At 44.9% G+C, this 57,671-nt stretch carries 54 protein-coding genes (2 of these 54 running past the window's edge); 39 read left to right on the forward strand and 15 right to left on the reverse strand.

Annotated elements, in window-relative coordinates; genetic code table 11:
- The 10 genes from G590_RS0105060 to G590_RS0105105 all read right to left on the reverse strand — a co-directional run.
- On the reverse strand, positions 1 to 260 hold the beginning of the coding sequence (locus tag G590_RS0105060; RefSeq protein ID WP_022764588.1) for an Mbeg1-like protein. 1,339 nt of this gene lie to the left of the window's left edge; the window shows 260 of its 1,599 coding nt (coding positions 1-260); the start codon lies at positions 258 to 260; the stop codon falls past the left edge of the window.
- Positions 261 to 362: 102 nt separating this feature from the next.
- The gene (locus tag G590_RS0105065; protein WP_022764589.1) at positions 363 to 725 is read right to left on the reverse strand and encodes a response regulator; all 363 of its coding nucleotides are present in this window, start codon (positions 723 to 725) and stop codon (positions 363 to 365) included.
- Positions 726 to 905: 180 nt separating this feature from the next.
- On the reverse strand, positions 906 to 1,307 hold the full coding sequence (locus tag G590_RS0105070) for a hypothetical protein (RefSeq protein WP_022764590.1): 402 nt from the start codon (positions 1,305 to 1,307) through the stop codon (positions 906 to 908).
- A gap of 1 nt (position 1,308) precedes the next feature.
- On the reverse strand, positions 1,309 to 1,863 hold the full coding sequence (locus G590_RS0105075) for a hypothetical protein (RefSeq protein ID WP_022764591.1): 555 nt from the start codon (positions 1,861 to 1,863) through the stop codon (positions 1,309 to 1,311).
- Complete coding sequence (locus tag G590_RS0105080) at positions 1,863 to 2,372, reverse strand: DUF4860 domain-containing protein (protein WP_022764592.1); 510 nt, start codon at positions 2,370 to 2,372, stop codon at positions 1,863 to 1,865. The genes G590_RS0105075 and G590_RS0105080 overlap by 1 nt, the downstream gene beginning before the upstream one ends.
- Positions 2,373 to 2,377: 5 nt before the next feature.
- The gene (locus tag G590_RS0105085) at positions 2,378 to 2,713 is read right to left on the reverse strand and encodes a hypothetical protein (protein WP_022764593.1); all 336 of its coding nucleotides are present in this window, start codon (positions 2,711 to 2,713) and stop codon (positions 2,378 to 2,380) included.
- Positions 2,714 to 2,725: 12 nt separating this feature from the next.
- Positions 2,726 to 3,778 carry a type II secretion system F family protein gene (locus tag G590_RS0105090; RefSeq protein WP_022764594.1) on the reverse strand — a complete coding sequence of 351 codons (1,053 nt, stop codon included), beginning with the start codon at positions 3,776 to 3,778 and terminating at the stop codon, positions 2,726 to 2,728.
- Between the two features lie 24 nt (positions 3,779 to 3,802).
- Entirely contained in the window at positions 3,803 to 4,765 is a 963-nt protein-coding gene (locus G590_RS0105095; protein WP_022764595.1) for a transglutaminase domain-containing protein, read from the reverse strand.
- A 45-nt stretch (positions 4,766 to 4,810) separates the two neighbouring features.
- Positions 4,811 to 5,551: a GGDEF domain-containing protein gene (locus G590_RS0105100; RefSeq protein ID WP_022764596.1), complete on the reverse strand. Its 741-nt coding sequence runs from the start codon at positions 5,549 to 5,551 to the stop codon at positions 4,811 to 4,813.
- 52 nt (positions 5,552 to 5,603) lie between these two features.
- The gene (locus tag G590_RS0105105; RefSeq protein WP_022764597.1) at positions 5,604 to 6,425 is read right to left on the reverse strand and encodes a histidinol-phosphatase HisJ family protein; all 822 of its coding nucleotides are present in this window, start codon (positions 6,423 to 6,425) and stop codon (positions 5,604 to 5,606) included.
- 214 nt (positions 6,426 to 6,639) lie between these two features.
- Here G590_RS0105105 and gap point away from each other — a divergent pair, with 214 nt between their 5' ends.
- The 3 genes from gap (at position 6,640) to tpiA (ending at position 9,804) form a co-directional block, all read left to right on the forward strand.
- Positions 6,640 to 7,671, forward strand: coding sequence for a type I glyceraldehyde-3-phosphate dehydrogenase (gap, locus tag G590_RS0105110; protein ID WP_022764598.1), 1,032 nt, complete (start codon positions 6,640 to 6,642; stop codon positions 7,669 to 7,671).
- A gap of 126 nt (positions 7,672 to 7,797) precedes the next feature.
- Positions 7,798 to 9,036: a phosphoglycerate kinase gene (locus tag G590_RS0105115; protein ID WP_022764599.1), complete on the forward strand. Its 1,239-nt coding sequence runs from the start codon at positions 7,798 to 7,800 to the stop codon at positions 9,034 to 9,036.
- A 21-nt stretch (positions 9,037 to 9,057) separates the two neighbouring features.
- Complete coding sequence (gene tpiA, locus G590_RS0105120; RefSeq protein ID WP_022764600.1) at positions 9,058 to 9,804, forward strand: triose-phosphate isomerase; 747 nt, start codon at positions 9,058 to 9,060, stop codon at positions 9,802 to 9,804.
- Between the two features lie 125 nt (positions 9,805 to 9,929).
- On the opposite strand, the gene G590_RS0105125 is transcribed toward tpiA, so the two are convergent.
- On the reverse strand, positions 9,930 to 11,240 hold the full coding sequence (locus G590_RS0105125; RefSeq protein ID WP_022764601.1) for a hypothetical protein: 1,311 nt from the start codon (positions 11,238 to 11,240) through the stop codon (positions 9,930 to 9,932).
- 352 nt (positions 11,241 to 11,592) lie between these two features.
- Here G590_RS0105125 and kduI point away from each other — a divergent pair, with 352 nt between their 5' ends.
- From kduI to G590_RS20455, 5 genes are all read left to right on the forward strand, one after another.
- Positions 11,593 to 12,456 carry a 5-dehydro-4-deoxy-D-glucuronate isomerase gene (gene kduI, locus G590_RS0105130; protein WP_022764602.1) on the forward strand — a complete coding sequence of 288 codons (864 nt, stop codon included), beginning with the start codon at positions 11,593 to 11,595 and terminating at the stop codon, positions 12,454 to 12,456.
- A gap of 26 nt (positions 12,457 to 12,482) precedes the next feature.
- On the forward strand, positions 12,483 to 13,337 hold the full coding sequence (locus G590_RS0105135; RefSeq protein WP_022764603.1) for a gluconate 5-dehydrogenase: 855 nt from the start codon (positions 12,483 to 12,485) through the stop codon (positions 13,335 to 13,337).
- 31 nt (positions 13,338 to 13,368) lie between these two features.
- The gene (locus tag G590_RS0105140) at positions 13,369 to 14,331 is read left to right on the forward strand and encodes a bifunctional 4-hydroxy-2-oxoglutarate aldolase/2-dehydro-3-deoxy-phosphogluconate aldolase (RefSeq protein WP_022764604.1); all 963 of its coding nucleotides are present in this window, start codon (positions 13,369 to 13,371) and stop codon (positions 14,329 to 14,331) included.
- A gap of 23 nt (positions 14,332 to 14,354) precedes the next feature.
- Positions 14,355 to 15,380 (forward strand): sugar kinase, encoded by a 1,026-nt coding sequence (locus tag G590_RS0105145; protein WP_022764605.1) that lies wholly within the window; start codon positions 14,355 to 14,357, stop codon positions 15,378 to 15,380.
- A gap of 100 nt (positions 15,381 to 15,480) precedes the next feature.
- Complete coding sequence (locus tag G590_RS20455; protein ID WP_022764606.1) at positions 15,481 to 16,737, forward strand: HD domain-containing phosphohydrolase; 1,257 nt, start codon at positions 15,481 to 15,483, stop codon at positions 16,735 to 16,737.
- Between the two features lie 6 nt (positions 16,738 to 16,743).
- On the opposite strand, the gene G590_RS0105155 is transcribed toward G590_RS20455, so the two are convergent.
- Positions 16,744 to 18,237 carry a serine hydrolase domain-containing protein gene (locus G590_RS0105155; protein WP_022764607.1) on the reverse strand — a complete coding sequence of 498 codons (1,494 nt, stop codon included), beginning with the start codon at positions 18,235 to 18,237 and terminating at the stop codon, positions 16,744 to 16,746.
- Positions 18,238 to 18,356: 119 nt separating this feature from the next.
- Here G590_RS0105155 and G590_RS0105160 point away from each other — a divergent pair, with 119 nt between their 5' ends.
- From G590_RS0105160 to G590_RS0105300, 29 genes are all read left to right on the forward strand, one after another.
- On the forward strand, positions 18,357 to 18,758 hold the full coding sequence (locus G590_RS0105160; RefSeq protein WP_022764608.1) for a hypothetical protein: 402 nt from the start codon (positions 18,357 to 18,359) through the stop codon (positions 18,756 to 18,758).
- 53 nt (positions 18,759 to 18,811) lie between these two features.
- Positions 18,812 to 20,041: a 23S rRNA (uracil(1939)-C(5))-methyltransferase RlmD gene (gene rlmD / locus G590_RS18505; protein WP_022764609.1), complete on the forward strand. Its 1,230-nt coding sequence runs from the start codon at positions 18,812 to 18,814 to the stop codon at positions 20,039 to 20,041.
- A 159-nt stretch (positions 20,042 to 20,200) separates the two neighbouring features.
- Entirely contained in the window at positions 20,201 to 21,514 is a 1,314-nt protein-coding gene (locus G590_RS0105170; protein WP_022764610.1) for an aminotransferase class I/II-fold pyridoxal phosphate-dependent enzyme, read from the forward strand.
- Between the two features lie 2 nt (positions 21,515 to 21,516).
- Positions 21,517 to 23,859 (forward strand): ferrous iron transport protein B, encoded by a 2,343-nt coding sequence (gene feoB / locus G590_RS0105175; protein ID WP_022764611.1) that lies wholly within the window; start codon positions 21,517 to 21,519, stop codon positions 23,857 to 23,859.
- 1 nt (position 23,860) lies between these two features.
- A complete protein-coding gene (locus tag G590_RS0105180; RefSeq protein WP_026493942.1) occupies positions 23,861 to 24,355 on the forward strand; it encodes a CinA family protein in 495 nt (164 codons plus the stop codon).
- Between the two features lie 78 nt (positions 24,356 to 24,433).
- The gene (locus tag G590_RS0105185; protein ID WP_022764613.1) at positions 24,434 to 25,375 is read left to right on the forward strand and encodes a polysaccharide deacetylase family protein; all 942 of its coding nucleotides are present in this window, start codon (positions 24,434 to 24,436) and stop codon (positions 25,373 to 25,375) included.
- A 29-nt stretch (positions 25,376 to 25,404) separates the two neighbouring features.
- Positions 25,405 to 26,391, forward strand: a complete 987-nt coding sequence (locus G590_RS21620) for a polymer-forming cytoskeletal protein (protein WP_022764614.1) — start codon at positions 25,405 to 25,407, stop codon at positions 26,389 to 26,391.
- A gap of 18 nt (positions 26,392 to 26,409) precedes the next feature.
- Complete coding sequence (gene pyrH / locus G590_RS0105195; protein ID WP_022764615.1) at positions 26,410 to 27,105, forward strand: UMP kinase; 696 nt, start codon at positions 26,410 to 26,412, stop codon at positions 27,103 to 27,105.
- 18 nt (positions 27,106 to 27,123) lie between these two features.
- On the forward strand, positions 27,124 to 27,675 hold the full coding sequence (gene frr / locus G590_RS0105200; protein ID WP_022764616.1) for a ribosome recycling factor: 552 nt from the start codon (positions 27,124 to 27,126) through the stop codon (positions 27,673 to 27,675).
- A 175-nt stretch (positions 27,676 to 27,850) separates the two neighbouring features.
- Positions 27,851 to 28,570 (forward strand): isoprenyl transferase, encoded by a 720-nt coding sequence (locus G590_RS0105205; protein WP_022764617.1) that lies wholly within the window; start codon positions 27,851 to 27,853, stop codon positions 28,568 to 28,570.
- A complete protein-coding gene (locus tag G590_RS0105210) occupies positions 28,567 to 29,391 on the forward strand; it encodes a phosphatidate cytidylyltransferase (RefSeq protein WP_022764618.1) in 825 nt (274 codons plus the stop codon). The genes G590_RS0105205 and G590_RS0105210 overlap by 4 nt, the downstream gene beginning before the upstream one ends.
- An 18-nt stretch (positions 29,392 to 29,409) precedes the next feature.
- A complete protein-coding gene (locus G590_RS0105215; RefSeq protein WP_022764619.1) occupies positions 29,410 to 30,561 on the forward strand; it encodes a 1-deoxy-D-xylulose-5-phosphate reductoisomerase in 1,152 nt (383 codons plus the stop codon).
- Complete coding sequence (rseP, locus tag G590_RS0105220; protein ID WP_022764620.1) at positions 30,561 to 31,613, forward strand: RIP metalloprotease RseP; 1,053 nt, start codon at positions 30,561 to 30,563, stop codon at positions 31,611 to 31,613. The genes G590_RS0105215 and rseP overlap by 1 nt, the downstream gene beginning before the upstream one ends.
- A gap of 5 nt (positions 31,614 to 31,618) precedes the next feature.
- On the forward strand, positions 31,619 to 32,677 hold the full coding sequence (gene ispG, locus G590_RS0105225; RefSeq protein ID WP_022764621.1) for a flavodoxin-dependent (E)-4-hydroxy-3-methylbut-2-enyl-diphosphate synthase: 1,059 nt from the start codon (positions 31,619 to 31,621) through the stop codon (positions 32,675 to 32,677).
- Between the two features lie 8 nt (positions 32,678 to 32,685).
- Complete coding sequence (locus G590_RS0105230; RefSeq protein WP_022764622.1) at positions 32,686 to 37,212, forward strand: PolC-type DNA polymerase III; 4,527 nt, start codon at positions 32,686 to 32,688, stop codon at positions 37,210 to 37,212.
- Between the two features lie 59 nt (positions 37,213 to 37,271).
- On the forward strand, positions 37,272 to 37,652 hold the full coding sequence (locus G590_RS0105235) for a hypothetical protein (RefSeq protein ID WP_022764623.1): 381 nt from the start codon (positions 37,272 to 37,274) through the stop codon (positions 37,650 to 37,652).
- Positions 37,633 to 38,289 (forward strand): TVP38/TMEM64 family protein, encoded by a 657-nt coding sequence (locus G590_RS0105240; protein WP_022764624.1) that lies wholly within the window; start codon positions 37,633 to 37,635, stop codon positions 38,287 to 38,289. Before G590_RS0105235 ends, G590_RS0105240 begins: the two co-directional genes overlap by 20 nt.
- Entirely contained in the window at positions 38,282 to 39,280 is a 999-nt protein-coding gene (pyk, locus tag G590_RS0105245) for a pyruvate kinase (RefSeq protein WP_022764625.1), read from the forward strand. The genes G590_RS0105240 and pyk overlap by 8 nt, the downstream gene beginning before the upstream one ends.
- Before the next feature lie 82 nt (positions 39,281 to 39,362).
- Positions 39,363 to 39,722: an ArsR/SmtB family transcription factor gene (locus G590_RS0105250; protein WP_022764626.1), complete on the forward strand. Its 360-nt coding sequence runs from the start codon at positions 39,363 to 39,365 to the stop codon at positions 39,720 to 39,722.
- 35 nt (positions 39,723 to 39,757) lie between these two features.
- Positions 39,758 to 39,976 (forward strand): cation transporter, encoded by a 219-nt coding sequence (locus tag G590_RS0105255; RefSeq protein ID WP_022764627.1) that lies wholly within the window; start codon positions 39,758 to 39,760, stop codon positions 39,974 to 39,976.
- Positions 39,977 to 40,006: 30 nt separating this feature from the next.
- Positions 40,007 to 41,905 (forward strand): heavy metal translocating P-type ATPase, encoded by a 1,899-nt coding sequence (locus G590_RS0105260; protein ID WP_022764628.1) that lies wholly within the window; start codon positions 40,007 to 40,009, stop codon positions 41,903 to 41,905.
- A gap of 26 nt (positions 41,906 to 41,931) precedes the next feature.
- Positions 41,932 to 43,986 carry a serine hydrolase domain-containing protein gene (locus tag G590_RS18510; protein WP_022764629.1) on the forward strand — a complete coding sequence of 685 codons (2,055 nt, stop codon included), beginning with the start codon at positions 41,932 to 41,934 and terminating at the stop codon, positions 43,984 to 43,986.
- An 18-nt stretch (positions 43,987 to 44,004) separates the two neighbouring features.
- Positions 44,005 to 44,835, forward strand: coding sequence for a purine-nucleoside phosphorylase (locus tag G590_RS0105270; RefSeq protein WP_022764630.1), 831 nt, complete (start codon positions 44,005 to 44,007; stop codon positions 44,833 to 44,835).
- Complete coding sequence (locus G590_RS0105275; protein WP_022764631.1) at positions 44,832 to 46,133, forward strand: amidohydrolase; 1,302 nt, start codon at positions 44,832 to 44,834, stop codon at positions 46,131 to 46,133. The genes G590_RS0105270 and G590_RS0105275 overlap by 4 nt, the downstream gene beginning before the upstream one ends.
- A gap of 1 nt (position 46,134) precedes the next feature.
- Positions 46,135 to 47,823 carry a MutS-related protein gene (locus G590_RS0105280; protein ID WP_022764632.1) on the forward strand — a complete coding sequence of 563 codons (1,689 nt, stop codon included), beginning with the start codon at positions 46,135 to 46,137 and terminating at the stop codon, positions 47,821 to 47,823.
- An 8-nt stretch (positions 47,824 to 47,831) separates the two neighbouring features.
- Positions 47,832 to 48,320 (forward strand): ribonuclease HI, encoded by a 489-nt coding sequence (gene rnhA, locus G590_RS0105285; protein WP_022764633.1) that lies wholly within the window; start codon positions 47,832 to 47,834, stop codon positions 48,318 to 48,320.
- 126 nt (positions 48,321 to 48,446) lie between these two features.
- The gene (locus tag G590_RS0105290) at positions 48,447 to 49,382 is read left to right on the forward strand and encodes an exopolyphosphatase (protein ID WP_022764634.1); all 936 of its coding nucleotides are present in this window, start codon (positions 48,447 to 48,449) and stop codon (positions 49,380 to 49,382) included.
- On the forward strand, positions 49,379 to 50,458 hold the full coding sequence (gene mnmA / locus G590_RS0105295; protein ID WP_022764635.1) for a tRNA 2-thiouridine(34) synthase MnmA: 1,080 nt from the start codon (positions 49,379 to 49,381) through the stop codon (positions 50,456 to 50,458). The genes G590_RS0105290 and mnmA overlap by 4 nt, the downstream gene beginning before the upstream one ends.
- Before the next feature lie 16 nt (positions 50,459 to 50,474).
- Entirely contained in the window at positions 50,475 to 50,987 is a 513-nt protein-coding gene (locus G590_RS0105300; protein WP_022764636.1) for a shikimate kinase, read from the forward strand.
- On the opposite strand, the gene G590_RS18515 is transcribed toward G590_RS0105300, so the two are convergent.
- From G590_RS18515 to G590_RS0105315, 3 genes are read right to left on the reverse strand one after another with little or no spacing between them, the layout of a single operon-like run.
- Positions 50,953 to 54,039, reverse strand: a complete 3,087-nt coding sequence (locus tag G590_RS18515; RefSeq protein WP_022764637.1) for a DEAD/DEAH box helicase — start codon at positions 54,037 to 54,039, stop codon at positions 50,953 to 50,955. The two genes, G590_RS0105300 and G590_RS18515, sit on opposite strands and share 35 nt — an antisense overlap.
- Positions 54,029 to 55,009 carry an alpha/beta fold hydrolase gene (locus G590_RS18520; protein WP_022764638.1) on the reverse strand — a complete coding sequence of 327 codons (981 nt, stop codon included), beginning with the start codon at positions 55,007 to 55,009 and terminating at the stop codon, positions 54,029 to 54,031. Before G590_RS18520 ends, G590_RS18515 begins: the two co-directional genes overlap by 11 nt.
- Positions 55,006 to 56,487 (reverse strand): MFS transporter, encoded by a 1,482-nt coding sequence (locus G590_RS0105315; RefSeq protein ID WP_022764639.1) that lies wholly within the window; start codon positions 56,485 to 56,487, stop codon positions 55,006 to 55,008. The genes G590_RS18520 and G590_RS0105315 overlap by 4 nt, the downstream gene beginning before the upstream one ends.
- A gap of 161 nt (positions 56,488 to 56,648) precedes the next feature.
- On the opposite strand from G590_RS0105315, the gene G590_RS0105320 reads away from it, so the two are divergent.
- The gene (locus tag G590_RS0105320; RefSeq protein WP_022764640.1) at positions 56,649 to 57,200 is read left to right on the forward strand and encodes a TetR/AcrR family transcriptional regulator; all 552 of its coding nucleotides are present in this window, start codon (positions 56,649 to 56,651) and stop codon (positions 57,198 to 57,200) included.
- A 26-nt stretch (positions 57,201 to 57,226) separates the two neighbouring features.
- Positions 57,227 to 57,671, forward strand: the 5' portion of a protein-coding gene (locus G590_RS18525; protein WP_022764641.1) for a MurR/RpiR family transcriptional regulator. Its footprint extends 497 nt past the window's final position; the window shows 445 of its 942 coding nt (coding positions 1-445); it begins with the start codon at positions 57,227 to 57,229; its stop codon lies beyond the right edge, outside the window.

Below are 57,671 nucleotides of genomic sequence, written 5' to 3' on the forward strand. Positions count from 1 at the left end.
CTGAATCTTACAGATTCTGCGCAGTGTCTTGCAAATTCAAGGTCTTCTTTTACAGAACCTGCTCTTGTATTTTTTAAAAGACCTTTTGAATCGAGCTCGGATATTGCATCATGAATGGACATGGAATTTCCGCCCTGCAAAACGGGCTTAAAGTCTATATAGATAAGCTCTGAGAATACCAGATTATCTTCAATTCTAAATTCTCTCTCTGAAAAAGACAGATCACCTCTCCAGAGGATATAATCGGATATATGTGCCATGTTTAAACCTTTGCCATGTGATATATTTACTCATGAAAAGAGGAGCTGCAGCAATCAGTTGCAGCTCCTTTATTTTAGCACAGATTATAGGGCTATGCGGAATTATCCGATAGCTTTTTTAACTGCCTCGAGAACACGGTCAGCCTGGAAAGGCTTAACAATGAAATCCTTGGCTCCTGCCTGAATAGATTCAATAACCATTGCCTGCTGTCCCATAGCAGAACACATGATACAAACTGCATTAGGATCTGCAGCCTTGATTCCCTTCAAGGCTCCGATACCATCAAGCTCGGGCATTGTGATATCAAGAGTTACAAGGTCGGGTTTTAACTCATTATATTTTTCGATTGCGACTTTTCCGTTCTCTGCTTCGCCGGCAATCTCATATCCATTCTTGGAGAGGATATCCTTGAGCATCATGCGCATGAAAGCGGCGTCATCTGTAATGAGTATTCTTTTTCCCATATTGAACCTCCAATAAGTATTTTTAGTTGCGTAGGCTTTAAAGCAATTTTTAAATTTGAGAATTATTATTGGTACATAATCTATTGTACCACGTAATTTCAGTTGTGCGCGTTAAATCGTTATGCAAATAATTAAAATTTGATAAAGTCTCTGAGAAAATTGTTTGAAAATCACGTTCATTTATTTCAGGACCGGAAGAGTGCTGTCATAATTGAAATCGCCGTGATTAACAATCTGCCATTGAATAATAGCGTAGGTATTGTCCGAATTGGTTGAGTTGTTTGCGCTATTTGGCTTAAGTGCTACATCCAGAGATTGATTATCGGTTATTGGTATACTTTCTTTCATTATACCATCTTCTTCGTCTGAAGAATAGCCTGAATTTACTGCTGCAACAAAGGCATTTCCTTGATGACAGGCTTCGTAGTAAAGTTTTTGTCTCTCGGTAAGATTATTGCTTAAATTGTAGTCTGCTTTTGAGTTTACCAATGTGAGTGTTGCAAAAGAGATTATACTAAGCACAGTAAAGATCAGGAGGATGGAAGCACTGCCTATATGAGATCCGCCGGATGCTTTATTCATATCAATCCGCCTCCTTTCCCAGATAGGTGTCAACATTAAAGTTTAAAATTGCCAGATTGGGATCAACGTTTTCGGGAAGATAGTCACCTTCAATGCTTCTTACATCAAGAACTGCAATATAGCCTATTGCGGCTTTGCCGATGAGAGGTACATTGTAATCTGTAACATCTGAATACACTTCACTTGCCTCTTTCACGGAGATATTTATGCTGGCAAAGTAGGCAGCATCTGAAAGTGAATCAATGCGTTCCCATTTTTCGTTAAAGAAAAGGATGATATATCCGCTTTTCATGGATGGATCATCAGGGGTGTGAGAGACATATGCGCCCGGATAAAGTTTTTCCATCTCAGTAAGATCACCGTTTGTTCCGGTAAATGCTTCTGCCAGATTCTGAGACCAGATTGTGGCGCTTGACATGTTCTCGGCTCCCTCAGCCATAAAATGCGCAGAGGTAAAAAGCCTTACGCAGACTGCTGCAGAAAGGGAGAAAAACATGATGGCTATTATCAGTTCCATAAGGAACAGGCTTAAGCGTGAATTACTTCTCTGATCCATTAGTTACCTTCTGTGCTTCTCTTTGAGATGTATAAAAAGTCTTCGGTTCCGTCTTCAAGAACAACTTCGATTTTGAACAGTTTGGATGACACTTCTTCTATGTCAAATGATTTCACTTCCATGATCTTCTGGCCTGACTGAGGGTAGATAACATTCAGATCATCTCTTGCCATGAGTTCCATCAGTTTCCCGTCGAAATCATATATGTAAGTGTTGTATGATTCGCCGTTTATCTCTTTGCTCATGACAAGAACTTTTTCACCGAAAAGATCTTTTGTGCCAACACTTCCGTTTATGTCTGACTGTCTAATCTTCTCGGTTATGTATGCGCTGGCAATTCTGTGCGAGTTGTTATTTGCCATGGAGGATACATTTTTCTGATAAATGGTTGCTCCGATGGCAATGACCGCTAAGGCGCACAACACAAAGAGCAGCATGAGACAGATAACAAAAACGGAATCTATCATGTGCTTGTCTTTTTTATTTGGATTAAGTGTTGTCTGATCCATAAACTTTACCTCAGTATCACTGTGTAATCAGGATAAAGGTTTGCTGCGATTGGCTGGTAGTCGACAAAAAATGTATTTTTGTCATAGGTAAGTCCGTAGTGCTGTTCCATGTATTCAAGGCTTGGAGGATACATTCCCTCTATTGCATAGCACTGGACTATGTCTCTCGAAATGGCATTCTCCAGCGACTCCTGCTGTTTTTCGATTGTGCTTCTGCCGGAGTACTCAACTGCCATAAGAAAGAAGACCACGATCAGCGCAAAGATCGTCACGGAGACTATCCTGTAGAACAGTGGTGATGGCGAAAATATGTGTTTTTCGTTATCAAATCTGTTAGCCATTTGTATTCCTCATCAGCCTATGGTTGTCATGATACCCATCAATGGCAGTATTACCGACAAAAGGATCATTCCGACAATGAGTGAAAGGATGATCACCAGAGTCGGTTCAAGTATCGAGATGAGAGAGTAGATGCGCCTCTCAGTGTCTTTTTCAAGTCTCTCCGAAACCTGCCTCATGGCCTGATCCATTGATCCTGATTTGAATCCTACGGAGACCATCTGGGCGTAGAAGGAAGTAAATATATTTGTCTTTTCCAGCGCCTCGGGGAAGCTGTCGCCGTCAAGAAGGAGCTCTTTACACTTCTCGATCTTGTCCTTCATATCGTCATCTGAGGAGAGCTTTTTGACAAGGCCGAGACCTTCGTAGGTATCCATACCGCTGGAGAGCGTCAGCACCATTCCGCTGGCAAATCTCTCGAGCTCTATGTCGTGCATCAGCTTTCTTGTGAGAGAGAATTTTCTCATGAGCTTTTTGAAGTTCTCTCTTCCTGCAGAAGAAGAGAAGTAAAGGAAGCATGCGGCGAATATTACGAGAATAGCGACAAGTATAATGGAGTACCTGTTAAGCGCGCTTCCCAATGACAAAAGAGATTGTGCAAAGCCGCTCATGCTGGTTCCCAGCTGTGCAAATACCTGTTCAAAGATCGGGAGGACTTTTGTTATCAGAACAAGCACAACGATCAGCATCATGAATACCATGATAAGAGGATAGCTCACGGCGCTTCTGATGTTGGATTCGATATTTTCTTCTCTCTCATAGTAGTCGGCAAGAGACTCCATTACGGTGTCCATGTTTCCCGACTCTTCGCCTATGGTGACCATGTGAACGACATAGTCCGGAAAGGCTTCACTCATGTTCAGGGCCACATGGAATTTTTCGCCGCTGTGGAGAACATGACTGATGGAGCCCAGAAGCTTTTTTGCAGCAGCATCGTTTGTATCCTGCTCCAGGATATCGATTCCGTCAGCCGGAGCGATTCCTGCCCGCAGCATCAGTGACATCTGTCTGCAAAAGGTTGAGATCTCGTAACTCTTTAATTTGCTGAATTTTGCTGTACTGCTCATAAGTTCCTCCATTACGAACCTGAGTTAATAAATATACTTTACGGAATAGTTGGAGCCGTCTCCGATAAATTCGCGAAGAGATTTTTCCTTGGTGTTTGATGCAAAGGTGGGATCCATAAGGGACCACTCGTTGCCGTCAAATTCGATCATACCGTTTACCCATCCGACATCTTCTATATAAGTGGAGAGCCATGCATGATAAGCTGTTCCCGCGTAGCCGATTTCCATTCTGGTCGGAATTCGCTGGCTTCGCAGCATGGTGACCATAAGCGCCGCATAGTCGAGGCAGATTCCCTTTTTGGTATAAAGAACTTCATCCACATCCGGAAGATAGCCGCTCTGGACAGTTTCGGCTTCCTCGTGGTCATATACGATGTTTCCGATTATATAGTTGTAGACTTCGGAAACGACCTCCAGGTCGGTGTTGCATGTATAGGCGAGATATTCACTCTTTGCCACCGCTTCATTGGAAGAGGTGAAGTTCACATACTGATTGGGATAGAGGAAAGGCGAAAACTCGTTGGTGATATTTACATCCAGCATTTGGCTGTAAGCCTGGGAATACTGGGTTCCTTCGATGTTTTCGAAGATGTTTACCATGTACTCGCCGTTGCCCTGCTGAAGCGGGAATACCTCTTCCTTCGGGATGCTGGATACATTGTAGGTGTAGGTTATCTCCGAAGGACCTGTTATCTGGAGCTTTACCTTGGGAGAATCCCCGAGGTAGGTTACTACGATGTAACCTTCGGAAATATTCGAAGCGTCCACTTTTGCATACTCATTTTCGTAAACGACTTCGCCCGGAGCTTCGGGCACAAGACAAACAGGAGTATTGTCGCGGCTTCCTTTTACACGCTCTGCAGCGGGAATCTCTACGTCGGGAGTCGGATCCGGTTGGACAGCAGTCCTTGAGAAATCAGCGACTATATCTTCTGATTCTCCGCAGCCCGAAAGGAATGTGGCAATACCCAGTATTAAGACTGACAAATAAGATATTAGATTTTTCTTTTTCCTAAGAAAAATACTCATACATTAAGAAAGTTTAAGAGGCAGTTCGCGGATCTTCTTGTATCCAAGGGATACAAGATCGGAAATGCTGTCGAAGTGTTCATCGCAGTTGAGCACCTTTGCATAGGCGACTTCAATGGGGGTTCCGACATTCATTTCGTTGTAGCCGTGGATCCTCTTTGTGAGATCAAGTAAAAACATATCGGCAGCAGTGCTGTCGCAGTTCTCGATTAGAATGATGAATTCGTTTCCGCCGTTTCTTCCGACGTAGCCGTATTGCTCGCTTACATCCTCGAGAATAGTGGAGAATTCAGATATGAGCCAGTTGCCGTTGTCATGGCCGTTTGCGCTATTGATGGAGTCGAGGTTATTGATCTTCATCAGCATGAATCCCGCATTTGGCAGCCGCATCTGATTGTTGAAGCTCTCAATCAGAAGATCACAGCTGTATCTGTTCGGGAGCCCCGTGAGATGGTCCAGATAGGCCATTTTGTTCAGGTGCCGGCCGATGTAAGCGGTTTTGCTGAGAATATAGAAATCAAACAGAATGGAAAAGACAAACAGCACCAGGCAGATGGCAACAACCACAAAAAATGCAGGAGTTGCGGCATCTGAAATCTGATGAAAAATATCTTTGTCCTTGTGAAAAAGAAAAGCCAGGATAATTGTCAGCACACCCAGTATGATAAGTGAGATTACTTTGTAGATGTAGACGCTGTTATATACGTTAGTACGTTTACTCGAGTTATAGAAATCAGGTTTCATATGATTCCTCCATATAGAATAATTGTACTATAAATATGTAAAATGCGCACTCTTAAAGTGTATGGGCGATAGGAGTTCTCTTCTCGAAGGTATAGTATTCTTTAAAACCGCATGTTAACGCAATATCGCGCATCTTCTCAAATCCGCAGGCTATTTTTTCGGGAGTGTGAGCATCGGAACCAACCGTAATTATCTTGCCGCCCAGTTCCTTGTATCTCTTTAATACGTCAGGAACAGGATTCGGTAAAAGAGATATGTCATTCCCCAAAAGCTTTGAATTGAAATCCAGGCCTTTGTCGTTCTTTATAAGATAGGAGAGTATCTCATCGATCTGATCAGCAAAACGGCTGTAGCAGTAGGTGGTATCTCCCTTTGGTGCGTACCTTGATACGTAATCGATGTGTCCGAGAACGTCAAAATCTGTAAAGAGCTTTATGTTCTCGAGAGTTGAGTCGAAGCATTGTCTGTAGATGTTTTCTACCGTATCACCTTCCCAGAAATCGGGGTAGAAGGGGTCTTTTCTGTTCACCAGATGTATTGATGCAATGACAAAATCGTAATCGCCCTTTTGCACGAACTCTGTATTTTCAGCGGCTATATGAGTCTGCATTCCGACTTCTACGCCGAACTTCATATCTATCCTGCCTGCGTAGAGTTCTTTGTAATGAAGAAACTCCTCTCTGTAGGCATTTGTGTCCAAGATAAAAGGAAATTCCGGGAGGTTATACCAATCGGGAAAATCCGCATCCTGATGCTCGGTAAAACAGATTTCTTTAAGTCCCTTGTCCAGAGAGCTCTTTATCATGTCCTCCATAGGTGCGGTACTGTCTCCGGAATGATGTGTGTGCATGTGATAATCTGCTGTTATTGACATTTTGATTCTCCGTTTTTTATGTTTAAAAGATCCGATTAATTCATATCGACAGTTTACTAATATTTTATTATATTATCTAGCATAAATTTAATATTCTCACTTGATTTATGGGCAAAAGTCGGATAAAATTGTAGGTGCTGATAAAAATTTATCAAGATAGATATAATTTAAGAAACAGCAACTCATATAAAATTCATTTTAGGAGGAACTTAAAATGGCAGTAAAAGTAGCAATTAATGGTTTTGGCCGTATCGGTCGTCTTGCATTCAGACAGATGTTTGGTGCAGAGGGTTACGAAGTTGTAGCTATCAACGATTTAACAAGCCCTAAGATGCTTGCACATCTGTTGAAGTATGACTCATCACAGGGACGTTACGTAGAGCTCGGACACGAGGATGACGTAACAGCTGACGACGAGGCTGGAACAATCACAGTTAAGGGTAAGACAATCAAGATCTACAAAGAGCCCGATGCAAACAATTGCCCTTGGGGTGAGCTTGGTGTAGACGTAGTTCTTGAGTGCTCAGGATTCTATACATCTAAGGAAAAGGCACAGGCACACATCAATGCCGGCGCTAAGAAGGTTGTTATTTCTGCTCCTGCAGGAAATGATCTTCCTACAATCGTTTACAACGTTAACCACACATCACTTACAAAGGATGACAAGATCATTTCTGCTGCATCTTGCACAACAAACTGCCTTGCACCTATGGCTAAGGCTCTTAATGACTACGCTCCTATCCAGTCAGGTATCATGTGCACAATCCACGCTTACACAGGTGACCAGATGATCCTTGATGGTCCTCAGAGAAAGGGCGACCTCAGAAGATCACGTGCAGGTGCTGTTAACATCGTTCCTAACTCAACAGGTGCTGCAAAGGCTATCGGCCTTGTTATCCCTGAGCTTAACGGCAAGCTTATCGGCGCTGCTCAGCGTGTTCCTACACCTACAGGATCAACAACACTTCTGTTCGCAGTAGTTAAGAAGGCTGACGTTACTAAGGAAGCTGTAAACGCAGCTATGAAGGCAGCAGCTACAGAGTCATTCGGATACAACACAGACGAGATCGTTTCATCTGATATCGTTGGTATGAGATTTGGTTCACTCTTCGATGCTACTCAGACTCTTGTTAACAAGGTTGATGATGATACATACGAAGTACAGGTTGTTTCATGGTATGACAACGAGAACTCATACACATCACAGATGGTTAGAACAATCAAGTACTTTGCAGAGCTTGGCTGATTAACCTCAAATACGAAATAGACTTATTTATGAGGTCCGGTCCATATGGGCCGGACCTCATTTCTTTTTATCAAATTTCTAAAATAAAAGAATTTCTTTTAAATAAAAACCCAGGAGGAAAAAAATATGTCACTCAACAAAAAGTCCGTAGATGACATCAATGTTAAGGGCCGTCGCGTACTTGTTCGTTGCGATTTCAACGTACCTCTCAAGAACGGTGAGATCACAGACGATACAAGAATCGTAGCAGCACTTCCAACAATCAAGAAGCTTGTTAAGGATGGCGGTAAGGTTATCCTTTGCTCACATCTTGGTAAGGTTAAGAATGGTCCTAACGAAGGGGAATCTCTTGCACCTGTTGCTAAGAGACTTTCAGAGAAGCTTGGCAAGGATGTTAAGTTCATCGATGATTACAGCGTTACAGGCGCAACAGCAACAGGAGCTGTTGAGGCTATGAACGAGGGAGATGTAATCCTTCTTCAGAATACTCGTTTCAGAGGCAAAGAGGAGACTAAGCCTGAAGAGGCCGGAGAGGCTTTTGCAAAAGAGCTTGCTGACCTTGCAGACGACTATGTATGTGATGCTTTCGGTTCAGCTCACAGAGCACACGCTTCTGTAGCAGTTGTTACCAAGTACATCAAGGAAAAAGGCGGAAACAACGCAGTTGGATACCTTATGCAGAAGGAGATCGACTTCCTTGGAAACGCAGTTGAGAATCCTGTAAGACCTTTCGTTGCTATTCTTGGTGGCGCTAAGGTTGCTGATAAGCTCAATGTTATCAACACTCTTCTTGATAAGTGCGATACACTTATCATCGGTGGTGGTATGGCTTATACATTCCTTAAGGCTAAGGGATATGAAGTTGGTAAGTCACTTCTTGACGAGACCAAGATTGACTACTGTAAGGAAATGATGGAGAAGGCTGAGAAAGCCGGCAAGCAGCTCCTTCTTCCTGTTGATACAGTATGCATCGATTCTTTCCCTGATCCTATCGATAACCCTAACATCACAACAACTGTTGTAGATGCTGACAAGATTCCTTCAGACAAAGAGGGTGCTGATATCGGACCTAAGACAATCGAACTTTACGCTGAGGCTGTTAAGTCTGCTAAGACAGTTGTTTGGAACGGACCTATGGGCGTATTTGAGAACCCTGTTCTTGCAAACGGTACAGAGGAAGTTGCTAAGGCTCTTTCAGAGACATCAGCTACAACAATCATTGGTGGTGGTGACAGCGCAGCAGCTGTTAACCAGCTTGGATATGCCGACAAGATGAGCCACATCTCAACAGGTGGCGGAGCTTCACTTGAGTTCCTTGAGGGCAAGAAGCTTCCCGGCGTTTACGCAGCTGACGATCGAGCATAAAATAATCTGGAGGGAACAAAAATGGCACGTAGAAGAATAATCGCCGGAAACTGGAAGATGAACAAGACTCCCAGCGAGGCAGTAGCTCTTTGTGCAGAGCTTAAAGATCTTGTAAAGAACGACGCTGTAGATGTTGTTTACTGTGTACCTGCTATCGATATTTGTGCAGTAGCAGAGGCAGTTAAGGGCACAAATGTACATGTTGGTGCAGAGAACTTCTACATCGTAGACAACGGTGCATTCACAGGAGAGATTTCAGCTCCTATGCTTAAGGATGCAGGCGTAGAGTACGTTATCATCGGTCACTCAGAGAGAAGAGATATCTTCGGAGAGAATGATATCCTTATCAACCAGAAGGTTAAGAAGGCATTTGCATCAGGTCTTACACCAATCCTTTGCTGTGGTGAGTCCCTTGCACTTCGTAAGGCTGACACATACAAGGAATGGATCGAGAGACAGATCACATGGGATCTTAGCGGAGTAACAGCTGATCAGGTTAAGAAGCTTGTTATCGCATACGAGCCTATCTGGGCTATCGGAACTGGCGAGACAGCTACAGCAGATCAGGCTGAGGAAGTTTGCGGACTTATCCGTGAGCTTATTGCTAAGCTCTATGATCAGGCTACAGCTGATGAAGTTCGTATCCAGTATGGCGGATCAATGAATGCCGGCAATGCTGCAGAGCTTCTTTCAAAGCCTAACATCGATGGCGGCCTTATCGGCGGTGCATCACTTAAGCCTGACTTTGGCAAGATTGTAAACGCATAACTTTAGCAGTTACTAAGATGGCCCTCGGACTGATGTCCGGGGGCTGTTTTTTTATACAAACAAAAAGGCTGCAGCTTATCATAACGATAAGCTACAGCCTTTGAAATACCGGTTATTTTTAGAAATTACTCAAGTACTGTTGCGCCGAAAACTGAAGCAAGCTTGAGGTATCCGGCATAACCTGTCTCGTCAAGAACTGAGCTGTAGTCAGAACCACCTGGGATCTTTACCATAAGAACCTGATCGTTGTAAGGGAATACTACTTCTACAGTAACATCGTTTCTTGATGAAAGAGTATCGATCATTTCCTGATCTACTACAGATACTTCTGTTGTTCCGAGAACGAATGCACCGTTTGAAGGAGCCTTCTCGTATGTAGCCTTAACAACATCTTTGTACTGTACAGCTGAAGCGCCTGTGATATCTACGAAAAGAGTAGATGTAGTAACTTCTGCAACACCCATGTTCTGGATAGGAAGCTGCTCACCCTTCTGTGTGAGTGCTGTCCATACCTTAGCATCAGGCTGTACAGGAGCCTGTTTCTCAGTAGCGTACTGCTCATCGTTTACAGGAGCCTCAGCAGGAGCCTCAGCAGGAGCTGCAGGAGTAGCTGCAGGCATTGTTCTTGTAACTACAACCTCGTGTGCACCAATTCTGAAACCGGCTGTTCTGGAAGCTGACTGACCGGGAAGGAGGTTAACAACCCATCCCCATACTACACCTGAGTCAATATTCTCTACTCTGTCTTCACGTACTGCAGGTTCATCATTAAAGTGATCAAGAACCTGTCCATAGTATCCGTACCAAAGATTATCAAATGGAGTCTCAGGGTCAGTATTTACTTCCATAGCATTTGTGCCGTTAGTCATTGTGAATCCTGTAGAATCACCGTAAATTGTTGCAAAGTCATCAGAACGATTAGGGCCAACCATGATATCTGCAGCAGATCCAACTCTGACTTCCTGCTCCTGATCAGTGTTGTTCTGTACATTATAAGTGAATCTTACAGCGTCATTGTCAAGCTCGGGAGTGATTGTTGTGCTGATACCGTTTGTATCATATGCTGTGCCATATTCAAAAGAACCGCTATTGCTGACAGGTGTTGGCTCACCGCCGTTTACACTTACAAGTGTGTCGTAGCAGCTGTTGCGGTATGTGCTCTGAACGTGATTGCCGTTCTCGTCAACGCGGTAAACATTAAGTCCCTGGTTGTCGCTGTGGTGACCGTTACGGTCCTCTAACCATGTGTCAGCAACATTGTAACCGATTGTTGCGTTTGAATCTTCCTGTGCAACTGCCTCAGTCTGAGCAGTTGTTGTTGTTGCAGCAGCTCCGTTTGCTCCCTCTTCAGCAAAAGCTGTGCAAGGCATTGAAGTCATAAGCAGCATTGATGCGCTTATTGCAACGCCTGTTTTTGTTAAGATTGCTCTTTTCATTACTTCCCTCCTAAAACACAAAAAATATTTCTATTGTTTGCCATTAAAATGAAATTTTTTTACAGCAAACGTCACAATTCTAACAAAGAAAAATTAAAAGTCAATAAAAAATATAAAAAAAACATAAACAAATCACAAAGCGGACACAATTACAGAAAAGCATTATAGAGCAACTTTTGCAATGCACAACATGGATTTACATGCTACAATGTAAATAATGTGAAAGCGGTTACATATGGTCAAGATTTGCAACTTTTTGATGAAATAATGAAGTGAAAATGAATATTGTTTACATTATGATGATATAAGATTCAAGTAACATACACACAATTAGTTGTAATGGGAGGGTTATATGGAACTTAGAACAGCATGTTCACCCAAGGACGAGAAGTATTACGATACCGCAAGACTTCGCAGTGAGTTCCTGATTGATGATCTGTTTAAGCCTGATGACATCAAGCTTGTTTACAGTCATATCGACAGGATCATTACAGGTTCTGCAGTACCGGTTGACAAGGTGCTGAAGCTCACCGCAGGTGATGAGCTAAGAGCAGAGTATTTCTTACAGAGACGTGAGATGGGTGTCATCAATATAGGTGGCGCCGGCACTATCACAATAGACGGCAAGGAATACGAGGTAGACTACAAGCAGGGAATGTACATCGGAATGGGAGCAAAAGATATTTATTTTGCAAGCAAGGATTCCGGGAAGCCTGCCAAGTTCTACATAAACAGTGCTCCGGCACACAAGACTTATCCTACAGTTCTTATTAAGAGAGAAGGAACTCCTTCTGAGGACGTTGTCATCATCAAGGATGAGAACAAGAAGGAACTGGGAAGCCTTGAACAGGCCAACCACAGAGTTATCAATAAGTACATACTTCCGGGACAGGTTGAAACCTGCCAGCTCGAGATGGGTATGACGGAGCTCAAGCCCGGATCTGTATGGAATACAATGCCATGTCATACACATGACAGACGAATGGAAGTTTATCTCTATTTTGACATTCCCGAGGATGCACTTGTAATGCACTTCATGGGAGAGCCTACAGAGACAAGACATATCATCATGAGAAATGAGCAGGCTGTAATCAGCCCAAGCTGGTCAATTCACTCAGGATGCGGAACTCAGGCCTACACATTCATTTGGGGAATGGTGGGAGAGAACCAGGATTTCGACGACATGGACGATTGTGCCATGACAGACTTAATGTAAATCAAAGATTATAGGAGGGTAATATAATGTCAGATTTTTTAAAGAACTTTTCACTTGAGGGTAAAGTAGCATGGATCACAGGAGCTTCATATGGTCTTGGACTCGCATACGCTGTAGCTTATGCAGAGAGCGGAGCTAAGATCGTATTCAACGATATCAATCAGGAGCTTGTTGACAAGGGACTGGCTGAGTACGAGAAGAGAGGAATCAAGGCATTTGGTAAGGTTTGTGATGTAACCAAGGAAGACCAGGTTCAGGCTTTTGTTGCAGCTGTTGAGAAGGAAGTGGGAACAATCGACATCCTTGTTAACAACGCCGGTATCATTAAGAGAATCCCTATGCACGAGATGAGCGTTGAGCAGTGGAATCAGGTTATTGATGTAGACCTTACAGGTCCTTTCATCTGCTCCAAGGCAGTTCTTCCTGCAATGATGAAGAAGCGCTCAGGTAAGATCATCAATGCATGTTCTATGATGTCAGAGTTTGGCCGTGAGACAGTATCTGCTTATGCAGCTGCTAAGGGCGGACTCAAGATGCTCACAAGAAACATCTGCTCTGAGTATGGTCAGTACAATATCCAGTGCAATGCAATCGGACCCGGCTACATTGCAACACCTCAGACAGCACCTCTTCGTGAGAAACAGCCTGATGGATCAATGCATCCATTCGACAGATTCATCCGTTCAAAGACACCTGCACAGAGATGGGGCAGAACAGAGGATCTTATGGGTCTTGCTGTATTCCTTGCTTCTCCTGCATCTGATTTCATCAACGGACAGGTTGTTTACATTGACGGCGGTATCTCAGCATACATCGGACAGGATCCCGGAAATCTTGATCCTTCCAAGTTCACAGATATCGACGAGAGCACAGCACAGTAAGTAAATTTTTATATAAAGAAAGGCATAAGAAATGGATAAAATTTGTGAAGAACTTTATAAGATCGGTATTGTTCCGGTAATCGCAATTGACGATGCTAAGGATGCAGAGCCTCTTGCTCAGGCACTCATTAACGGCGGACTTCCCGCTGCAGAGGTTACTTTCCGTACAGCAGCTGCTGAGGAAGCAATCAGGATCATCTCTACCAAATTCCCTGAGATGATCGTAGGCGCAGGTACAGTTCTTAATGCAGAGCAGGCTGACAGAGCCAAGGCTGCAGGTGCTAAGTTTATTGTAAGCCCCGGCTTTAACAGAGCTAACGTTGAGTACATTCAGTCAATCGGAGTACCCGTTGTTCCCGGAACAGCTACACCCGGTGAGGTTGAGCAGGCTATCGAGCTTGGACTTGACTGCGTAAAATTCTTCCCTGCTGAGCAGAATGGCGGTATTGCCAAGATCAAGGCTATGGCAGCTCCATACACCAAGATGCACTTTATGCCTACAGGCGGTGTTAACAAGAACAACTTAAATGATTACCTCAGCTTCAACAAGGTATTCTGCTGCGGCGGAAGCTGGATGGTTAAAAAGGATCTTATCTCAGCAGGCAAGTTCGATGAGATTGAGGCAATGACAAGAGATGCTGTAAATGCAATGCTCGGCTTTAAACTTAAGCACATCGGTATCAATCAGGATAGTGCAGAGGCTGCAGAGGCTGTTGCAGACAAGTTTGATACACTCTTTGGCCTTACCAAGAAGGTTGGCAATTCTTCAGTATTTGCCGGATCAGCAGTAGAGGTTATGAAGTCAAAAGGACGCGGAACATGCGGACATATCGCTATCGGATGCAATAACATCGACAGAGCTGTTTATCATCTTGGAAGACAGGGCGTTAAGTTTGATGAGACATCTTTCTCATACGATGCTGATAACCATCTTAAGGTTGCATATCTTGCTGACGATTTCGGCGGATTTGCAGTTCACCTTGGGCTTAATTAATTTAAATATCGGAGGACAATATAATGGCAAAGAAAGTTGTTACATTTGGTGAGATCATGCTGCGTCTGCAGCCTGATAATTATTTGAGATTTGTTCAGGTTGATCACCTGGAGGCTACATTTGGTGGCGGAGAGGCAAACGTATCCGTTTCTCTTGCAAATTACGGACTGGATTCAGTTTATGTAACCAAGCTTCCTAAGCACGAGATTGGACAGGCTGCTGTTAACTCTCTTAGAAAGTACGGCGTTGACACTTCCAAGATCACAAGAGGTGGCGACAGAGTAGGTATCTACTTCAACGAGAAGGGTGCTTCACAGAGAGGTTCAAAGTGCATCTACGACAGAGCACATTCAGCTATTGCTGAGGCTGTTCCTGCAGACTTCAACTGGGATGAGATCTTTGACGGCGCTGAGTGGTTCCACTTCACAGGTATCACTCCCGCTGTAAGCGACAGCCTTGCAGCTATCACTCTTGAGGCTTGCAAAAAGGCTAAGGAGCATGGCCTTACAGTATCCTGCGACCTTAACTACAGAGGCAAGCTCTGGAGCAAAGAGAAGGCAGGCAAGGTTATGGGCGAGCTCTGCCAGTATGTTGATGTATGTATCGCTAACGAAGAGGATGCAAACGATGTATTCGGTATCGCAGCTTCTTCAACAGATGTTACAACAGGTAAGCTCAACAGAGAGGGCTACATTGAGGTTGCACAAAAGCTCACAGAGAGATTCGGCTTCAAGAAGGTTGCCATCACACTTCGTGAGTCTATCTCAGCTAACGACAACAACTGGAGCGCAATGCTCTACACTGACGGACAGGCTTACTTCTCCAAGAAGTATGCTCTTCACATTGTTGACCGTGTAGGCGGCGGAGATTCATTTGGCGGCGGACTTATCTACAGCTGCGTAAACGGCTTCGGACCTCAGGAGACAATCGAATTTGCTGTAGCTGCTTCAGCTCTTAAGCACTCCATCGAGGGAGATTTCAACCTTGTTACTGTTGATGAGGTTAACAAGCTTGCAGGCGGAGACGGTTCAGGACGTATCCAGAGATAATTTGAATAAAGATAAAAAAAGTATTAAAAAGCGTCACCTGTTATTCACAGGATGGCGCTTTTTTGTATAATTTAAGATGCAGAAGAATGCGAGGTTTTTTATGAAGCTGGACAAGACCACTGAGACATTGCTGATCTTTATGGCGGCATTCGTCATTCTGTTTACGGCCTATTTTGTAGACAGAGTATGTGCGGATAATAATGTTTCATCTGAGTACACCATCGATATGACCCTTACGGGAGCAAGGCTGTCGGATGGGGTCTATGCAACTGTGGCCAAATCAGGCGAGGGAAAGGCCAGAAATCATTACTTCGCGCAATTTGATTTTTCTATCCAGAATAATGGAAATATCGGAATAAGTAACTGGACAGCCACAATAGATGTGCCAAAAGGAACGGAATTATCTAATTTCTGGGGAGTTGAGGCGGATATCGAAGGCGATAAGCTTGTATTTACCCCTGAATTCTACAATCTCTCTTTTTCCAAAAACGACAAGCTGGATTTTGGGGTAGTACTTAATACCGGAGAATCATTTTATCCGTCAAAGATAAACTTTAGAGGATACAAAACAGGCAGAAACGGCAACGTATTTACAAATATTATCTTCGTTGCATTTATTATATGGGCAGCACTCTTTGTGGGATTTTTTGTTACAAGATTTAATCTTAAGAACTATCGTGAGAAGCAAAAGAATGACGTGAGGGTTATTCTTCAGTCCATGAATACATTCATAAGTTTCATAGATGCAAAGGACCCTTACACCAGAGGTCACTCAAGAAGAGTAGCCATGTATGCTGCGGAGATAGCAAAGAGAATGCGCCTTACGGAGGACGAAGTACAGAACGTATATTACGCGGGGCTTTTACATGATGCAGGTAAGATCAGCGTTCCGGATGCTGTACTCAACAAGCCCGGCAGACTCTCTGACGAAGAGAGGAAGCAGATACAGGATCATACAGTGGCCGGAGGAAAAATGTTAAAACAGATGACCTCGTTGCGCGGTATCAGAGAAACAGCCCTTTATCATCACGAGAGATATGACGGTGATGGCTATCCGGAAGGACTTAAGGGTGAGAGTATTCCGCTCTACGCAAGGATTGTAGGTGTTGCCGACTCCTATGATGCCATGTCCAGTAACAGAGTGTACAGAAGACATCTCAACAAGGATGAAATAATAGAAGAGATACAAAAGGGTTCAGGCACTCAATTTGATCCCAATATCGTTCCGTATATGGTCGATATGATCAATGACGGCTATGTTAATGTAGTAAAGATGGAGACAGCCGAAAACGACTCGGGAGAAAATAACTTCCACCTCACTGAGGACGATATCCCGGGTGTATACATGGGATTCTGAGGCGCCTTAGCGGCCGTATAAGTGTCCGTCAAACTCCTTAAAGTAAGTCTCCTCGACTTTTTTCATGAAGACTGTCAGGTCATCATCTCCGAAGCATAGCTGGAAGCGTACCGATCCGACGGATTCTCCGATGAGATGAAATCTGATGTAGAGGATGTTCTTTCTGAGCCAGACACCGCCTGCAGTGTAGGCACAGTCATAGACAGGGAATATTCCCTCTGCCATATCTTCTATACCAAAGTTAAGCTTCAGGGCATTCTCCGGAAGGGAGGATGCCTTGTTTTTGTCTGTGTATCTGAAGACAAGAAATGAAGGACCGGTTTCTGATATATTGACCTCCAGGCTTTCAAAGCCCTGAGGATTATCGTTTAGCTTGTAAATGCGATTGTATGAGCTAAAATCGGCACTGTGATCTGCATAAGTTTTAGTATGACCGTAGTTTTCCGGGAGCCTTGGCGGAGCAATCCTGAGGCTGTCTGCATATGCCAAAAGCTCACCGTAAGCTCTTTTACCATCTTCTGAAACATGATCTGCGCCAAGAAGATTTTCGTACAGAGCATCGTAGATCACCTGATTTCCGCCTGCCATTCCCTGGGTATCTGCGGTGGTTACGATCAGCATATTCTCCGAAGGCAGGCTTATTCCGAGCTGTCCGCCCATTCCGTAGAGAACAAAGCCTCCCTTTTCATTCTGCCAGATCTGCATGCCGTACCCTTGAGCTTCACTGGGAAGAGGTGCTGTGGGCAGTGTGTCGCTGAGATTTGACGTGGCTTCTTCAACAAATTCTTTTGGTAAAAGAGATCTCGTAACGCCGTCATTACATGTAATTGTCCCGCCTTTTTGGAGCAGGTACAGGATTTTCAAAAAGTCCGCCGGAGTTGCCATAAGGCCGCTTCCGCCCATGGATACTCCAAAAGGATCTTTTACCATATATGAATCCTTGCTGAAATCCATATAGTCAAATGCCTTGAGCTTCAGATAATCAAGCATGGGCATGCCTGAGAGCTTCTCTGCCAGAGCGCACAGAGTGTGGGCCGCGGAGGTGTCATAGTGGAAGATTGTACCGGGCTTATGTGTGGGAGCCACCTTAAAAAAGCTCTCGACCCAGTCGGATTTCATATCGACCTTGTAAGTTGTTGAAGCGTGGCATGTTCTCATCTGCAGCATGTTTCTGATGGTGGTCTGTCTGATCCATGGATGAGTGTTATCATCAACATATTCAGGAAAATGCACGGTTATGGGATCGTCAAAGGAAAGCTTGCCCTCATCTGAGAGCAGCGCTATTGCCATGGCGGTAATACTCTTACTTACGGAAAAGAGTCTGTGCAGAGTATCAGCAGTATAAGGCGCATAGTATTTTTCAAAGATGAGTTTATCGTCCTTCATGATGAGAAGACTGTGCATCGGAACTTCTTTTTTATTCAGTTTTTCAAGAACTGTTTTTATGGCACCTGACGGGATGCCGACGTTTTCGGGAATGTCTCTTTCAAAAGTGAACATAAGGTTTTCTCCGTGTAAATTTACTAAAATTAGTATATCATAACACGGTATGTTTTCTTGAAAGAACATGCTTTGTGGGTTATAATCATATATTAGTTAGAAAATAAAGTGAGGTTTATATGTCGTCTATTATCCAGAACAATCAGGTTTTTAATAATGAAGTGCCCTTCTGCAGGGTATACAGTGTTGAGAGCAAGAAACAGCTGGAGGAGAGGTTCCTTGCACACCGTATATCATACTTCATTGAATGGCAGGATAAATCAATTCTGCAGAGACTCTTTGACAGAAAGGGCAGCAAGATAGTCTGCACATTCAAGATCAATAAGGGAGACCTTTTAAAGGCTAAAGAGCTTTCTCAGGGAATAGAAGGTATCAAGTACAAAGATTATGGCGAGCTCAAGAATACAGAGCGTATCCGCAGACGCAGTGAGGCAGTCAAGGACGAGAGCACAGGGCTTGAGATGCCTGAGCTTAAGTTTGAGAATAAGATAGGCAGTACTGAAGATAACAAGGAACTTTGAGATAGGGCAGGGGATGAATGTCTCCTGCTTGTTTTATGTGCTGAGGAGAACTTATGGCAGAGAAAAAGAATTCAGTAAAAAAGACAGTTGGCAAAAGGACAGTTAGTGCGAAAAATGCAAGTCCCAAAATGGATGCAACAAAAAGCCGTTGTCCGGTGTTTAAAAAGTGTGGGGCTTGTCAGATGATCGACACACCTTATGAATCTCAGCTTCGCAAAAAGCATGCACATGTGGCTGAGCTTTTAAAACCATACTGTAAGGTTGAGTCGTTCATAGGCATGGAGAGCCCTGAACACTACAGATGCAAGGTTCATGCGGTTTTTGATCATGACAGAAAGGGCAATCCGGTAACAGGTATATACAGAGAGGGAAGTCATGAGGTAGTTCCGGTTGACAGCTGTCTTTTGGAGAATCAGAAGGCTGATGCCATCATTGCAACCATCAGAGGAATGCTTAAATCCTTTAAGATTAAGACCTATGATGAAGACAACGGCTACGGACTTCTTCGCCACGTGCTTATTAGGATAGGCAAGAACACAGGAGAGATCATGGTTGTACTCGTAACGGTATCACCTGTTTTCCCGTCCAAGAACAATTTTGTTAAGGCTTTGAGAAAAGAGCATCCGGAGATCACCACAATTGTTCTTAACGTCAATGACAAGCAGACCAGCATGATCCTTGGAGATAAGGAGAAGCCTATATACGGCCCCGGCTTTATCTATGACATTTGCTGCGGAATGAAGTTTAAGATTTCACCCAAGTCTTTTTACCAGGTAAATCCTGTTCAGCAGGAGGTGCTGTACAAGACTGCAATTGACATGGCCGACCTGTCCGGTGACGAGATCGCAATGGACTGCTACAGCGGAGTTGGAACCATCGGACTTATCGCAAGTCCTCATGTTAAAGAGGTCATCAGTGTAGAACTCAACAAGGACGCGGTCAAGGACGCAATCCTCAACGCCAGGATCAATGAGGTGAAAAACATTACTTTCTATCAGAATGATGCCACAGCCTTTATGCAGCAGATGGCAGACTCAGGAGATAAGGTCGATCTTGTGTTCATGGATCCTCCAAGATCAGGCTCAACACCTGAATTTATCAGGTCACTGATAAGTCTTGCGCCACGGAAGGTAGTGTACATATCCTGTAGTCCTGACTCTCTTGCCAATGACTTAAAGCTCATTACAAAGGGAGGCTACAAGGTAAAAAGAGCTGTTCCCGTGGATATGTTCCCCTTCACAAGAGGATCGGAAGTAGTATGTCTTTTGACAAAGGAAGGTTAGTTTTTTGGACGGTAACAGAAAATCTTTTTTGGTAATAATTTTGATAGCACTCGTTATGACAGCTTGTATAATTGTATACCTTGAAACTTTTTGAAGTCTGAGGTATATTCTTTAGAAGATATTAGTGATTTAACGTGGTGAAATTGAGAGGAGAGAGAAATGTCCCAGACTCAAGGCTGTACAAAAAAGTATGTTGAGATGAACAAACAGGAGCTCGAGCAGGAGATTGTTAAGCTCAAGGCCGAGTACAAAAAATATCAGGAGATGGAACTGTCCCTGAATATGGCAAGGGGTAAGCCATGCAGAGAACAGCTTGATCTTTCCATGGGTATGATGGATGCGCTGAACTCAGAGGCCGATCTTTCATGTGAGGATGGAACAGATTGTCGTAACTACGGTGTTCTTGACGGTATCCATGAGGCTAAGGTCCTTATAGGTGCCATGATGGAGAATAAACCTGAGAACATCATTATTTATGGTAACTCTTCACTTAATGTAATGTATGATACCGTATCAAGAGCATACACACATGGCGTAATGGGCAATACTCCATGGTGCAAGCTTGATAAGGTTAAGTTCCTTTGCCCTTCACCGGGATATGACAGACACTTTGCCATTACTGAGTATTTTGGTATCGAGATGATCCCTGTCAAGATGACACCTACAGGTCCTGATATGGACGAGGTAGAGAGACTTGTGTCAGCAGATGAATCCATAAAGGGAATCTGGTGCACACCCAAGTATTCCAATCCTCAGGGATATTCATATTCAGATGAGACTGTAAGACGTTTTGCACGTCTTCGTCCCGCTGCAAGAGACTTCCGTATATTCTGGGACAATGCGTACGGAGTTCACCACCTCTATGACGATGATCAGGATTATCTTATCGAGATCCTGGAAGAGTGTAAGAGAGCAGGAAGCCCTGATATGGTATACAAGTTCTCATCAACTTCCAAGATCACTTTCCCGGGTAGCGGAATTGCTGCCATTGCCACATCCCTCAACAACTTAGAGGAGATCAAGGCTCAGCTCAACTATCAGACCATCGGACATGACAAGGTTAATCAGCTTCGTCACGTAAGATTCTTTAACGGAGATATAAATAACCTCAAGGAGCACATGAGAAAGCATGCAGCCATCATAAGACCCAAGTTTGAGGCTGTTCTTGAAATATTAGACAGAGAGCTTACTCCCTGCGGAGTCGGTGAGTGGACCAAACCAAAGGGCGGATATTTCATCAGCTTTGATGCTCCTGAAGGATGTGCCAAGGCTACTGTTGATAGAGCCAAGAAGGCCGGCGTTACCATGACCGGAGCCGGTGCTACATATCCATACCACAAGGATCCACACGATTCAAATATCCGTATTGCTCCGACACTTCCAAGCTTACCGGATCTTAAGCTCGCTATGGAGATTTTTACAGTATGTGTAAGACTTACAGCTGCTGAAAGACTTCTGAAGGAGATGGATTAATAATGAATCTAAAAGAACTGAAGATTGGTCAGTCAGCGGTCATTAAGGCCGTTGGCGGTGAGGGCGCGCTTAGACAGCACTTCCTGGACATGGGTGTTATACCCGGAACGGAGGTGACTGTTATTAAGTATGCGCCTTTAGGCGACCCTGTAGAGCTTCAGATTCACGGATATGAGCTCACTCTGAGGCTTGCTGACGCTGAGAAGATTGAGATTGAACCGATCAAAGAGCGCGCCAACAAGCATGAGAGAATAACTGAAATTGAGAATTCAGAGCATCCGGGACTTGGAGAAGACGGCAGGTATCACGTTGAGGGCGATGGAGGGAAACTTCCCGAAGGAACTCTTTTGACATTTGCCCTTGTCGGCAATCAGAACTGTGGCAAGACTACTCTTTTCAACCAGTTAACCGGTGCCAATCAGCATGTCGGTAATTTTCCTGGAGTTACTGTGGATCGCAAGGATGGGCCTATTAGGGATTTCCCTAATACGCTTGTGACGGACCTTCCGGGAATATATTCCATGTCTCCCTACAGTGCAGAGGAGATTGTATCCAGAAATTTTGTAATTGAAGAAAAGCCGAAGGCCATCATCAACATTGTTGATGCAATGAACATTGAGAGAAATATGTACCTTACAATGCAGCTCCTTGAGATGGGGGTTCCCATGGTAGTTGCTCTCAACATGATGGATGAGGTAAAGGGCAATAACGGCTCCGTTGATATCAATAAAATGGAGACGCTTCTTGGCGTGCCTGTAGTTCCTATTTCTGCTTCCAAAAATGAAGGTGTGGCAGAGCTTGTACGACATGCTGTACACCTTGCACAGTATCAGGAAAAACCTGTTGAGCAGGACTTCTGCCAAAAGACAGATCACGGTGGAGCAATCCACAGGGCAATCCATGCTGTGGAAGCCATACTTGAGGATCATGCTGAAAAGGCAGGCCTTCCGCTTAGATTTGCAACCACCAAGGTTATTGAGGGCGACGATATTGTAAGGGAAAAGCTGTCCCTTGATGAGAATGAAAAAGAGATGATAAGGCATATCATCAGGCAGATGGAAGAGGAGAGCGGAATGGACCGCAGCGCAGCCATCGCTGATATGAGATATGACTTTATTGAGCGTGTCTGTGAGCAGACTGTTGTCAAGCCCATGGAGAGCAAGGAGAGGATACGCTCTGAGAAAATAGACAAGATCCTCACCGGAAAGTGGACGGCCATACCGTGCTTTATACTTATTATGCTGCTTGTATGCCATTTGACTTTTAATGTCATCGGTGCGTTCTTGCAGGACATAATGGAGATGGGAGTTGACTATCTGAAGGGACTTGCTGAGGCCGGAATGGCTGCAGCCCATGTAAATGCGGCTATTCAGGGACTTGTACTCGACGGTATATTTGACGGCGTAGGAAGCGTGCTAAGCTTCATGCCTATTGTCGTTACGCTTTTCTTCTTCCTGTCACTTATGGAGGACAGCGGATACATAGCAAGGGTGGCGTTCTTTATGGACAAGCTCCTCAGGCGAATCGGACTTTCCGGAAGAAGTATTGTACCTCTTCTTATTGGCTTTGGATGTACTGTTCCTGCGGTTATGGCCACCAGAACACTTCCGTCAAGAAGAGACAGACGCATGACAATTCTGCTGACTCCGTTTATGAGCTGCTCAGCCAAAGTGCCGATTTATGCATTTTTTGTGGCGGCATTTTTCCCGCACAGGGCAGCACTGGTAATGGTACTCCTTTATCTTCTTGGTATTGCTGTCGGTATTATTGCAGCCCTCGTTTACAAGAATACGATATTCAGGGGCGAGGCGGTGCCTTTTGTAATGGAGCTGCCAAACTACCGTATGCCCGGAGCTAAGAATGTGGCAAGACTGCTTTGGGATAAGGCAAAAGACTTCTTTACAAGAGCCTTCAGCGTTATCCTTATTGCAACTATCTGCGTATGGTTTTTGCAGAGCTTTGATCTGCGTTTTAATATGGTTGAGGATTCTTCGACCAGCATAATGGCTGTACTTTCAAGTGTGCTTGTTCCATTGTTTGCGCCGATTGGACTTGGAGACTGGAGAGTTGTTACTTCCCTCATTACCGGATTTATCGCCAAGGAGAGCGTTGTATCAACAATGAACATCCTCTTTGACGGAGGCGTTCAGAATGCACTCAGCAGCGCAGGCGCCGCTACGCTCTTGGTATTTTCGCTTCTCTACACCCCATGCGTTGCCGCTATTGCTTCCATCAAGAGAGAGCTGGGAGGTAAGTATGCACTTGCTGTGGTTTTGTGGCAGAGTCTGATTGCATGGATGGTCGCATTTGTCCTGAGATTTATATTTATTGCAATTGGTATTTGATATGACTGATCTGGAAAAGAAAGTGCGGGATAAATTCCGCTTTATAACAAAAACTCTGATTGAAAAAGAGCTGACGATCACCACGATGGAGAGCTGCACTTCAGGGCTTGTGGCATCTCTTTTGACAGACACCGAAGGTGCTTCTGCGGTGCTCAAGGGGGCCTTTATCACATACTCAAATGAGGCCAAGATAAAGCAGAATGTACCGGCGGATGTGATTGAGAAATTCGGTGTGTACTCTGAGGAGACTGCACTTGAGATGGCGCTGGCAGCAGGAAGGGCGTATGATGCGGATATTTCGGTCGGAGTGACAGGTACGATGGGCAACGCAGACCCCGCCAACTATGATTCTACGCCGGGAGAAGTGTTTTTTGCGATAGCAGGGAGAGATGGTGCTCAGAGCTATCATATTTCGGTACCTGTACAGGATAGCAGATTTGAATACAAGCTTTATGTAGCAGGTGCCATTGCAGATGAGATTGCACGTGTTATGTAAACGAAAAACACCTTTTTGTGTTTGGTATTCTATGCTATACTATACCTTGGTTACATACTATAAGAAAGAGATGGAATAATGGAGTCTAAGCAGTACAGTAAAAGGATCCGATATTTGCGCAGACTCATCGTTACTACAGTGGCAGCTGCCTGCCTTATTCCCACTTGTATTTGCGTTATTCTCGCCGTCAGATATGACAGACTGCATACCGATTACGAGAAGACAATGGCCGATCTGGAATGGTACAGAGAACAGTTCGGCAGCGAGAGAGATATTCTGGCTTCAGAAGCGGAGCCGGGAGAAAATGGTTCAGATCAGTCTGAGACAAACTCAGAAGGAATGGATGTGGATTACGCCACGGTGGATGTCAGTGGCGCCCAGAATCCGGAAGATATAGAAGGCACCAGATACGTCTATCTGACCTTCGATGACGGACCAAGTACGTACACAGATGAGATCCTGGACATACTTGATGAGTACGATGTAAAGGCCACCTTCTTTGTCTGTGGCAAACCTAATGCCAAGTACACAGAGCTTTACAAGAGAATAGTTAATGATGGGCATACCCTTGGGATGCACTCGTACAGTCACAAGTACAGCGAATTATATGCTTCCTTGGATTCTTTCAAGGAGGATACGGATAAACTAAGAATTTTTTTATATGAAACAACAGGCGTGTGGGCCAAGTTTTACCGGTTCCCCGGAGGAAGTTCCAATACCGTCAGCAAGGTCGATATGCATGAGCTGACAGGATATCTGGAGGATTCCGAGGTCACATTCTTTGACTGGAATGTGTCTGCGGGAGATGACAGAGCCGGTGCCAACAAGGACACTATTTACGCCAATATAGTTAACAACGTGCCCAAGTTCAAGCATTGCGTAGTCCTTATGCACGATGCGGCTGACAAGAAGAGCACGGTAGATGCACTGCCTGAGATAATCGAAGCGATCCAGGCAATGGAAGACACAGTGATAGTACCGATAACCGACGATACGTTACCGGTTCAACATATCAACTAAAGAAAAAAGATTGAATGGAGGATATCTAGATGGGATTTTTTTCTGAGCTGAAAAGCGACCTCTCACAGGCTGTGAACACACTTATGCCTGAGGACAAGCCTGAGGCAGAGAGCCTTAACGAAGACAAGGCACCGGTAGAAGCGCCCAAGCCTGTAGACCTTGACAGCATGCTCAATCGCCTTGATGACATCAAGCTCGATGAGGCAGCAGAGGAAAAGAAGGAAGAAGTAGAAGAGGCTGTAGAAGAGGTTTCTGAGGCTGTAGAGGAAGTTGAGGAGACTCTTGATGAGGCTGTCAATACTGTAGCTGAGGCTAAAGAGGAGATAAAAGAAGAAATCAAAGAAGACGTAGCTGAGGCCGTTGACGAAGTCCGTGAGCTCGAAGAAAAGATTGAGGAGCAGACTCAGGAAGAGATCAAGGTTGAAGAGCCCAAGAATGCACTTGAGGCTATAAATCCTGCACATATCGACAAGTATGTTGCAGACAAAAATGCAGAAACAGAAATGATAACAAGAAATGGGGGATTTGATACTATGGATTTCGAACAGCAGACACCTACAGATGAAGTTGCCAGCATTACCGAAGGTATGATCGTCAAGGGCGACATTGCCACAACAGGTTCACTTGAGCTTATTGGTAAGATCACAGGTAATATCAAGTGTCTTGGCAAGCTCAACATTACAGGCGAGATCAACGGAGATTCAGATGCAGCTGAGATCTATGCAGAGTCAGCAAGAATCACCGGTGAGATCAAGAGTAAGGGCAGCGTTAAGGTTGGCCAGAGCACAGTTATCGTTGGTAACATCTATGGTTCAAGCGCAGTAATCGCAGGTGCGGTTAAGGGCGATATCGATGTTCACGGTCCTGTAGTTCTTGATACAACAGCTATCGTAATGGGCAACATCAAATCTCAGTCAGTACAGATCAACAATGGTGCTGTTATCGAGGGTATGTGCTCACAGGCTTATGCCGATGTTAATCCTTCAGAGTTCTTTGAGGGACTTAAGAATAAATAATTTAATTACGGAGACATTATGAGAATTTTATTAAAGCTCAGTGGTGAGGCACTGGCAGGTGATAAGAAGACAGGCTTTGACGAGGAAACTGTCAGAAAGGTTGCCCTTCAGGTCAAGCAGCTTGTAGATAACGGCACACAGGTCGGTATCGTTATTGGCGGAGGTAATTTCTGGAGAGGACGCAGCAGCGAGAATATTGATCGCACCAAGGCTGACCAGATCGGAATGCTTGCAACCATCATGAACTGCATCTATGTATCTGAGATTTTCAGAAGTGTGGGTATGATGACCAATATACTTACTCCATTTGAGTGTGGTTCATTTACAAAGCTCTTTTCAAAGGACAGAGCCAACAAATATTTCGCAAGAAATCAGGTTGTGTTCTTCGCAGGAGGAACGGGACATCCTTATTTCTCAACAGATACAGGAGTTGTTCTCAGGGCAATTGAAGTTGATGCTGACTATATCCTTCTTGCCAAGGCTATTGATGGAGTATATGACAGCGATCCTGCCAAGAACCCTGATGCAAAGAGATATACAACACTTTCAATCAACGAGGTTATTGAGAAGAACCTGCAGGTTGTAGATATGACAGCATCAATCCTCGCAAGAGACAATCACATGCCTATGCGAGTATTTGCTCTCCAGGAGGAGAACAGCATTGTTAAGGCATCAACGGGCGAATTCAACGGAACTACCGTTACAACAGATTAACCAGGGGAGGTTTAGGGTATGAACGAAAGACTTAAGAACTTTAATGACAAAATGCAGAAGTCCTTTGACTTTCTTAGAGACGATCTTGCATCAATAAGAGCAGGAAGAGCCAATCCGCACGTTCTCGACAAGATCAAGGTTGATTACTACGGAACACCTACTCCTATTCAGCAGGTTGGAAACGTATCTATCCCTGAGGCCAGGATCATTCAGATCGCGCCATGGGACAAGACACTTATCAAGGATATTGAGAAGGCTATCATGGCATCAGACCTTGGTATCACACCAAGTAATGACGGTGCTGTGATCAGACTTGTTTTCCCTGAGCTCACTGAGGAGCGCAGAAAACAGCTCACCAAGGATATCCGCAAGAAGGGTGAGGATGCTAAGGTTGCAGTCAGAAACGTAAGACGTGACGGCAATGATGCACTCAAGAAACTTAAGGGAACCGAGGTTTCAGAGGATGAGATCGAGGATCTTAACGATGAGCTTCAGAAGATAACCGACAAGTTCATTAAGGATATCGATGCAGCTGTAGAAGAGAAGAATAAGGAAATTATGACGGTATAAGGGGATTAAGTCATGCATGTGTACATGCTTGCATGTTAAGCATGCAATGACTTCAAGACCCGAGCGAACATGAGGAAAAAAGATACGCGAGGAATGAGCGGATCGATTTCCGAATGTTCGCAGGATTGCGAGAGTGAAGCGGAGCAATCCGTATACCGTCATATGGGTGATATAAATGGACAATGTTAATAATATTCCTGCACATGTAGCCATTATTCTTGATGGCAACGGAAGATGGGCCAGGGAGAAGGGCATGCCCAGAAACTATGGCCATATGCAGGGAGCCAAGGCTGTTGAAGACATTCTCGTGGACGCAAGGGACATGGGAATCAAATATCTTACAGTATACGCATTCTCAACTGAGAATTGGAGTCGTCCTGAGGCAGAGGTTTCTGCCCTCATGACGATTTTGCGTAATTACCTCAAAACCAGTATAAAGAAATCCATGAAGAACAATGTGCGCTGCCGTGTTATCGGTGAGCGCTCTCTGCTTTCAGAGGATATCCAGAAGGCAATTAAAGAGCTTGAGGATACAACTGCCGGTAACACAGGACTTACATTCACCATTGCCATCAATTACGGCAGCAGGGATGAGATCACAAGGGCTGTCAGAAAGGTTGCAGCCAGGGTTGAAGCCGGTGAGCTGAAGGCAGAAGATATCACGGAGAAGGATATAGCTGATAATCTGGATACCAATTACCTTCCGGATCCGGACCTTCTTATCAGGACCTGCAACGAGCAGAGAATATCCAATTATCTGCTCTGGCAGTGTGCATATACGGAGTTCTACTTTACTCCTGTAGCATGGCCTGATTTCAACAAGGCTGAGCTTGAAAAAGCGGTAGAAGCTTATGCCGGCAGAAACCGTAAGTTTGGAGGACTGAAGGAATCTTGAAGACCAGAGTTATCAGTGGAATTGTAATTGGAATTGTGCTGGCGGCAGTACTTATCCCGGGAGGGTACGTACTCTCGGCAGCACTTTTGATAGTATCACTTATAGCGTTTTTTGAACTGACAAGGGCATTGGGAGTCCATGAGGGCAGTGGCAGGATCAATATGCTGGAAGCCTGCGGATACGCATCAATCCTGGTTCATTATATCCAGATGATGCTTGTTAAGGACTACAGGTATTATATTTTCTCCATCATGTTTGCCTTTTTCCTTATCATGGTTTGTTATGTTGTGTCATTCCCGAGGTTCAAGGCATCTCAGGCGATATTCTGCTTTTTCTGCTTTATTTATGCGCCGGTGAACATGTCTTTTGTATACCTTCTCAGAATCAGAAATCTTGGTGCATACTTCGCGTGGGTACCGTTTATTGCGTGGGTTTGTGATACATGCGCATACTTCGCGGGAAGATCATTCGGCAAGCACAAGATGGCCCCGGTCCTTTCACCCAAGAAGACCATTGAAGGCGCTATAGGAGGAATACTGGGATCTGTTATCGTAGGTGCGATAATAGGCTATATCCTCTACAGGAATGAAACTCACAGTATAGCTACGGTTTGGGGTCTTATGATAATCTGCTTTGCGGGAAGTATAATTTCTCAGATCGGAGACCTTCTGGCATCCGGAATAAAGCGTGATCACAACATCAAGGATTACGGAACACTTATCCCGGGCCATGGCGGAATAATGGACAGATTTGACAGCGTTATATTTGTCATTCCATGTATTTATTTTTTGGCAGCTGTAATGTTGCCTCTCATGAGATGATTTTTAAAGGATGTTAATATGAGAAAGATAGTTTTACTCGGATCAACAGGATCCATCGGAACTCAGACACTTGATGTTGTGAGAAATAATCCGAACGAGCTGGAAGTCGTTGGACTTGCGGCTAACAGAAGTGTACCTGAAGTAGAGAAACAGGTCCGTGAGTTTAAGCCTAAGTTCGTGTGCATGTTTGATGAAAAGGCAGCAGGGGAGCTTCAGGACAAGATTTCAGATACCGGTATCAAGGTAATGGCCGGTATGGACGGACTTCTTGATATAGTATCTGTTCCGGAAGCGGATACGGTACTTACAGCGGTGGTTGGAATGATCGGCATCAGACCCACCATCAGAGCAATAGAATGCGGCAAAGATATTGCCCTTGCCAACAAGGAGACGCTTGTTTGTGCAGGCCATATCATCATGCCTCTTGCCAGGGAAAAGAATGTACAGATTCTCCCCGTGGATTCGGAGCACAGCGCTATTTTCCAGTCTTTAAACGGTGAGCCGAGAGACAAGGTTGAAAAGATTCTTTTAACAGCCAGCGGCGGACCCTTCAGGGGCAAGAAGAGATCGGAGCTTGAAAACATGACAGCTGCCGATGCCCTTAAGCACCCCAACTGGGATATGGGACCCAAGGTCACAATTGATTCATCATCACTTGTAAATAAGGGACTTGAAGTAATGGAAGCCAAGTGGCTCTTTGGAGTAGGACTCGATGATATTCAGGTGGTTGTTCATCCGCAGAGTATTGTGCACAGCGCTGTTCAGTTTGTGGACGGAGCAGTTATTGCTCAGCTTGGAGTGCCGGATATGAAGCTGCCTATCCAGTATGCTCTTTTCTATCCCGACAGAAGACCTATGCATGAAAAGAGACTTGACCTTTTTGAGCTTTACAGCCTGACCTTTGAAAAGCCTGATACAGACACTTTCAGAGGCCTTAAGCTCGCTTATGATTCTGCCCGCGCAGGCGGAAGTATGCCAACAGTTTTCAATGCCGCCAATGAAATGGCGGTTAAGAGATTCTTAAAGGGAGATATCAAGTACCTTGAGATCTACAGCATGATAGAGGAAGCAATGAGCCATCACAACAAGGTGGATAATCCTGATGTTGCTGCCATTCTTGCGGCAGAGCAGGAGACTTATGAGTTCCTCGGAAAGAAGTACAATATCTGATGTTAGTAAGTGTTTTAATATTCTTCATAATATTCGGAGTTTTGGTAACATCCCATGAATTCGGCCATTTCATAATTGCCAAGTCAGGCGGGATAAGGGTCAATGAGTTCTTTGTCGGTATGGGACCAACCATCTGGAAAAAGCAGAAGGGAGAGACCCTCTACAGTATCAAACTCCTTCCCATCGGCGGAGCATGTGTCTTTGACGGCATGGATCCAGTGGCTGAGGAGAAAGAGGGCTACGATGAGCATTCATTCCTGAATGCCCCTGTGTGGAGGAGAATAGCAACTCTTTTTGCAGGACCCTTTGCAAACTTTATTATCGCTTATCTTCTGGCAGTTATTCTGGTGAGCTTTTCAGCCTGGAATTTCCCTGTCATCAACAAGATGACCGAGGAGTCAGCAGCTGCTGAAGCAGGAATGCAGCCCGGAGACAAAATAATAAGCGTAGACGGTGAGAAAGTTTACATGTCCGGAGAAGTTACCATGATCTCTCAGTTCGCTGAGGGAAGTCCGATGGACATCGTGTATGAGAGAGACGGTCAGAGATACGAGACCACTCTTTTACCCAAATACAGTGAAGATGAGGGCCGTTACTACATGGGAATTTATCTCGGTGAGTACGGCAAGATAGAGGGACCGGCTGCTCTTAAGTACGCATGGTATGAGGTCCGCTATTATTTCAAGACAACCTACAGAAGTCTTGCTCTTCTTGTTAAAGGAAAGCTTTCCAAGGACGATGTCTCAGGACCTGTGGGAATGGTCAAGATGGTGGATGATACCTACGAGGAGGTCAAGCCCTACGGTGTTTCCGCAGTTATTCTCACAATGCTTTCACTTACGGTTCTTTTGTCGGTTAACCTGGGAGTAATGAATCTTTTACCAATCCCGGCTCTTGACGGAGGAAGGCTGGTATTCCAGTTCATCGAGGTCATTGTGGGAAAACCCGTACCACCTGAGAAGGAAGGCTTTGTTCACATGATCGGAATGGTGGCATTGCTTGCCTTGATGGTATTTGTACTGTTTAACGATATTAGCAAATTTACGAGGTAATTTACATGGCCTACAGAGATAACACAAAGGTAATCCATATTGGCGACAGAGTAATCGGCGGAGGCAATCCCATCCTCATTCAGTCCATGACCAATACAAGGACTGAGGATGTTGAAGCAACAGTTGCCCAGATAAAGAGACTTGAGGAGGCCGGCTGCGAGATCATAAGAAGTACCGTGCCTACACTTGAAGCAGCCAAGGCTCTTTCCGAGATCAAAAAACAGATTCATATCCCGATTGTTGCGGATATTCATTTTGATTATAAGATGGCTATTGCAGCCATGGAAAACGGCGCAGACAAGATCAGGATCAACCCCGGCAATATTGGTGGCAGGGACAGGATAGCTTCTGTTGTTTCCTGTGCCAAGGAGAGAAGTATTCCTATCAGAGTCGGCGTTAACAGCGGCTCTTTGGAAAAAGACCTTGTGGAGAAATACGGCGGCGTTACAGCGCAGGGACTTGTTGAGTCTGCCCTTGATAAGATTGGAATTATCGAGGATCTTGGCTATGACAACATGGTTGTCAGCATCAAGTCTTCAAATGTAATGCTCTGCGTAGAGGCTCATGAGCTTCTGGCTCAGAAGTGCAGATATCCGCTTCATGTCGGAATCACAGAGGCCGGAACTGTTTACGGAGGAAATATCAAGTCGTCCATAGGACTTGGAATCATCCTTAACAAGGGAATCGGAGATACCATAAGAGTTTCTCTCTCCGGGGACCCTGTTGAGGAGATCAAGACAGCCAAGATGATCCTTAAGACTCTGGGAATGAGAAGCGGCGGAATTGAAGTTGTATCATGCCCTACATGCGGAAGGACCAAGATCGATCTTATCGGACTTGCCAATGCGGTTGAGACCATGGTTCAGGGGTATGACCTCGACATCAAGGTTGCAGTTATGGGCTGCGCAGTAAACGGACCCGGAGAAGCCAAAGAGGCGGACATCGGAATTGCAGGCGGCGTGGGAGAAGGCCTGCTCATTAAAAACGGAGAAGTAGTTAAGAAGGTTAAGGAAGACCAGTTGCTCGCTACGTTAAAGGAAGAGTTGGACAATTGGCCTAGGTAAAGGTTTTTATGGGGAAGAGTTTTTTTGAAGTATTTCCTGCCCTTAAGCTGGATGAACACACCGGCGATATCATGGGGCAAACTGAGGTTGTAAAGGTTTCAACCACCAGGAAGCAGGATTTTATAAGAATTTACATTGCCAGCAACAAGCTGATCGATAAAGCTGACATCATCAAAACTGAGAACAGCATCAAGAAGCAGCTTTTTGGCAACCAGGATATAACCATCAAGATATACGAGAAGTTCTCGCTTTCGGCGCAGTACACGCCGGAGAACCTTCTGGATATATACAGAGAGAGCATTGAGCTTGAGCTAAAAGACTATGACCATATGGAGTATAGTCTGTTTCGCTCGGCTTCTTTTTTGTACCCTGATCAGGGTAATGTCATCATGCAGCTGGAAGACAGCGTTGTGGGCAAAAAGAAAGCCCCTGACCTTATCCGCGTGCTCTCCAAGATCTTTAATGACAGATGCGGACTTTCAGTAGTTCTTTCCCCTGAATTTGTCGAAGTTGAAAAAGAGGATAAGGAGCCCGATTACTCCGAGGAATCTGCCAAGATGGCTAAAAAGCTTGAGGCAATGGAGGAGAAGGAGGCAGAGAAGGAAGCTGAAAAGGCGGCCAAGGCTGCTGAGAAGGCTGCGCCTGCCAGGGCCGAGAGTAAGGCACCTGAAGCACCTTCTAAGGTGGGCGCTCAGAAGTCTTTTGGCAAAAGAGATTTCGGCGGAAGCTATAAGAGAAGCGATAATCCGGATGTACTTTTCGGAAGAGATTTTGATGATGAGGCCATGAAGCTGGTTGACCTTATGGGCGAGCTTGGTGAAGTTACCATTCACGGCAAGATCATCGAGTGGGATTCAAGAGATATCAGAAATGACAAGACAATTCTTATCTTTGCTGTTACCGATTTTACGGATTCAATAGCAGTCAAGATGTTTGTTAATACTGCAGATGTTCCCGCTATAACCAAGGATATTAAGATGGGAGCCTTCGTTAAGATCAAGGGAATCGCTGCAGTTGATAAGTTTGATCACGAACTCTCAATCCAGTCTGTTGTGGGAGTCAAGAAGATTCCTGACTTTACCGTCAAGAGAGTTGATACTGCTGATGAGAAGAGAGTTGAGCTCCATTGCCATACCAAGATGAGTGATATGGACGGAGTTTCAGAGGTAAAAGATATTGTAAAGCAGGCCTATAAATGGGGAATGCCGGGTATTGCCATTACAGACCACGGTGTTGTTCAGGCTCTTACCGATGCCAATCACGTCTGGGAAGATCTTTACAAGGACGAGAAATCAAGGCGCAAAGAGGCAGGAGAGCCTCCTCTGGACAGACAGGATTTCTTTAAGCTTGTACTTGGCGTTGAGGCATATGTAGTAGATGACCTTAAGGAAATTGTTGTAAATGACAAGGGGCAGAAGCTTGATGATACTACCTTTGTTGTATTTGATATCGAGACAACGGGCTTTTCTCCTATCAAGAACAAGATCATCGAAATCGGTGCCGTTAAGATTAAAAACGGCGAGATTGTAGACAGATTTTCAGAGTTTATCAATCCTCAGGTTCCTATTCCGTACAGGATTGAGAAACTCACCAGTATCACCGATGACATGGTTATCGGCGCTCCTACCAGAGAAGTTATCATCCCGAAGTTCGTAGAGTTCTGCGAGGGAGCAGTACTGGTGGGACACAATGTGTCTTTTGACATAAGCTTTATAAATCAGAACTGCGAGGAGCTGGGTATCGATGCTGATTACACTACCGTTGATACGCTCTGGCTCTCAAGATATTTCTTCCCGCTGCAGGCCAAGCATACTCTGGACGCAGTGGCCAAGACTTTGAATATTGTACTGGGACATCATCACAGAGCTGTAGATGATGCTGAGTGTACTGCGCTTATTTTCAACAAGTTTGTACCTATGCTCAAAGAGCAGGGGGCAGAGGATCTGACTCAGGTCAATATACTTGGCAAGCCAACACCTGAGATGATAAGGCATCTTCGTCCCAATCACTGCATTATCCTTGCTAAGAATACACTGGGAAGGGTTAATCTCTATACCCTTGTCAGCAAGTCTCATATAGATTATTTCAGAAGATTCCCTCTTATTCCTAAGAGTGAGCTTATCAAATACAGAGAAGGTCTTATAATCGGAAGTGCATGCTGCGCGGGAGAGCTGTACGGTGCAGTTGTTGAGGGAAGACCACCGGAAGAGATTGCAAGACTTGTAAGCTTCTATGACTATCTGGAGATACAGCCTGTGGGCAATAACCACTTCATGGTTGAGTCAGAGAGATATGAGGACATCAATAGCGACGATGATATCAGGGAGATCAACAAGGAGATCGTAAGGCTCGGTGAGCAGTGGAATAAGCCTGTTGTTGCCACCTGCGATGCGCATTTCCTTAATCCCGAGGATGAGATATACAGAACAATCATCATGGCCGGTAAGGGTATGAATGATGAGGAGCCGGCACCGCTGTATCTGAGGACCACAGACGAGATGATGGCTGAGTTCGATTATCTTGGCGGTGAGAAGGCAAAAGAGATCGTAATTGATAACACCAGAAAGATCCTGGATATGTGCGATTCCATTTCACCGGTTCGTCCGGATAAGTGCGCCCCCGTCATTGAAAACAGTGATGAGATCCTTACCAAGATCTGTTACGACAAAGCCCATGAGATCTATGGTGAAAATCTTCCTGAGATTGTACAGGAGAGACTTGAGAGGGAACTTAATTCAATCATCAAGAACGGTTTCGCGGTTATGTATATCATTGCCCAGAAGCTGGTTTGGAAGTCCAACGAAGACGGATACCTGGTAGGATCCAGAGGATCTGTCGGATCTTCTTTTGTTGCGTTTACATCGGGTATTACGGAGGTTAATTCCTTAAGCCCGCATTACGTGTGCCCTAACTGTAAATACAGTGATTTTGATTCTCCGGAGGTTCTTGCTTTTGGCGGTAATTCGGGCTGTGATATGCCTGACAAGATGTGCCCCAAGTGTGGAACCAAGCTTTATAAGGACGGATTCGACATTCCTTTCGAGACCTTCCTTGGATTCAAGGGAGACAAAGAGCCTGATATCGACCTTAACTTCTCGGGAGAATATCAGTCCAAGGCGCACAAATATACAGAGGTTATCTTTGGTTACGGACAGACTTTCAGAGCCGGAACCATTGCTTCACTTGCGGATAAGACAGCTTATGGTTTCGTTAAGAAGTATTACGACGGAATCGGTGTCAGCAAGAGAAAGAGTGAGATCAACAGGATCGTCCAGGGATGCACCGGCATAAGACGTGGTACAGGCCAGCACCCGGGTGGAATCATAGTTCTTCCTGTGGGAGAGGACATCAACTCGTTCTGTCCTGTTCAGCATCCTGCCAATGATATGACAACGGCGACTATTACGACACATTACGATTACCACTCAATCGACCACAACCTTCTTAAGCTCGATATCCTGGGACACGATGATCCTACCATGATCAGATTCCTTCAGGACTGCACGGGAATGGACCCCAAGACTGTGCCACTGGATGACAAGAAGGTAATGAGTCTTTTCATGAATACAGAGGCTCTTGGCGTAACGCCCGATCAGCTTGGCGGAACCAAGCTCGGATGTCTCGGACTTCCCGAGTTTGGTACAGACTTTGCCATGCAGATGGTTATTGATGCGCAGCCCAAGTCTCTTTCCCACCTTATAAGGATTTCAGGTCTTTCACACGGTACCGACGTTTGGCTCGGAAACGCCCAGACCCTGATCCAGGAGGGCAAGGCAACAATTGATACCTGTATCTGCTGTCGTGACGATATCATGATCTATCTGATCCAGAAGGGACTTGATAAGTCTGAGTCCTTCAAGATCATGGAGGCAGTACGTAAGGGTAAGGTAGCCAAGGGCAAAGAGGGCAACTGGGAAGCCTGGAAAAAAGACATGATAGACCACGGTGTACCTGACTGGTATATCTGGTCCTGTGAGAAGATCAAGTACATGTTCCCCAAGGCCCATGCGGCTGCTTACGTTATGATGGCATGGAGAATTGCGTACTTTAAGGTTTATATGCCACAGGCCTTCTATGCAGCATGGTTTTCTATCAGAGCCAAGGCCTTCAACTATGAGCATATGTGTCTGGGTGAGAATCACCTTCACAGCATAATGAAGGATTATTTAAGCCGCAAGGACGAGCTTAGTAACGCTCAGCAGGCAGAGTACGGAGATATGAGACTGGTAGAGGAGATGTATGAGAGAGGCATCGAGTTTATGCCGATCGACATCTTCAAGGTTAAATCCAGAGATTTCCAGGTTATCGGAGATAAGATCATGCCTGCTCTTACAAGTATTGACGGTATGGGTGAGAAGGCTGCGGACCAGATCGTTGAGGCAGCCAAGGACGGACCGTTCCTTTCTAAGGACGACTTCCGCCAGAGGACCAAGTGCCCTCAGACTGTTATCGACAAGATGGCCGATATGGGACTTTTGGGAGATATTCCGGATTCCAATCAGATAAGCCTGTTCGACCTGATGAAGGGATTCTGACAGGCTGGTGCGCTGTAGTCCTGAATGGAACAAAAGATATTTCGGAGGAAATTTATTTAATGGGAGTAACACTTACCACTAAGATGCTTACAAAGGAAGCTATTAGTGCGATTTCAAATGGACAGCTTGAGAGGGGAGATATTATCAGGCTTCGCAAGAATGTTGTTGAATATATTGAACCTGTGAAGAAGAGATTTAATCTGGCATGTGCGCTGCTGGCGACTATGTTTATTCTGATGACAGCTTCTTCATTAGCCAATTTCAGCAAGAACGGAGCGCTGGATATACCACTTTTGATAAGTATGTTTGCTCCAATTGTACTGTTTCTAGTAGTTGCTTTTGGATTTATCGGATGGCTGAGCTTTGGAAGGATAAAAGGCCAGTTCAACAGAGCGCTTAAGAAGGGACTTCCTGACCTCTATGAAGAATTCAAAATTTAAGATCCTTCCAATATGCATTCTTTTGGGCTTCCTGGTATGTATATATGTCTTTATTGGAAGGCCCATGATAGCTTTTGTTAGTGACATAGAATCTTTTAAGAGTTACATAGACAGCAAGGGTATTGCAGGAATACTGACCTTTGGGGCGCTTGTATTTTTTCAGACCTTTTCTACCTGTATTCCGGGACTGCCTTTTTATCTGGCTGCCGGCGCTGTCTGGGGAGGACTGAAGGCTGCACTTATATGTGATCTGTTTGCATCCCTTGCCAATACTCTGGCTTTTATTTTCAGTGAAAAGATAGGCCGGAAGGTGCTTTGCTATCTGTGTCCTGAGGACAAGATTGAGTATGTGGAGAAACTGGCAGAAGGCCACAATCCTGTTCTGACTCATATCATATTTATGTTCCTTCCGCTGCCAAAGGATAACTACGCATGGCTTGGCTATTACACCAAAGAAAGCATTTCTAAGTGGTTTATCATTACATTTACCATGCGTTTTGCGCAGATATTTATCTACACCCTGGGAGCTGAAAAGGCTGTTAATAATCAGTATGGCCTTATCGCAGCCGGTTGGGTTTTCGCAGTGCTTGTGTATGTAGGAGCTTTTATCTATCTAAGGAAAAAGAAGAATGGTTGACGTGTTTGGAACGCTGGGACCCAGCTGCAGAGATGAGAAGGTGCTCTCTGAGATGTTCAGGGAGGGCATGACTGGCATAAGGATCAATCTGTCCCATATAATGCTTAAGGATTGCCTTGAGGACCTTGATAAGGTCAAAAGAGCTGCATCCGCAAATGGAGTAAGCCCCAGAATTTTGATAGATATGCAGGGGCCGGAGCTGAGAATCGGTAAGCTGGCAAAACCGCTTGGTCTGAAGGATGGAGATGTCCTTCGATTTGGAGGTACCTCAAATTCTGGGGAAGACATTGTTTCTCTGGATGAAAGAATCCTTAAAGCTCTTGAACCCGATCGTGAGATCCTGTTTGATGACGGTAAGATTGCTGCAGTTGTAATTGGAGTTGAGCAAGGCGAAGTTCAGGTCAGAATCACAAGAGGTGGCACGCTCTATGGCAGAAAGAGCATCGCTATCGTTGGCAGGTCAGTCGATATGCAGGCTCTTACAGACAGCGACATAGAGAATATCAAACTCGCCTGTCAGACTGGAATCTATGGCGTAATGCAGCCTTTTGTAAGAAGCGCAGAGGACCTTAAGACGCTCAGAGAAGTTCTTGATAATAACGGTGGCAATGAAATTAAGATTTACGCCAAGATAGAAAACACCAAAGGCGTAGAGAATCTCGAGAGCTTTTTTGACTATGCAGATGAAGTAATAATTGCAAGAGGCGACCTAGGAAACGCAGTTCCTCTCTGGGAACTTCCGGGAGTTCAGAAAGACATCGCTCGCAGGTGCAACGCTGCAAAGATGCCTTTCATGGTAGTAACCCAGATGCTCGCATCCATGGAACACAGCAAAGTTCCCACCAGAGCAGAAGTCAGCGACATCTACAACGCCATACTCGACGGCGCATCCTCTGTCATGGTTACTGGAGAGACAGCAATAGGCGAGTATCCGACAGATGTTATAAGGTATATGAGAAAAACTGTAGAGACAGCAAGAAAAAATAAGTGAATGTGTATTGACATATGCATTCACTTGTTTTATATTCAACATATGAACAATTATTCATACGTTGAAATGAAAGGAAGATGATATGTCAGTAGGTGATGTAGAGCACTGCGATGTAGTGCACAAACATGCAGATGTGGTACTGAAGGTACACAGAGAGATGCCTGATGATGACAAGCTTTATGATCTGGCAGAGCTGTTCAAGGTCTTCGGTGATTCCACAAGGATTCGAATTCTCTTTGCCCTGTTTGAAGAAGAGATGTGTGTATGTGATATAGCTGACAGCCTTAACATGACTCAGTCGGCAATATCTCATCAGCTTAAGATACTTAAGCAGAGCAAGCTCGTTGGAAACAGACGCGAGGGCAAACAGATTATTTACTTCCTGGCAGATGACCACGTAAGAACTATCATCGACCAGGGAATCAACCATATTGAAGAGTAAATTATGAGCCTTATGAGGGCAGAAAGGTGGATATTATGAAGAAAACATTTAAGTGTGAGGTAGACTGTGCAAACTGTGCAGCTAAGATGGAGGATGCGGTTAAGAAGATCGACGGCGTTGTAAGCGCAAGAGTTAATTTCATGACTCAGAAGTTTACACTTGAGGCTGCTGACGACGTTTTTGACAGTGTATTTGATGCGGCAGTCAAGGCCTGCAAAAAGGTTGAGCCGGATTGCGAGATAGAGACAGCTTAAACAATTGTCCTGAAAAGGAAGTGATGATTTATGACTAAGAAACAAAAAAAGACCCGCAACAGAATACTCATAGTACTTGCAATATTTGTCATCCTGCTGGTACTTGATAAGATCGGCATAATGGAACCGCTTCCCTGGTTTGTGAAGCTGATCATATACCTTGTTCCTTATGGGATCATCGGCTATGACGTCATTCGAAAGGCTGTTATTAACATAAGCCACGGACAGGTCTTTGACGAGAACTTCCTGATGATGATAGCAACATTCGGAGCATTTGGAATAGGCGAGTACTCAGAGGCTTTAGCCGTAATGCTCTTTTACCAGGTTGGAGAGCTCTTCCAGAGCTACGCTGTCGGCAAGTCAAGACAGTCCATTACAGACCTTATGAGTATTGCTCCTGAGTTTGCAAATCTGGTAAACGAAGATGGAGAGACTACAGAAGTTGATCCAGAGGAAGTAAGCGTAGGTGATATTATTCTTGTAAGAGCAGGGGAGAAGATCCCACTGGACGGAACTGTTATTGAAGGTGAATCCTTTGTTGATACCGCAGCTCTTACAGGAGAATCTGTTCCCAGAAGGGCAGCTGAGGGAGATGCCGTCATCAGCGGATGCGTCAACGGTGAGGGAATTCTCAAGGTGAGAGTAGATAAGGCCTATGAGGACTCCACAGTTGCAAGGATCCTTGATCTGGTTGAGAACGCCAGCAACAAGAAGTCCAGAATGGAGAACTTCATCACAAGATTTGCAAGATATTACACACCTGTTGTTACGGTAGGAGCAGTGCTCCTTGCAGTTCTTCCTCCGATATTCGGACAGCTCGCTATCTCGGACAGCATCAGAAGAGCATGTATTTTCCTTATAGTCTCATGTCCGTGTGCTCTTGTTATTTCGGTTCCTCTTGGATTCTTCGGCGGAATCGGAGCATCCTCCAAGAAGGGCGTCCTTGTCAAGGGATCCAACTTCCTTGAGGCTGCATCCAAGGTAGACACGGTTGTTTTTGATAAGACAGGTACTATCACAAAGGGTGAGTTTAAGGTTTCGGAAATTGTTCCGGCCACTCAGAGTAACATTACAGAAGATCAGCTTCTTTCACTTGCAGCTTACGGCGAGATGTACTCCAATCATCCGATTGCAAGATCCATTCTTGCATGCTACATGGAGAGGAACGAAGGCCAGAAGCCTGATGCTTCTCACGTAGATGAATCTCAGACCAAAGAGATAGCAGGAAACGGTATCAGGACCATCCTTGAGGGCAAAGAGCTTTTGGTTGGCAATGACAAGCTCATTGACGTTCCGGCATCAATAGGTCTTTTGGATGAGGCCGCAGGCACTGTGGTTTACGTATCCTATGACGGATCCTATGCTGGCAGCATTGTTATCGCCGATGCCATCAAGGACGGGGTAAAAGAGGGAATCGCAGCCCTGTACGAGCTTGGAGTAAAGAGAGCAGTCATGCTCACAGGTGATAATGAAGAGGTAGCCAGACATGTGGCTGATCAGGTTGGTATAAATGACGTTAAGGCGGGACTTCTACCTGCTGATAAGGTCAGTGCAGTTGAAAAAATGCTCTCAAAAGGCGATAATGGTAACAGGCTTGCGTTTGTGGGCGACGGTATCAACGATGCTCCCGTGCTTATGAGAGCAGATGTCGGAATCGCCATGGGATCCATGGGATCTGATGCTGCAATTGAGGCAGCAGACATTGTTATCATGGACGATGATATCAGCAAGATTTCAGCTGTAATGAAGATAGCGCGCAAGACCATAAGGATTGTAAAAGAGAACATAGTCTTTGCGCTTGCAGTTAAGCTCATCATCCTGGTTCTGGGAGCACTTGGTCTTACCACCATGTGGCTTGCAGTATTCGGAGATGTAGGAGTAGCAGTAATAGCAATACTTAACTCTATGAGGGCGCTCAAGACCGACTGAGAGTTCTCTTTGGAGGGGAGTATAATATGCCAAGAGCAGAACTTTACGTTGGAGAGCTTTTGATGAAGATGGTCGCCAGACAGACCGGCGAGATAAGCAAGGTGGATTTTACTCCGCAGAAGCCGGCATTCTCATCACTCTCCTTCCCTGACGAACAGTTTTTGGAGAGATCTTCTCCGGAATCTCAGGGCGTAAGCTCTGCTTTTTTTACTGATCTGATCAGGGACCTTCAGGCAGACAGGGAGTGCAGAATGCATAAGTTCATGGCCCTGCGTCACGGCAAGGTCATCGCAGAGTGTGCATTTGAGCCCTTTGACATGGATATGTGGCATGTGACTTATTCCATGTGCAAGTCCATTACCGGAATGGCTATAGGCATTCTGATGGGAGAGGGCAAGCTTACACTGGATGACAGGATCAGTGATATTTTCAGTCCCAGAGTAGGACCCTTAAGCATCTTCAGGAAGACGGTTTCAGTCAGGAATCTCCTCAATATGTCCAGCGGAGTGGATTTTAACGAGATTGGAGCCATAAGCGGCAACGACTGGCGCAAGGGCTTTCTGGATGCGTCTTTTAAATTCGATCCCGGAACAAAATTTGAATACAACAGCATGAACACGTACATGCTGTCAGCCATAGTCACCGAAATAACCGGCCAGTCCCTCTTTGATTTCTGTAAAGAGAGGATATTTGATCCCATGGGCATCAAGAGGGTATTTTGGGAGAGCTGCCCACAGAGCATAACCAAAGGCGGATGGGGAGCTTTCATGCGAATAGAGGATATGGCCAAGATGGGCCAGCTCTATCTGCAAAAAGGTGTCTGGAACGGGCAGCAGCTGGTGCCTGAGGAATGGGTAAAAGAGTCAACGACGCAGCAGATAGAAACCGGAAGGGAGGACAATCCTTACTACGGCTATCAGCTCTGGCTCAACGATGACAGGCCCGGATGCTTTGCCTACAACGGTATGATGGGCCAGAATGTCTTTGTATATCCCGATCTTGATATGGTGGTCGTGACAAACGCCGGAAACAGCGATGTCTTCCAGACCAGCAGCATGGCGATCAAGATCCGCGACAGGATGAAGAACATAATTGAGGTTTCGGATACGCCGCTTCCTGAAGATTTCAGGGCTCTTACGGAGCTTAAGGCAATCTGCAAGTCCGTAAGCGGCAGAACAGCTGATTTTCCTGTCATCAGCTCAGGAGGCTGGAAGAACAGAACAGTTCGTATGACCACCGGCTCTACCAGAAACAGGAGCATCAGCTTTTTGGGCAAAAGAACTGATTTCAAGTCGGCAGTTAATTCCTATAACATCAGGAATGAGAACCAGCTGATACAGAGATGGCTTCAAAAGCTTGATGGCAAGATATACGACCTTGAGACATCCGGAATTGGCTTTATGCCCATGATGATGCAGATTGTCCACAACAATTTCACCGACGGCATGAAGAAGATAGGCTTCAGGCTCGCAGAGAACGGAGCATTCTATATCGATATCTATGAAGGCGATGTTATCTACAGGCTGCGATGCGGTTTTGGCGGCAAAAGATATATCAGCGACATCAACATGCACTGCGAGAACTATAAGGTATCGCTGAATACTGTATGTAACAGGGATGAGTACAACAGACTTACCATAAGGAACGAGATCTATTTCCTGGAGGAAGCAAGCTACAGGACTCTTAATATCTATTTTGAGGATGATGCTGTAGACAGGGTGGACAGAAAATCGACCTTCATCCATCCGGCAGTTCCCGGCAGGATTGAGATCAGAATGAATGAGGCTCCCGGAACCGATATGCTTCGTGACACGTTGAAGAACTTCTCAATCGAGGGTACCGGATGGGAGAGTGCAATCATTTCAAGATTTGTTAAGGGAGGCATGAAGGAAGCTGTAGCACATGCAGTAAACAACACTGTTCAGCCTGTGATCTACGGAACACTGGCCAATCCTGATCTTCCGCCATATCTTGAAGCGGCCGTTTCAGAAGGCGAAGCTGCGGATACTGAAGATGTAACAGAAGACGATCCATCATTTGCAGATGCAGGTGGTGATGATATATCATTAGATGAGAATTAACAGAAAGGGGTAATGACCATGGCAAATGCTGTATATGAAAAATTATTAAAATGCAAAGAGGCAGTAAGAAAGGTAACTGATTTTGAACCGGATGTCGCTCTGGTTTTGGGCTCAGGCCTTGGCGGCTTTGCTGAGAATATCAAGATAGAGACAGAAATTCCTTATAGCGATATACCGGGATTCCCTGTTTCAACAGTTCCGGGACATGCAGGAAAGTTCATTTTCGGATATCTCGGAGACAAGAAGATTGTCTGCATGAAGGGAAGAATCCACTTTTACGAGGGATATAACATAAGCGACGTAGTTCTTCCGGCAAGACTTATGAAGATGCTGGGTGCTAAGATTCTGTTCCTTACAAACGCAGCAGGCGGACTTGGAGAAGGCTTTGGCGCCGGTGATCTCATGCTCATCACGGATCATATTTCTATTTTTGCTCCAAACCCTCTTATCGGACCAAATCTTGACGAGTTGGGACCCAGATTCCCTGATATGTCAAACGTTTATAAAAAGGACCTTCAGGACGTAATAAGAGCTGTTGCCAAGGAAAACGGCATTGACCTCAAGGAAGGTGTGTACTGCCAGTGCACAGGCCCTTCATTTGAGTCGCCCGCAGAGATCAAAATGCTTGCAAAGCTCGGTGTTTCAGCTGTCGGAATGAGTACAGTCAATGAAGCAATTGCAGCCAACCATATGGGAATGCGCATCTGCGGCGTTTCATGCATCAGTAATCTTGCAGCAGGCATTTCAGGAGAGCCTCTTTCACACGAGGAGGTTCAGGAGGCTGCAGATAAGGCAGCACCTCTTTTCACAAAGCTCGTTTCAGAGTCCATCAAGAGGTTTGAGGTATGAGAACAAGATTTTATAACGCAAGAATCCTGACTATGGAGCAGGGAAAAGAGATATTCACCGGCGAAGTATGGGTAAACGGAGATAAGATACAGTTCGTTGGCACTGAGAAAGAGGCCCTTGGTTACTGTGATACTCATCAGGACTCCATACTTGTATGGGACAGAGAGATTGACTGCAAAGGCAATCTCCTCATGCCTGGATTTAAGGATGCCCACACTCATTCAGCCATGACTCTTATGAGATCCAAGGCTGATGATCTGCCGCTTTCTGACTGGCTTAATACTCAGATATTCCCAATTGAAGCCAAGATGACTGCGGAGGATATTTATCATTTATCCAAGATTGCTATTATGGAGTATCTCACCAGCGGAATAACAGCTGTTTTTGAGATGTATCTGACACCTTACTCTGTGGCAGATGCCTTCAGAGACTGTGGAATGCGCTGCGTTCAGACAAGCTGCGTCAATAACTTCAGCCAGTCTGTGGAGATGCTGGAAGGATACTACAACGACTTGAACGGAAGGGATGAGTATAATTCATTCATTCTTGGTCTGCATGCAGAATATACCTGTTCAAAAGAAATCCTGGAAAAGACATCTGAACTTGTTCATAAGTACAAAGCTCCCTTTTGGGCACATATCCAGGAGACAGAATCAGAGACAAAAGAGTGCGTTGAGAGATACGGTATGACTCCTATCGAACTGTTTGATTCACTTGGACTGTTTGACTACGGCGGAGGCGGATACCACCTTGTATGGACCAATGACAAGGATATGGAGATCATGAAGAAGAGAGGCCTTTATGCTGTGACCAATCCGGGGTCCAACACCAAGCTGGCCAGCGGAATTGCGCCTATATCCAGGTATCTTGAAAAGGGTATTCCGGTTGCAATAGGAACAGACGGACCTGCAAGTAACAACTGTCTTGATATGTTCAGGGAGATGTTCCTGACGACAGGCCTTGCCAAGCTTAAGGATATGAACGCATCCAGTGTTGATGCCACAGAGGTGCTTAAGATGGCAACTGTCAACGGAGCCCATGCAATGGGACTTACAGACTGCGACTACCTTGCCGAGGGCAAGAAGGCCGATATCATAATGCTTGATCTGTATCAGCCTAACATGCAGCCCATCAACAATATTGTTAAAAACATTGTTTACAGCGGAAGCAAATCAAACGTTATGCTTACAATGATCGGTGGCATTATCCGCTATGAGAACGGAAAATTCAATATAGGTGCAGAGCCTGCAGACATCTATGCTAAGGCAGAGGAAATCGGAAAGAGGTTATACAGCTGATATGGAAGGATACATGATAATATTCCTGGTAGTTGCATTTGTCATTATTGCTTTTGCACTGGGAATAAGAGATGCGTTAAATGCTAAAAAGTACCTGATCACCAAGCTTAAAAAGAACTTTGGTAATCCACCTGCCAGAGAGTATAAGTCCGACGATCTTGATCACGTTGACGGCTTTTTCAAGAATCATCAGGAGGAAGGACAGATAGATGACGTCACCTGGAATGATCTTGGAATGGACGGTGTGTTCAAGAGACTCAACTACTGCCTTTCTGCTGCAGGAGAGGAGTATCTGTACTATCTTTTGAGATCTCCGAGACAGGCAGATGAATTTGAATCTTTCGAGGAACAGGTCTCATTCATAAAGGAGAATGATGATGACAGATTAAAGATTCAGACTATCTTCTGGGAGATTGGCCATAACAGCAGATACTCGATTTATGACTATATCGATTATCTTGAAAATGTCTCAAATGTCAGCAATACCATGCACTTTGTGATGATCGTCCTGATGCTTGCCGCTATAGGATTTAGTTTCGTGAATTTTGCTGTAGGATTTATAGCGCTCGCTATTCTGATGGTTATACAGATACTGTCTTATTTTAGAATAAAGAGTGATATAGATCCTTACCTTGTCACCTATGGATATGTTATGAGAGTTATTAAGTCCATAGATAAGTTTTCTGCGATCAAGGCATCTGTATTTGCTGATGATATCAGGGAACTTGAAGGCATATCAAAAGAGTTTGCATCCTTCAGAGCCGGATCTTCGATCCTTCTTTCTGCCAATAGTAAGGTGCACTCCAGCGGAAATCCGTTGGATATTCTGTTTGATTATCTGAAAATGGTGACTCATATCGATCTCATTAAGTTCAACCAGATGTACAAACAGCTTATGGAAAAGAGGGACAGGCTCGACAAAATTCTTGAGATCACCGGAAGGATAGAGACTGAAGTTTCAGTAGCCTGCTTCAGGGCTTCTTTTGAAAACGGATATTCTATTCCCGAATTTACAGGTGATTCCTATGTGGGAAAAGACCTGATCCATCCCCTTATAGATGGGGCTGTAGCCAATACGATCGAGGCCAAGTCAGGAGTTCTTTTAACCGGATCAAATGCATCCGGTAAGTCTACATTCCTTAAGACCTGTGCTATAAACACCATTCTTGCCCAGTCAGTTCATACAGTACTTGGTACTGAGTACAGAGCTCCTTTCTACAGGATTTATTCTTCTATGGCACTTAAAGATGATATTTCCATGGGAGAGAGTTACTACATCGTTGAGATCAAGTCCATCAAGAGGATAGTCGATAAATCCAAGACTTCCGGTAATAGAGTTCTTTGTTTTGTGGATGAGGTCCTTAGGGGAACCAACACTGTTGAGAGAATTGCTGCTTCAACGCAGATTCTTAAGAGTCTTGCGGAGAATGGAGTTCAGTGTTTTGCTGCAACTCACGATATCGAGCTCACATCTCTTTTGAAAGATATCTATGAGATCTATCATTTTGAGGGTGATGTTACGGATAATGATGTTAAATTTGACTATAAGCTCAAGGATGGACCGGCTACTACCAGAAACGCCATCATGCTGCTTAAGGTGCTGGGGTATGATGAAAACATCGTAGAAAATGCACAGAAGATGGCTGATGGATTCTTAAATACAGGAAGCTGGGAGCAGAGCACTTGTTGAGGTGAACAATGAAAGTAAGCATATATTCTGACGGATCCGCCAGAGGAAACCCGGACGGACCCGGAGGTTACGGCGTAGTAATGCGCTATATCGACCCAAAGGGCGAGGTTCATGAAAAAGAAATAAGCGCCGGTTATGACAAGACCACCAACAACCGTATGGAACTGCTTGGGGCAATTGTCGGACTGGAGAGCCTCAACAGACCTTGTGAGGTTGAGATGTATTCAGATTCCAAATATGTCATCAGCGGCTTTAACGAAGGGTGGCTTAAGAGCTGGGTTAAAAACGGCTGGAAGACCGCAGGCAAAAAGCCTGTTAAGAATGTAGAGCTGTGGCAGAGGCTTTTGAAAGCTGTAGAGCCGCATAAGGTCAGATGGAACTGGGTAAAGGGCCACAATGGGCATCCCGAGAACGAAAGATGCGACGAACTGGCCACCACAGCGGCTGATCAGGATCCGGAATTTCTTTTGCATGATGACGGAGGAGCACTCTATTAACTTTATATAAAAACATGCTTGCTGATATATCGTAAACTACATCAATGGTGATATACTGTATAAGGACACTTTTCACTTGGTTTGCATGTGATATGCATACCGCTTTTCATAAGGATCGGGGGCAATATGAGCGACAAAAAGAGACTTGTGACACGAAGTGATTTTGATGGTTTGGTTTGTGCTATGATCTTAAAGGAGTGCGACCTGATAGAGGATATCAAGTTCGTTCACCCCAAGGATGTTCAGGATGGCAAGATTGAGCTTTCAGGTAATGATATCACCACCAATCTGCCTTATGATTCAAGAGTTTTTATGTGCTTTGACCACCATGAGTCTGAGCTGACAAGAAATGCTTCAATGAAGGACAATGACAACTGGTTCATTGAGGGTCAGGCCAAGTCAGCTGCCAGAGTGGTTTACAATTACTACAAGAAGGCAGGATATACCCTTGACAGAATATCCGATGAGATCATGACTGCTGTTGATAAGGGCGATTCCGCTGATTTTACGGAAGATGAGATACTTCATCCTAAGGACTGGGTTCTTATGAACTTCCTTATGGATGCAAGAACGGGTCTCGGAAGATTCCACGATTTCAGGATATCCAATTACGACCTTATGATGGAGCTTATCGGATATTGTGTGAATCATGATATCAAGGATGTTTTGGAGCTTCCTGATGTAAAAGAGAGAGTAGATCTCTATAATGAGCAGGCAGAGCTCTTTAAGAAACAGTTAAAAGAGATTTCCCACATGGAGGGAAAGGTTGTTGTAGTTGATCAGAAGGCAGCAGGTGACGTTATTTATGCCGGAAACCGCTTTATGATCTATGCTCTGTATCCTGAGGCAGAAATTTCAATTCATGTAGCCTGGGGCTTTAAAAAACAGAACACAGCTGTTATGATAGGAAAGTCTATTATTAACAAGGCTTCGAACTTCAACATCGGAGATCTTTGCCTTGAGTACGGCGGAGGCGGACATGCAAATGCCGGAACCTGTCAGATAGACAATGATAAGATAGATGAAGTATTACCGGAGATTATTAAAAAGATTAATGCATGATGAGTAATGAGAATAAAAAAGCTTTAATAGCTATGAGTGGCGGCGTGGATTCTTCCGTAGCCGCTGCTCTTATGTTAAAAAAAGGATTTGACTGCATGGGATGCACCATGCGTCTTTATGAGAACGACATGATAGGCGAGGACCTCTTCGGAACCTGCTGTTCACTCAAGGATACCCAGGATGCAAGGGCAGTTTGCGAGAAGCTTGGTATTGAGTACAACATATACCACTACGAGGCAGAGTTTACGAAGAACGTCATCGAACCTTTTGTGTGCAGCTATGAGAGAGGCGAGACTCCGAATCCGTGTATAAGGTGCAACAAATACCTTAAGTTTGATATCCTCTATGAGAAGGCAAGGGCCCTTGGGTATGACAACATCGTGACCGGTCACTATGCAAGGATTGAGGAGAGAGACGGACACTTCTACCTTCTTAAGGCAGTGGATCAGAAGAAGGATCAGAGCTACGTTTTATATGACCTTACTGAGGAACAGCTGGCACACACTTATTTCCCGCTTGGGGAAATGACCAAGGACGATGCGAGAGAGATAGCAGCCGAGTACGGTTTTGTCAACAAAGATAAAAAAGACAGCCAGGATATCTGTTTTGTACCGGACGGTGATTATGCATCCATGATCAAGAGATACAGAAAAAAGGATTATCCGAAGGGTGATTTTGTTGATCTTCAGGGAAATGTCCTGGGAACCCATGAGGGAATTATTAACTACACCATCGGTCAGAGAAGAGGACTTGGTATTCCCGCAGACAGAAGGCTTTATGTAAAGAGGCTGGACACAGTCAATAACCGCGTGATTCTTGCGGATGATGAAGATCTTTTTGACAAAGAGGTTCTGGTCAGGGAATTTAACTGGATAACCGGAGAGGCACCCGGGGAGCCTTTCAGATGCCTGGCCAAGATACGTTACAGACACAAAGAGCAGCCTGCCACAGTCACAATATCAGACGATGGCACAGCTAAGATCATATTCGATGAGCCGCAGCGTGCCATAACACCCGGACAGAGTGCAGTATTGTACGATGGGGATATAGTCCTGGGCGGCGGAATCATCTGTTAATTTTTGAGGAGAGATTATGAAAAAAGATAATATTGTTTTGATTGGTATGCCTACATCAGGCAAGAGTACCATGGGAGTAATCCTGGCCAAGATCCTTGGCTACAGATTCCTTGACGCGGATATCGTGATCCAGGAAAAGATAGGCAAAAAGCTCTCAGAGATCATAGAATCAGAGGGAATCGACGGATTTATAGATATAGAAAACAGGATAAATTCGGAAATTGAGACTGAGAGAACCGTTATCGCAACCGGTGGAAGCGTGGTTTACGGAAAAGAGGCCATGGACCACTACAAGAACATAGGCAAGGTTGTTTACCTTAAGGTTGATATGGATACTCTTACAAAGCGCCTGCACAATGCAAAGCAGAGGGGAGTAGTAATGAGAGAGGGCCAGTCCCTCATATCCCTCTACAATGAGCGAAGCGCTCTGTATGAGAAGTATGCTGATATTACAATTGAGGAAAAAGACCATACAATGGAAGAAGTGATCGATATCACCCTAGAAGCTCTAAGAGCTCTTCCTTTGTAAGGCTTGGTGCACTAAGAGAACCTGTATTAAGGAGCTGGTCAGCCAGCTCTTTTTTCTTGTTCTGAAGTTCTATTATCCTCTCTTCAATGGTGTTCTTCATTATCAGTCTGTAAACAGTGACGACATTCTTTTGTCCGATCCTGTGGGCTCTGTCAGTGGCCTGATTTTCCACCGCTACATTCCACCAGTGGTCATAGTGCACAACAATATCGGCTGCAGTTAGGTTAAGTCCTGTTCCGCCGGCTTTTAATGATATGCAGAATACGGTGGTGTCATCCTCCTGGAATGCGTCCACCAGTTTTATTCTGTCTTCCTTTTTGGTGGATCCGGTAAGAAGATAGTGGGATATGCCCTCTTTTTGGAACAGTGTCACAAGCCTCTCCAGCATAGAAGTAAACTGGGAGAACAGGAGCACCTTGTGTCCGCTTTCGGCGGCACTTTTCATTATTTCTACGCATAGTTCCGCCTTGGCAGAACCTCCGTCATAGCCGTCGTATATCAGTCCGGGATCGCAGCAGAGCTGTCTGAGTCTTGTGAGTTCAGACAGGATCATTATCCTGTCATTTTTGATCTCGGAATCGCTCTTTGATGAAACCAGCATCTTGATCTGTTGAAGATGGGCTCTGTAGAGCTCCTGCTGGCCTTTGGTCATCTGGGTTACTATGTTTTCCTCAAGCTTGTCGGGAAGGTCGGTGAGAACATCCTTCTTAAGTCTGCGCAGCACAAAAGGTGCGATCATCTTTTTGAGGCGTAGCATGGCAGCCTCGTCTCCTTCGGCAATGGCAGGTATTTCCAGGATTTCTTTAAAGCTCTTGTAGCTGAAAAGATATCCCGGCATGCAGAAGTCAAAGATGCTCCACAATTCGCTCAGTCTGTTTTCTATAGGTGTACCTGTCAGGGCGGCTTTAAAGGAGGCGCTTATGGATTTTACGGCTCTTGCCACCTGAGTGGTCTGATTCTTAATGAACTGTGCTTCATCGATTATCATGCACTCAAAGGACAGGTATTTGTAAAGATCAATATCCCTTCTGAGGAGGTCATAGGAAGTAATGATAACATCTGTTTCTTCCTCATCAATCTCCGATGTTACCCTGACTCTGTCGGGTTTTATGCCCACTGCAAGGTCACATTTAAGGGACGGTGTAAATCTCTTTATCTCGTGCTGCCAGTTGTAGACCAGTGAAGCCGGGCAGACTATCAGAGAACACCTGCTTTTTCTGCCTTCTTTCAGAGCTTCCTCTTTAAGGGACAAGAGAAGTGTGAGGACCTGAAGCGTTTTTCCAAGGCCCATGTCATCGGCCAGTACAGCGCCGAAGCGATTGGTTTTAAGGGTGCGAAGCCACATATACCCTTTTTTCTGATAGTCACGAAGGACATCTCCAAGGCTTTCGGGAATCTCATAGTTTGCACTTTCTGGATCTTTAAAAGAGTTTATGAGGTTTTTAAAGTTTCCGCCCCTGGAGAGCCTTGTATATTCATAATCTGCGGACTTCTCTGAGAGTTCATTTAAAAAGAGTGCTCTGTACATGGGAACAGAAGCGTGGCCCGACAAAATGTCTTTTGATGCAAGGCCAAGCCCGTCCTTTAAGGTGTACATGAGCTCCATATCTTCGCTGGTAAGCTTCAATATGTCGCCGTTTTTAAGTCGGTAGAATTTTTTCTTTCTGTCATATCTGCTCAGGATGTCATCAAGTTCTTTTAAACTCAGATCCTCAGGAACAAGGGTCAGCTCAAGCAGGTCTGAGACAACGGATACCCCAAGGCTTACTTTCGGAGCCTTCTTGATGTTTATGGATTTAATGGCATCTGACAGATACACGTCACCGAGTTTGTCCAGCTCAGCAAGATCCCGGGAGATGAAGCTGTAAAGACTGTCTTCTTCACCGGGCTTTGGGGAGAGAACGAGGATATTTTTGCTCTCGTCTATGGAATCAAAAAATCTGCCGGCAGTCTTCATCATCCGGCTTTCCTGCATTAGATTGCGCCTGATATTCTCATATACCCTGTCAATGCTTTCAAATATGTTTACAGCAGTTTCTTCCGGCTCGTTCTCTCTGTACAGAGCCTTGATCTCACAGGTTATTTTATTTTCCTGTGGCATGTCTACGTAGAACCGGAATTTGGGCATGTCCGGAGCATATTTTGAAGGAGTAAATCCGCCGTAGCTGACGTTGAAATACTCTTCGATAACCGGGAAAAGACCTGTGGAAAACAGTGTGAGATCCTTATTTGAAACAAAGAGCTCGTTTTCTGTTCTTCTGGCGGACAGGAATTTAAGGAAAGGCAGCACGGGCTCTGCAATTTCACTTTCCACCATATGGAGCTTGTGCCTGCGTTCAAAATAAACCTCTGAGTGACCTTCAAACATGGAAAAACTGCTTGATTCGAAGGTTATTCCGTTTTTATCTGTCTCGATAGTGAGGTCAATTGGAGGAAATACATGTACGATTTCCAGGAGCCTTTCATCGCTGTATCTGGCCCTTAATTCTCTGTTGAGGAAATAAACATTATCTCTTATGGCAAAGAACTCATCGATCTCATGTCCAAAGAGCTCAATCTGTTTTCCGCGTCCCTTGGCATATGTATACGAGATGGGTGATGTTGAACCTGTCGGAAGGGAATTGTCTTTTAGCTGCCTCTCTCTGAAGTAGGAGATCAGAAAACGTATGATCTTTCTCGCGTCCTCTGTGAAGGCTGAGAGATCATGGGTGAATTCCAGATGTTTTCCGTAACTGATGGTATCACCGTTGTGAATGGCATGGAGCAGGGCTAAGATGTCTTTTAAAACATACTTATAGCCTGAATCACCGGCTATGATGTTGAAGCTCAGCTCAAGTTTTCCTTTGCTGAGCACGACATGCGGTTCCAGATCCACGAAAGAGCCTTTCTTGTAAAGAAGAGGGCTTCTTATCTCCGGAGAATAAGCCATTAAAAGATTCTTGGTCTCAAAAGAGGTGTAATGATAACTGCCGGGGGCATCGGAAATAAACCGCCTGCCTGAGCCGGATACAAAGCTGTTCTTTGAATTAAAATCACTGCTGTTATTCTGCATTATTCAAATATCCGTCCAAAGTCCTGAGTACATCAGTAAAATACTGCTTGCGTGTAACTTCATCCGCATTGAAGATTTCGTGCCTTGATTTTTCATAAGCATTAAAGACTGCTCCGGGAACCTTTTCTCTGAAGGCTGCATATCCCGCAGGGTCTATAAGATGATCCTGCCCGGCTGTCATTACTGTTATGGGGATGTTTATAAGACCTGCATTCTTGACTGCTTTTCTCGAGGCCTTCATACTGGCAACTGCCCAACCGAAGGATGCTCCGCAGGTCTGATAGTGAACATCTGCGATTCTCTGGGCAAGCTGATATTCAAATCGTGGAGCAGAAACTGCACTGCTATTTGTCACAGTGACCTCGGGGTTAAAGTGCTTCTGATTTAGTGCGAGTTTTTTGCTTTTGCCTGTAATGGCTGCAAATATGCCAATGAGGCTCTCCACAATGGGAGGATAGTCTGCACCATTCATCTTCATCATGGGGGAGCTGAGTATTGCGGCTTTAAATACGTCCGGATGCTCTTCAAGGTAGAGTGTGCCAATGCATCCGCCCATGGAATGGGCAATCATCAGAAGAGGAAGGCCGTTGGCACCCGGCAGTACAACAGTTTCGATGAATTTATGAAGGTCTTTTACATAGGTTTCATAACTGTTGATATAGATAACGTCCGGCTCCGGGCATTTGCCTTCCGAATAGCCGTGACCGCGCTGCTCGAGGAAAAAGACTCTGTAGCCGGCCCGGTACAGATACCACAGGTATTCCCTGTATTTCCCGATAAACTCTGCCATTCCGTGAACCACAACAATGTTGGCTTTTGGAGTAGCAGGAGAGGCGGTAAAGTAGCGGAGCTTTGTGCCGTCAAAGCCGGCGATCATATCAGATGTTACTTCTGAGTCGAACCATGCTTTATTTTCATTTTCCATACAGGAGAGGTAGTCTTCCTCACCAAGAAATTTTATGTCTGTCATGCGTTTTTACCCTTAGTAAGTGTATTTGCGGGATTCCAGAGCTTGTCATAGGAAATGCCGGTTACTTTTTCGCAGATCTGCTTTTCTTCATCTGTTGCCCTGCCGGGATCCTCACCCTTGCGCCTCGCAATTTCCGTCTGGACTACGTGGAACTCTTTGCCGGTGAGAGGGAAGATATAGCCGACGATAATGAGAAGAACCATGAGTATCGCAGGGACAAAAACGAAGATGTATACTATTCCCCTCTGCGTCTCAAGGCTTTGCCTGATCTTGCTGTTGGCAAGGACTGAGTCATAGCCTACGGCAGACAGAAGGAAACCGATGGTCGCATTGGACATACCGGCTGATATTTTTCTTGCGAATGTGGCCATTCCCGATACTATTCCGGGACGTCTTACTGAAGTGATAAGCTCGTCTACATCAGCCATGTCTGCCATGATGGAGAAGATACTTGTGAGAGTAGCTGCGTTACCAAGACCGATAATGGCTGTAAGGATCAGGATCGGAACAAGAGAAGCACCCTCTTTGGATACGAATAAAAGACCAAGTGTTGCAAAAAGTCTCATTGGTGCTCCGATGAGGATAGTGGTCCTCTTGGAGGTCTTGTTCATTACAGGTCCCCAGATAAGCATTCCGATGAGCTGGGAGGCGAGAAGCGTTGCCATCAGTGCAATAAAACAGCCGTTATTGTAGCCGTTAAGTACATCATCTGCATAAATAAGTGCCATTCCCGATACGATATCCATGCCACACTGACCAAAGAGATAGATGCCTATGAAAAGTCTGAAGGATCTGCTTTTAAATACACTTATAGCCTGAGGAAAGCTCTCCACAAGACTTGATTTTACAGGAGGCTTTGGATGCTCCCAGGTGCCGGCAAAGGTAACCATTGATGTTATAAAGAAAAGAACACCGAAGAGAAGTGCACAGTACAGGTAAAGCGCAGGGTTGGTGTTATCGGTTATGATGAAGGTCGGCACAAGTCCGCACACGGCTGATCCTATTGTGGACCAGATCATTCTTACGTTTGAAAACTTTGCACGTATTGTATAGTCGTCGATCATATCCGGAAGAAGCCCGTTGTAAGGGACCGATATGATGGTAAAGCCTGTGGAAAAGAGGCAGTACATGAACAGATAGAAGGCGTACATGGCGCCTGTTGATTTTGCAGGGATTGTAACCCACATTACAACGAATGTAAGGGCTGATATGATTCCGCCCACAAGTATATAGAATCTCTTCGGACCAAAACGAGAGACGGTTCTGTCTGTGATATTACCCATGATGGGGTCTGTTATCGCATCCCAGACTTTGCCCACCAGCGGAATTGTTCCGGCCAGCGCAGCAGGCATACCCAGTGCCTTTATAAGAAATGCAGTAAAGAATGTGTTGATGATGACAAATGCGCCGCCGCTGTAGAATTCAGCCATTCCGTAGAGGTTGCGACTAAGAAGAGAATAGTTTTCTTTTTTGCCCATAATAAGCCCCCTTATTGCAATACTTTTTATCCTTATATTTTAACACAAAATATTTCTTAAATCTTCTTTACAGTGCTTCGGCGTTGGGGTAGAATAATAACGCACGCTACTAATCAGATGGTCTTAAATTCACAAGTAGCGGTCTTATTTGGGAGGAAATTATGTCTAGAAAAGCTACCATTACGCAAAAAGAAATAGTCAATGCAGCGTTTAAAATAACCAAGAAAGAGGGATTTGAAGCAATCACTTCAAGGAAGCTTGCAGCAGCTGCCGGATGTTCAACACAGCCTATTTTCAGAATTTATGAGAATATGGATGAACTCAGGAAGGATGTTTATACCAAGACAGCAGAGTACTATTCCGAGTATTACGCTGATTGCAAGAAGACTCACGAAGTACCTTTCGTTGATCTTGGACTTGCTTACATCGGATTTGCCCAGAAATATCCACATCTTTTTAAGCTCCTTTTTGTTTCGGGCAAGAGCCCTGACGGCAAGAGCATGTACGATCTTGTAAACGGACCTGAAGAGAATGTGGTAAAAGAGATAAGCAAGGCTACAGCAGCAGGTGCAGCCAATGCGCAGCAGCTCTTTATGCAGATGTGGATCTTCATTCACGGAGCAGGATGCATGGCAGTAACCGGGGATTATGATCTGGACGAGGCTACAAGTGTAAACATGCTTGAGTCAGCCTACAGGTCTTTTGCCAAGTAAAAGAGCTTTAAGTTATCAGAGGGGTTATGAAGTTCGAAGCAGACGTAGATGTTATTACCAGAATAAATGAATGCTATTCAAGGATGAGCAAGGGCAAAAAGAATATTGCCGGCTACATCTGTGATCACTACGAGCAGGCAGTGTTTATGACAGCTGCCGAGCTCGGTAAGATTGTAGGAATGAGTGAATCCACTGTTGTGAGGTTCGCCATGAGTCTCGGATACGAGGGATATCCCGAGTTTCAGAAGGCACTTGCCTCATGGGTGGGAGATAAGTTCGGATCTGTAGAGAAGGTTGGCAGGAGATTCGGCAAGAGCAATGAGGGCGAGATCCTCCAGGCCATTCTTCAATCTGATATTTCAAATATTCAGCATACTATCAATAATATTGATGTTGCGGCTTTCAGGACCGCCGTTGATATTATTCTCAAAGCCAGAACGGTCTACATTGTTGGCCTTAGGAGCTGCGAGC

The organism is Butyrivibrio sp. XPD2006 (assembly GCF_000420865.1).
GTDB lineage: Bacteria > Bacillota > Clostridia > Lachnospirales > Lachnospiraceae > Butyrivibrio.

What these genes read in the sequence shown, in the direction of transcription:
- G590_RS0105300 (WP_022764636.1), top strand. Translation starts at nt 50,475, where the DNA reads ATGAAAAAAGATAATATTGTTTTGATTGGTATGCCTACATCAGGCAAG.
- G590_RS0105080 (WP_022764592.1), bottom strand. Translation starts at nt 2,372, where the DNA reads ATGGATCAGACAACACTTAATCCAAATAAAAAAGACAAGCACATGATA.
- G590_RS0105235 (WP_022764623.1), top strand. Translation starts at nt 37,272, where the DNA reads ATGGGAGTAACACTTACCACTAAGATGCTTACAAAGGAAGCTATTAGT.
- rseP (WP_022764620.1), top strand. Translation starts at nt 30,561, where the DNA reads ATGTTAGTAAGTGTTTTAATATTCTTCATAATATTCGGAGTTTTGGTA.
- G590_RS0105105 (WP_022764597.1), bottom strand. Translation starts at nt 6,425, where the DNA reads ATGTCAATAACAGCAGATTATCACATGCACACACATCATTCCGGAGAC.
- G590_RS0105140 (WP_022764604.1), top strand. Translation starts at nt 13,369, where the DNA reads ATGGATAAAATTTGTGAAGAACTTTATAAGATCGGTATTGTTCCGGTA.
- G590_RS0105260 (WP_022764628.1), top strand. Translation starts at nt 40,007, where the DNA reads ATGACTAAGAAACAAAAAAAGACCCGCAACAGAATACTCATAGTACTT.
- G590_RS0105205 (WP_022764617.1), top strand. Translation starts at nt 27,851, where the DNA reads ATGGACAATGTTAATAATATTCCTGCACATGTAGCCATTATTCTTGAT.
- G590_RS18520 (WP_022764638.1), bottom strand. Translation starts at nt 55,009, where the DNA reads ATGACAGACATAAAATTTCTTGGTGAGGAAGACTACCTCTCCTGTATG.
- G590_RS20455 (WP_022764606.1), top strand. Translation starts at nt 15,481, where the DNA reads ATGAAGCTGGACAAGACCACTGAGACATTGCTGATCTTTATGGCGGCA.
- tpiA (WP_022764600.1), top strand. Translation starts at nt 9,058, where the DNA reads ATGGCACGTAGAAGAATAATCGCCGGAAACTGGAAGATGAACAAGACT.
- G590_RS0105155 (WP_022764607.1), bottom strand. Translation starts at nt 18,237, where the DNA reads ATGTTCACTTTTGAAAGAGACATTCCCGAAAACGTCGGCATCCCGTCA.
- G590_RS0105090 (WP_022764594.1), bottom strand. Translation starts at nt 3,778, where the DNA reads ATGAGCAGTACAGCAAAATTCAGCAAATTAAAGAGTTACGAGATCTCA.
- G590_RS0105315 (WP_022764639.1), bottom strand. Translation starts at nt 56,487, where the DNA reads ATGGGCAAAAAAGAAAACTATTCTCTTCTTAGTCGCAACCTCTACGGA.
- mnmA (WP_022764635.1), top strand. Translation starts at nt 49,379, where the DNA reads ATGATGAGTAATGAGAATAAAAAAGCTTTAATAGCTATGAGTGGCGGC.
- G590_RS0105145 (WP_022764605.1), top strand. Translation starts at nt 14,355, where the DNA reads ATGGCAAAGAAAGTTGTTACATTTGGTGAGATCATGCTGCGTCTGCAG.
- G590_RS0105075 (WP_022764591.1), bottom strand. Translation starts at nt 1,863, where the DNA reads ATGGATCAGAGAAGTAATTCACGCTTAAGCCTGTTCCTTATGGAACTG.
- G590_RS0105085 (WP_022764593.1), bottom strand. Translation starts at nt 2,713, where the DNA reads ATGGCTAACAGATTTGATAACGAAAAACACATATTTTCGCCATCACCA.
- G590_RS21620 (WP_022764614.1), top strand. Translation starts at nt 25,405, where the DNA reads ATGGGATTTTTTTCTGAGCTGAAAAGCGACCTCTCACAGGCTGTGAAC.
- G590_RS0105180 (WP_026493942.1), top strand. Translation starts at nt 23,861, where the DNA reads ATGACTGATCTGGAAAAGAAAGTGCGGGATAAATTCCGCTTTATAACA.
- G590_RS18510 (WP_022764629.1), top strand. Translation starts at nt 41,932, where the DNA reads ATGCCAAGAGCAGAACTTTACGTTGGAGAGCTTTTGATGAAGATGGTC.
- G590_RS0105215 (WP_022764619.1), top strand. Translation starts at nt 29,410, where the DNA reads ATGAGAAAGATAGTTTTACTCGGATCAACAGGATCCATCGGAACTCAG.
- G590_RS0105135 (WP_022764603.1), top strand. Translation starts at nt 12,483, where the DNA reads ATGTCAGATTTTTTAAAGAACTTTTCACTTGAGGGTAAAGTAGCATGG.
- G590_RS0105270 (WP_022764630.1), top strand. Translation starts at nt 44,005, where the DNA reads ATGGCAAATGCTGTATATGAAAAATTATTAAAATGCAAAGAGGCAGTA.
- ispG (WP_022764621.1), top strand. Translation starts at nt 31,619, where the DNA reads ATGGCCTACAGAGATAACACAAAGGTAATCCATATTGGCGACAGAGTA.
- pyrH (WP_022764615.1), top strand. Translation starts at nt 26,410, where the DNA reads ATGAGAATTTTATTAAAGCTCAGTGGTGAGGCACTGGCAGGTGATAAG.
- G590_RS0105125 (WP_022764601.1), bottom strand. Translation starts at nt 11,240, where the DNA reads ATGAAAAGAGCAATCTTAACAAAAACAGGCGTTGCAATAAGCGCATCA.
- feoB (WP_022764611.1), top strand. Translation starts at nt 21,517, where the DNA reads ATGAATCTAAAAGAACTGAAGATTGGTCAGTCAGCGGTCATTAAGGCC.
- frr (WP_022764616.1), top strand. Translation starts at nt 27,124, where the DNA reads ATGAACGAAAGACTTAAGAACTTTAATGACAAAATGCAGAAGTCCTTT.
- G590_RS0105280 (WP_022764632.1), top strand. Translation starts at nt 46,135, where the DNA reads ATGGAAGGATACATGATAATATTCCTGGTAGTTGCATTTGTCATTATT.
- G590_RS0105230 (WP_022764622.1), top strand. Translation starts at nt 32,686, where the DNA reads ATGGGGAAGAGTTTTTTTGAAGTATTTCCTGCCCTTAAGCTGGATGAA.
- G590_RS0105275 (WP_022764631.1), top strand. Translation starts at nt 44,832, where the DNA reads ATGAGAACAAGATTTTATAACGCAAGAATCCTGACTATGGAGCAGGGA.
- G590_RS0105070 (WP_022764590.1), bottom strand. Translation starts at nt 1,307, where the DNA reads ATGAATAAAGCATCCGGCGGATCTCATATAGGCAGTGCTTCCATCCTC.
- G590_RS0105290 (WP_022764634.1), top strand. Translation starts at nt 48,447, where the DNA reads ATGAGCGACAAAAAGAGACTTGTGACACGAAGTGATTTTGATGGTTTG.
- gap (WP_022764598.1), top strand. Translation starts at nt 6,640, where the DNA reads ATGGCAGTAAAAGTAGCAATTAATGGTTTTGGCCGTATCGGTCGTCTT.
- G590_RS0105115 (WP_022764599.1), top strand. Translation starts at nt 7,798, where the DNA reads ATGTCACTCAACAAAAAGTCCGTAGATGACATCAATGTTAAGGGCCGT.
- G590_RS0105250 (WP_022764626.1), top strand. Translation starts at nt 39,363, where the DNA reads ATGTCAGTAGGTGATGTAGAGCACTGCGATGTAGTGCACAAACATGCA.
- G590_RS0105160 (WP_022764608.1), top strand. Translation starts at nt 18,357, where the DNA reads ATGTCGTCTATTATCCAGAACAATCAGGTTTTTAATAATGAAGTGCCC.
- G590_RS0105255 (WP_022764627.1), top strand. Translation starts at nt 39,758, where the DNA reads ATGAAGAAAACATTTAAGTGTGAGGTAGACTGTGCAAACTGTGCAGCT.
- pyk (WP_022764625.1), top strand. Translation starts at nt 38,282, where the DNA reads ATGGTTGACGTGTTTGGAACGCTGGGACCCAGCTGCAGAGATGAGAAG.
- rnhA (WP_022764633.1), top strand. Translation starts at nt 47,832, where the DNA reads ATGAAAGTAAGCATATATTCTGACGGATCCGCCAGAGGAAACCCGGAC.
- G590_RS0105240 (WP_022764624.1), top strand. Translation starts at nt 37,633, where the DNA reads ATGAAGAATTCAAAATTTAAGATCCTTCCAATATGCATTCTTTTGGGC.
- G590_RS18515 (WP_022764637.1), bottom strand. Translation starts at nt 54,039, where the DNA reads ATGCAGAATAACAGCAGTGATTTTAATTCAAAGAACAGCTTTGTATCC.
- G590_RS0105100 (WP_022764596.1), bottom strand. Translation starts at nt 5,551, where the DNA reads ATGAAACCTGATTTCTATAACTCGAGTAAACGTACTAACGTATATAAC.
- kduI (WP_022764602.1), top strand. Translation starts at nt 11,593, where the DNA reads ATGGAACTTAGAACAGCATGTTCACCCAAGGACGAGAAGTATTACGAT.
- G590_RS0105170 (WP_022764610.1), top strand. Translation starts at nt 20,201, where the DNA reads ATGTCCCAGACTCAAGGCTGTACAAAAAAGTATGTTGAGATGAACAAA.
- G590_RS0105185 (WP_022764613.1), top strand. Translation starts at nt 24,434, where the DNA reads ATGGAGTCTAAGCAGTACAGTAAAAGGATCCGATATTTGCGCAGACTC.
- rlmD (WP_022764609.1), top strand. Translation starts at nt 18,812, where the DNA reads ATGGCAGAGAAAAAGAATTCAGTAAAAAAGACAGTTGGCAAAAGGACA.
- G590_RS0105065 (WP_022764589.1), bottom strand. Translation starts at nt 725, where the DNA reads ATGGGAAAAAGAATACTCATTACAGATGACGCCGCTTTCATGCGCATG.
- G590_RS0105320 (WP_022764640.1), top strand. Translation starts at nt 56,649, where the DNA reads ATGTCTAGAAAAGCTACCATTACGCAAAAAGAAATAGTCAATGCAGCG.